Source organism: Bacillus sp. GbtcB10, from assembly GCF_019091365.1.
In the GTDB taxonomy this organism is placed as follows: domain Bacteria; phylum Bacillota; class Bacilli; order Bacillales; family Bacillaceae; genus Bacillus; species Bacillus altitudinis.
This window is the reverse complement of record NZ_JAGXJP010000002.1, coordinates 114,642-172,312: the sequence shown is the minus strand read 5'-3', so window position 1 is coordinate 172,312 and position 57,671 is coordinate 114,642. Positions and strand designations below refer to the sequence as shown.

59 protein-coding genes and 1 pseudogene (2 of these 60 cut by a window edge) are annotated in these 57,671 nt (G+C 41.9%); 44 read left to right on the top strand and 16 right to left on the bottom strand.

The genetic code is table 11. From position 1 onward, the window contains the following. A protein-coding gene (locus tag KVT11_RS06320; protein WP_116306174.1) for a DUF6270 domain-containing protein crosses the window boundary here: on the top strand, positions 1-259 show its 3' end. It extends 1,748 nt beyond the left edge of the window; the window shows 259 of its 2,007 coding nt (coding positions 1,749-2,007); its start codon lies beyond the left edge, outside the window; the stop codon is at positions 257-259. Positions 260-382: 123 nt separating this feature from the next. On the opposite strand, the gene KVT11_RS06315 is transcribed toward KVT11_RS06320, so the two are convergent. Further along, positions 383-1,597 carry a DUF418 domain-containing protein gene (locus KVT11_RS06315; RefSeq protein WP_116306172.1) on the bottom strand — a complete coding sequence of 405 codons (1,215 nt, stop codon included), beginning with the start codon at positions 1,595-1,597 and terminating at the stop codon, positions 383-385. 236 nt (positions 1,598-1,833) lie between these two features. Here KVT11_RS06315 and KVT11_RS06310 point away from each other — a divergent pair, with 236 nt between their 5' ends. From KVT11_RS06310 to KVT11_RS06265, 10 genes are all read left to right on the top strand, one after another. Beyond that, positions 1,834-2,529, top strand: coding sequence for a response regulator transcription factor (locus KVT11_RS06310; RefSeq protein WP_046526621.1), 696 nt, complete (start codon positions 1,834-1,836; stop codon positions 2,527-2,529). Then, entirely contained in the window at positions 2,516-3,823 is a 1,308-nt protein-coding gene (locus KVT11_RS06305) for a HAMP domain-containing sensor histidine kinase (RefSeq protein WP_116306170.1), read from the top strand. The genes KVT11_RS06310 and KVT11_RS06305 overlap by 14 nt, the downstream gene beginning before the upstream one ends. 38 nt (positions 3,824-3,861) lie before the next feature. Continuing rightward, positions 3,862-4,290, top strand: a complete 429-nt coding sequence (gene psiE / locus KVT11_RS06300; protein ID WP_116306167.1) for a phosphate-starvation-inducible protein PsiE — start codon at positions 3,862-3,864, stop codon at positions 4,288-4,290. 490 nt (positions 4,291-4,780) lie between these two features. Next, positions 4,781-5,692, top strand: a complete 912-nt coding sequence (locus tag KVT11_RS06295) for an alpha/beta hydrolase (protein WP_116306166.1) — start codon at positions 4,781-4,783, stop codon at positions 5,690-5,692. 71 nt (positions 5,693-5,763) lie between these two features. Next, positions 5,764-6,666 carry an alpha/beta hydrolase gene (locus KVT11_RS06290; protein WP_217608989.1) on the top strand — a complete coding sequence of 301 codons (903 nt, stop codon included), beginning with the start codon at positions 5,764-5,766 and terminating at the stop codon, positions 6,664-6,666. Between the two features lie 139 nt (positions 6,667-6,805). Beyond that, positions 6,806-7,759, top strand: a complete 954-nt coding sequence (locus KVT11_RS06285; protein ID WP_007500381.1) for an ABC transporter substrate-binding protein — start codon at positions 6,806-6,808, stop codon at positions 7,757-7,759. 70 nt (positions 7,760-7,829) lie between these two features. Beyond that, complete coding sequence (locus KVT11_RS06280) at positions 7,830-8,846, top strand: FecCD family ABC transporter permease (protein ID WP_007500383.1); 1,017 nt, start codon at positions 7,830-7,832, stop codon at positions 8,844-8,846. Then, positions 8,839-9,876 (top strand): FecCD family ABC transporter permease, encoded by a 1,038-nt coding sequence (locus tag KVT11_RS06275; RefSeq protein ID WP_057079118.1) that lies wholly within the window; start codon positions 8,839-8,841, stop codon positions 9,874-9,876. The genes KVT11_RS06280 and KVT11_RS06275 overlap by 8 nt, the downstream gene beginning before the upstream one ends. Positions 9,877-9,897: 21 nt before the next feature. After that, entirely contained in the window at positions 9,898-10,617 is a 720-nt protein-coding gene (locus KVT11_RS06270; RefSeq protein ID WP_065461003.1) for an IucA/IucC family C-terminal-domain containing protein, read from the top strand. Positions 10,618-10,742: 125 nt separating this feature from the next. After that, positions 10,743-11,201 (top strand): hypothetical protein, encoded by a 459-nt coding sequence (locus tag KVT11_RS06265; protein WP_223255591.1) that lies wholly within the window; start codon positions 10,743-10,745, stop codon positions 11,199-11,201. Positions 11,202-11,322: 121 nt separating this feature from the next. On the opposite strand, the gene KVT11_RS06260 is transcribed toward KVT11_RS06265, so the two are convergent. After that, complete coding sequence (locus KVT11_RS06260) at positions 11,323-12,201, bottom strand: endonuclease I family protein (RefSeq protein ID WP_116306160.1); 879 nt, start codon at positions 12,199-12,201, stop codon at positions 11,323-11,325. Positions 12,202-12,374: 173 nt separating this feature from the next. On the opposite strand from KVT11_RS06260, the gene KVT11_RS06255 reads away from it, so the two are divergent. Both KVT11_RS06255 and KVT11_RS06250 read left to right on the top strand, forming a co-directional pair. After that, positions 12,375-13,610, top strand: a complete 1,236-nt coding sequence (locus KVT11_RS06255; RefSeq protein ID WP_025207926.1) for a pyridoxal-phosphate-dependent aminotransferase family protein — start codon at positions 12,375-12,377, stop codon at positions 13,608-13,610. A gap of 163 nt (positions 13,611-13,773) precedes the next feature. Continuing rightward, on the top strand, positions 13,774-14,967 hold the full coding sequence (locus KVT11_RS06250) for an MFS transporter (protein ID WP_019743815.1): 1,194 nt from the start codon (positions 13,774-13,776) through the stop codon (positions 14,965-14,967). A 48-nt stretch (positions 14,968-15,015) separates the two neighbouring features. Here KVT11_RS06250 and KVT11_RS06245 read toward each other — a convergent pair whose 3' ends face one another. Then, complete coding sequence (locus tag KVT11_RS06245) at positions 15,016-16,173, bottom strand: oxalate decarboxylase family bicupin (protein WP_116306158.1); 1,158 nt, start codon at positions 16,171-16,173, stop codon at positions 15,016-15,018. 64 nt (positions 16,174-16,237) lie between these two features. Beyond that, positions 16,238-17,410, bottom strand: a complete 1,173-nt coding sequence (locus KVT11_RS06240; RefSeq protein ID WP_116306155.1) for a PucR family transcriptional regulator — start codon at positions 17,408-17,410, stop codon at positions 16,238-16,240. A 312-nt stretch (positions 17,411-17,722) separates the two neighbouring features. Between KVT11_RS06240 and KVT11_RS06235 the strand changes: the two genes are divergently transcribed. The 4 genes from KVT11_RS06235 (at position 17,723) to yunB (ending at position 21,224) form a co-directional block, all read left to right on the top strand. Further along, on the top strand, positions 17,723-18,574 hold the full coding sequence (locus tag KVT11_RS06235) for a DUF72 domain-containing protein (protein WP_007500400.1): 852 nt from the start codon (positions 17,723-17,725) through the stop codon (positions 18,572-18,574). A gap of 63 nt (positions 18,575-18,637) precedes the next feature. Further along, positions 18,638-20,011, top strand: a complete 1,374-nt coding sequence (locus tag KVT11_RS06230; protein WP_057079122.1) for a bifunctional metallophosphatase/5'-nucleotidase — start codon at positions 18,638-18,640, stop codon at positions 20,009-20,011. A 67-nt stretch (positions 20,012-20,078) separates the two neighbouring features. Next, entirely contained in the window at positions 20,079-20,384 is a 306-nt protein-coding gene (locus KVT11_RS06225) for a YunC family protein (protein WP_007500404.1), read from the top strand. A gap of 69 nt (positions 20,385-20,453) precedes the next feature. Then, positions 20,454-21,224, top strand: coding sequence for a sporulation protein YunB (yunB, locus tag KVT11_RS06220; protein ID WP_017367991.1), 771 nt, complete (start codon positions 20,454-20,456; stop codon positions 21,222-21,224). A 78-nt stretch (positions 21,225-21,302) separates the two neighbouring features. On the opposite strand, the gene KVT11_RS06215 is transcribed toward yunB, so the two are convergent. Then, positions 21,303-21,767 carry a DUF2691 family protein gene (locus KVT11_RS06215; protein ID WP_116306153.1) on the bottom strand — a complete coding sequence of 155 codons (465 nt, stop codon included), beginning with the start codon at positions 21,765-21,767 and terminating at the stop codon, positions 21,303-21,305. Positions 21,768-21,989: 222 nt separating this feature from the next. On the opposite strand from KVT11_RS06215, the gene KVT11_RS06210 reads away from it, so the two are divergent. Then, positions 21,990-22,220, top strand: a complete 231-nt coding sequence (locus KVT11_RS06210) for a hypothetical protein (protein WP_048002535.1) — start codon at positions 21,990-21,992, stop codon at positions 22,218-22,220. A 72-nt stretch (positions 22,221-22,292) separates the two neighbouring features. Here the strand turns inward: KVT11_RS06210 and KVT11_RS06205 are convergent, their stop codons facing one another. After that, positions 22,293-23,237, bottom strand: a complete 945-nt coding sequence (locus tag KVT11_RS06205) for a M23 family metallopeptidase (RefSeq protein WP_223255603.1) — start codon at positions 23,235-23,237, stop codon at positions 22,293-22,295. A gap of 323 nt (positions 23,238-23,560) precedes the next feature. On the opposite strand from KVT11_RS06205, the gene lipA reads away from it, so the two are divergent. After that, positions 23,561-24,457 (top strand): lipoyl synthase, encoded by an 897-nt coding sequence (gene lipA / locus KVT11_RS06200; protein ID WP_008360456.1) that lies wholly within the window; start codon positions 23,561-23,563, stop codon positions 24,455-24,457. A gap of 39 nt (positions 24,458-24,496) precedes the next feature. On the opposite strand, the gene KVT11_RS06195 is transcribed toward lipA, so the two are convergent. Next, positions 24,497-25,132 carry a YhcN/YlaJ family sporulation lipoprotein gene (locus tag KVT11_RS06195; protein WP_008346841.1) on the bottom strand — a complete coding sequence of 212 codons (636 nt, stop codon included), beginning with the start codon at positions 25,130-25,132 and terminating at the stop codon, positions 24,497-24,499. 120 nt (positions 25,133-25,252) lie between these two features. On the opposite strand from KVT11_RS06195, the gene KVT11_RS06190 reads away from it, so the two are divergent. Genes KVT11_RS06190 through KVT11_RS06180 form a run of 3 tightly spaced genes read left to right on the top strand, consistent with a single transcriptional unit; the run spans position 25,253 to position 26,774 of the window. Then, positions 25,253-25,528 carry a YutD family protein gene (locus tag KVT11_RS06190; protein WP_008346837.1) on the top strand — a complete coding sequence of 92 codons (276 nt, stop codon included), beginning with the start codon at positions 25,253-25,255 and terminating at the stop codon, positions 25,526-25,528. A 19-nt stretch (positions 25,529-25,547) separates the two neighbouring features. After that, a complete protein-coding gene (locus tag KVT11_RS06185; RefSeq protein ID WP_024719757.1) occupies positions 25,548-25,982 on the top strand; it encodes a DUF86 domain-containing protein in 435 nt (144 codons plus the stop codon). Positions 25,983-26,003: 21 nt separating this feature from the next. Next, a complete protein-coding gene (locus tag KVT11_RS06180) occupies positions 26,004-26,774 on the top strand; it encodes a TIGR01457 family HAD-type hydrolase (RefSeq protein ID WP_008346835.1) in 771 nt (256 codons plus the stop codon). A 42-nt stretch (positions 26,775-26,816) separates the two neighbouring features. On the opposite strand, the gene KVT11_RS06175 is transcribed toward KVT11_RS06180, so the two are convergent. Beyond that, entirely contained in the window at positions 26,817-27,317 is a 501-nt protein-coding gene (locus tag KVT11_RS06175) for a phosphatidylglycerophosphatase A family protein (protein ID WP_024719755.1), read from the bottom strand. 113 nt (positions 27,318-27,430) lie between these two features. Between KVT11_RS06175 and yutH the strand changes: the two genes are divergently transcribed. The 6 genes from yutH (at position 27,431) to KVT11_RS06145 (ending at position 35,101) form a co-directional block, all read left to right on the top strand. Next, the gene (gene yutH, locus KVT11_RS06170; protein WP_035389301.1) at positions 27,431-28,471 is read left to right on the top strand and encodes a spore coat putative kinase YutH; all 1,041 of its coding nucleotides are present in this window, start codon (positions 27,431-27,433) and stop codon (positions 28,469-28,471) included. A gap of 74 nt (positions 28,472-28,545) precedes the next feature. Beyond that, positions 28,546-29,514: a 2-hydroxyacid dehydrogenase gene (locus KVT11_RS06165; RefSeq protein ID WP_041091844.1), complete on the top strand. Its 969-nt coding sequence runs from the start codon at positions 28,546-28,548 to the stop codon at positions 29,512-29,514. A 222-nt stretch (positions 29,515-29,736) separates the two neighbouring features. Next, complete coding sequence (locus KVT11_RS06160; RefSeq protein WP_210552199.1) at positions 29,737-31,038, top strand: homoserine dehydrogenase; 1,302 nt, start codon at positions 29,737-29,739, stop codon at positions 31,036-31,038. Beyond that, positions 31,038-32,099, top strand: a complete 1,062-nt coding sequence (gene thrC / locus KVT11_RS06155; RefSeq protein WP_008346825.1) for a threonine synthase — start codon at positions 31,038-31,040, stop codon at positions 32,097-32,099. The genes KVT11_RS06160 and thrC overlap by 1 nt, the downstream gene beginning before the upstream one ends. After that, positions 32,096-33,028: a homoserine kinase gene (gene thrB, locus KVT11_RS06150; protein ID WP_017358917.1), complete on the top strand. Its 933-nt coding sequence runs from the start codon at positions 32,096-32,098 to the stop codon at positions 33,026-33,028. Before thrC ends, thrB begins: the two co-directional genes overlap by 4 nt. A gap of 102 nt (positions 33,029-33,130) precedes the next feature. Then, a complete protein-coding gene (locus tag KVT11_RS06145; RefSeq protein WP_017358918.1) occupies positions 33,131-35,101 on the top strand; it encodes a S9 family peptidase in 1,971 nt (656 codons plus the stop codon). Positions 35,102-35,333: 232 nt separating this feature from the next. Here KVT11_RS06145 and KVT11_RS06140 read toward each other — a convergent pair. Beyond that, positions 35,334-35,633: pseudogene (locus KVT11_RS06140) on the bottom strand (NifU family protein). A 121-nt stretch (positions 35,634-35,754) separates the two neighbouring features. On the opposite strand from KVT11_RS06140, the gene KVT11_RS06135 reads away from it, so the two are divergent. Together KVT11_RS06135 and KVT11_RS06130 are read left to right on the top strand one after the other, a co-directional pair. Continuing rightward, positions 35,755-36,084 (top strand): YuzD family protein, encoded by a 330-nt coding sequence (locus KVT11_RS06135; RefSeq protein WP_008346819.1) that lies wholly within the window; start codon positions 35,755-35,757, stop codon positions 36,082-36,084. A gap of 100 nt (positions 36,085-36,184) precedes the next feature. Then, positions 36,185-36,415, top strand: coding sequence for a WYL domain-containing protein (locus tag KVT11_RS06130; RefSeq protein WP_017358919.1), 231 nt, complete (start codon positions 36,185-36,187; stop codon positions 36,413-36,415). Between the two features lie 48 nt (positions 36,416-36,463). Here the strand turns inward: KVT11_RS06130 and KVT11_RS06125 are convergent, their stop codons facing one another. Continuing rightward, entirely contained in the window at positions 36,464-37,531 is a 1,068-nt protein-coding gene (locus KVT11_RS06125) for an NAD(P)/FAD-dependent oxidoreductase (protein WP_017367978.1), read from the bottom strand. 255 nt (positions 37,532-37,786) lie between these two features. Between KVT11_RS06125 and KVT11_RS06120 the strand changes: the two genes are divergently transcribed. The 3 genes from KVT11_RS06120 (at position 37,787) to erpA (ending at position 39,584) form a co-directional block, all read left to right on the top strand. Beyond that, complete coding sequence (locus tag KVT11_RS06120) at positions 37,787-38,023, top strand: YuzB family protein (protein WP_008346813.1); 237 nt, start codon at positions 37,787-37,789, stop codon at positions 38,021-38,023. A 270-nt stretch (positions 38,024-38,293) separates the two neighbouring features. After that, positions 38,294-39,148 carry a diaminopimelate epimerase gene (gene dapF / locus KVT11_RS06115; RefSeq protein ID WP_008346809.1) on the top strand — a complete coding sequence of 285 codons (855 nt, stop codon included), beginning with the start codon at positions 38,294-38,296 and terminating at the stop codon, positions 39,146-39,148. A 73-nt stretch (positions 39,149-39,221) separates the two neighbouring features. Next, positions 39,222-39,584 carry an iron-sulfur cluster insertion protein ErpA gene (erpA, locus tag KVT11_RS06110; protein WP_008357254.1) on the top strand — a complete coding sequence of 121 codons (363 nt, stop codon included), beginning with the start codon at positions 39,222-39,224 and terminating at the stop codon, positions 39,582-39,584. Positions 39,585-39,709: 125 nt separating this feature from the next. Here the strand turns inward: erpA and KVT11_RS06105 are convergent, their stop codons facing one another. After that, entirely contained in the window at positions 39,710-40,126 is a 417-nt protein-coding gene (locus KVT11_RS06105) for a hypothetical protein (protein ID WP_008346805.1), read from the bottom strand. Between the two features lie 202 nt (positions 40,127-40,328). Here KVT11_RS06105 and KVT11_RS06100 point away from each other — a divergent pair, with 202 nt between their 5' ends. After that, entirely contained in the window at positions 40,329-40,535 is a 207-nt protein-coding gene (locus KVT11_RS06100) for a hypothetical protein (RefSeq protein WP_008346803.1), read from the top strand. Between the two features lie 46 nt (positions 40,536-40,581). Here KVT11_RS06100 and yumC read toward each other — a convergent pair whose 3' ends face one another. Further along, positions 40,582-41,580, bottom strand: a complete 999-nt coding sequence (gene yumC / locus KVT11_RS06095; RefSeq protein ID WP_008346801.1) for a ferredoxin--NADP reductase 2 — start codon at positions 41,578-41,580, stop codon at positions 40,582-40,584. A gap of 389 nt (positions 41,581-41,969) precedes the next feature. Between yumC and KVT11_RS06090 the strand changes: the two genes are divergently transcribed. The 4 genes from KVT11_RS06090 (at position 41,970) to KVT11_RS06075 (ending at position 44,594) form a co-directional block, all read left to right on the top strand. After that, positions 41,970-43,187 carry an NAD(P)/FAD-dependent oxidoreductase gene (locus KVT11_RS06090; RefSeq protein WP_162149727.1) on the top strand — a complete coding sequence of 406 codons (1,218 nt, stop codon included), beginning with the start codon at positions 41,970-41,972 and terminating at the stop codon, positions 43,185-43,187. 135 nt (positions 43,188-43,322) lie between these two features. Further along, the gene (locus tag KVT11_RS06085) at positions 43,323-43,448 is read left to right on the top strand and encodes a YuiA family protein (protein WP_008346797.1); all 126 of its coding nucleotides are present in this window, start codon (positions 43,323-43,325) and stop codon (positions 43,446-43,448) included. Between the two features lie 81 nt (positions 43,449-43,529). Next, positions 43,530-43,850, top strand: a complete 321-nt coding sequence (locus KVT11_RS06080) for a YuiB family protein (protein WP_003212933.1) — start codon at positions 43,530-43,532, stop codon at positions 43,848-43,850. 99 nt (positions 43,851-43,949) lie between these two features. Continuing rightward, the gene (locus tag KVT11_RS06075; RefSeq protein ID WP_017358926.1) at positions 43,950-44,594 is read left to right on the top strand and encodes a 3D domain-containing protein; all 645 of its coding nucleotides are present in this window, start codon (positions 43,950-43,952) and stop codon (positions 44,592-44,594) included. Positions 44,595-44,634: 40 nt separating this feature from the next. Here KVT11_RS06075 and KVT11_RS06070 read toward each other — a convergent pair whose 3' ends face one another. Further along, positions 44,635-45,111, bottom strand: a complete 477-nt coding sequence (locus KVT11_RS06070) for a divergent PAP2 family protein (RefSeq protein ID WP_008346791.1) — start codon at positions 45,109-45,111, stop codon at positions 44,635-44,637. 326 nt (positions 45,112-45,437) lie between these two features. Here KVT11_RS06070 and KVT11_RS06065 point away from each other — a divergent pair, with 326 nt between their 5' ends. Both KVT11_RS06065 and KVT11_RS06060 read left to right on the top strand, forming a co-directional pair. Beyond that, on the top strand, positions 45,438-46,928 hold the full coding sequence (locus KVT11_RS06065; RefSeq protein ID WP_008346787.1) for a leucyl aminopeptidase: 1,491 nt from the start codon (positions 45,438-45,440) through the stop codon (positions 46,926-46,928). Positions 46,929-47,264: 336 nt separating this feature from the next. Further along, positions 47,265-48,593 carry a Na+/H+ antiporter family protein gene (locus tag KVT11_RS06060; protein ID WP_008345907.1) on the top strand — a complete coding sequence of 443 codons (1,329 nt, stop codon included), beginning with the start codon at positions 47,265-47,267 and terminating at the stop codon, positions 48,591-48,593. 47 nt (positions 48,594-48,640) lie between these two features. On the opposite strand, the gene KVT11_RS06055 is transcribed toward KVT11_RS06060, so the two are convergent. The 3 genes from KVT11_RS06055 to KVT11_RS06045 all read right to left on the bottom strand — a co-directional run bounded on the left by KVT11_RS06055 (position 48,641) and on the right by KVT11_RS06045 (position 51,830). Next, a complete protein-coding gene (locus tag KVT11_RS06055; RefSeq protein WP_041091835.1) occupies positions 48,641-49,237 on the bottom strand; it encodes a biotin transporter BioY in 597 nt (198 codons plus the stop codon). A 116-nt stretch (positions 49,238-49,353) separates the two neighbouring features. After that, positions 49,354-50,490, bottom strand: a complete 1,137-nt coding sequence (ald, locus tag KVT11_RS06050; protein ID WP_008345903.1) for an alanine dehydrogenase — start codon at positions 50,488-50,490, stop codon at positions 49,354-49,356. 110 nt (positions 50,491-50,600) lie between these two features. Further along, positions 50,601-51,830 (bottom strand): sporulation transcriptional activator AdeR, encoded by a 1,230-nt coding sequence (locus tag KVT11_RS06045; RefSeq protein ID WP_008345900.1) that lies wholly within the window; start codon positions 51,828-51,830, stop codon positions 50,601-50,603. A 407-nt stretch (positions 51,831-52,237) separates the two neighbouring features. Here KVT11_RS06045 and KVT11_RS06040 point away from each other — a divergent pair, with 407 nt between their 5' ends. The 4 genes from KVT11_RS06040 to essC all read left to right on the top strand — a co-directional run. Next, positions 52,238-52,531 carry a WXG100 family type VII secretion target gene (locus KVT11_RS06040; RefSeq protein WP_003213769.1) on the top strand — a complete coding sequence of 98 codons (294 nt, stop codon included), beginning with the start codon at positions 52,238-52,240 and terminating at the stop codon, positions 52,529-52,531. A 95-nt stretch (positions 52,532-52,626) separates the two neighbouring features. Then, a complete protein-coding gene (yukD, locus tag KVT11_RS06035) occupies positions 52,627-52,866 on the top strand; it encodes an ESX secretion system protein YukD (RefSeq protein ID WP_008345897.1) in 240 nt (79 codons plus the stop codon). A gap of 14 nt (positions 52,867-52,880) precedes the next feature. After that, positions 52,881-54,194, top strand: a complete 1,314-nt coding sequence (essB, locus tag KVT11_RS06030) for a type VII secretion protein EssB (RefSeq protein ID WP_045034547.1) — start codon at positions 52,881-52,883, stop codon at positions 54,192-54,194. 51 nt (positions 54,195-54,245) lie between these two features. Next, a protein-coding gene (gene essC / locus KVT11_RS06025) for a type VII secretion protein EssC (RefSeq protein ID WP_210552197.1) crosses the window boundary here: on the top strand, positions 54,246-57,671 show its 5' portion. It continues 1,050 nt past the right edge of the window; the window shows 3,426 of its 4,476 coding nt (coding positions 1-3,426); its start codon is at positions 54,246-54,248; its stop codon lies beyond the right edge, outside the window.

The following is a 57,671-nucleotide window of genomic DNA, read 5'->3' as shown; positions in this document are numbered from 1 at the left end:
TTTAGATTCAAACAATAAAATTAATGATTTCCCTAATCAAGATATTATAAAGAGGAACAATATATTATGGGATAGAATGGATCATTGCTTAATAAATTTGATACCAGAAATAAAAACAATTGATATGCGTGATACGTCTTTTATTGGTCATTATAATCATCCATTTGGCAAAAGTTATGCACATTATGAAAGTGGATATTACAAAGAGTTTTTGTCGAAATTAAATGAGATAGTCTTAATGGATAAAAGTAATCAATAATGGAAAGTAATATCTTTTCTAATCATTCGCAGTGTTAAACTAGACATATTAGAAAATGACAACTATGAAAGCAAAAAAACCGATTTTCTCAAAGGGATGATCGGTTTTTTATTATTTGCGAGACTATTTTTTAATTGAGGATGAATGTACTGTAAATGCTTTAGAAATTTGTTTTACCTTTCCATACGTCAGCTGCCGCCAAATATATTCCATCGGTCCATACTTAAACCGCTTTAACCAAAACGTACTGAAAAGCACAAGGAAGACATACACGCCAATAGCCATGAAGAACGTACCAGCCGGCTGAAGATGATCGACAAGACCCGCTCCATACTTTAGAAATAGCAAGGTTCCAATGATCGAGTGAAGCAAATAACAGGTTAGTGACATCCGTCCGACTTTTGTAAAGACCATCAAAGCACCTCGCAGCTGAGGAACGTGTAGAAATAGCATTGCGAGTGTACTCATATAGAACATACTGCCAGTTAATCCTCCGTTTTGTTCAAGGGCAGTGGCCATGTTAACCCAGAGTGTATTTTCAAAAGGATTGACCGCCGTAATGATCGTACTGCCTTGGGTGATGAGAAAAGCGATTGTACAAATGATCCAAATGCGATTCCAAATTGCTTTTTTCGCCTCCATGTTTTTGAAAAACTCCATTTTCACAAAATACACACCAAGTAAAAACATGAAGAACATAGAATAGACAGTGAAAAATGAACTGGAAGCCATTGTCACCATATCTGCCCACCGGTCACCAATAGATGCTAAATAAGTCAGACTGTTGTGGCTGATTAATTCAAAATCGGCAAAGTCTGGCTTGCCTGATGATCCTGTACTGATGGTATTGAGCAGCATTGTGAAAAGAGGCGTGAGCAATTGAATCACAAAGAGTGTGATCAGCCAGTACAGGATGGTTCTGGCTGTGCGTTTGTAAAAGAAAAGCAATAAAAAGCCCGCGACAGCATAATAGGTCAAAATATCACCAATCCATACAAACGTGACATGCAGAAGACCAATCCCTAAGAGAATGGTTAATCTGCGAGCGAACAGCTTGTTCGGACTATCCACCTTCTGAGTAGCTCGATCCATAAATATCATAAAACCAACCCCGAATAGAAAAGAAAATAACGTAATGAATTTCCCCGAGGCAAACCAATTCACAATGTGGTGAAATACATCATTAGACTCCATCTCAAATCCCTTGACCGAATCCACAATCAAAAAATAGTTGACCAAAATAATCCCCATTAAGGCGAATCCTCGTACGATGTCCAAGAAATGCACCCGTTCTTTAAGACTCATTGGTTGTCCGTGTTCTACCTTGCTTACATTCATATTAATGCTCCTTTTCATGTATTGGATCTAAAGATAGATCCTTCAATGAATCAATATACAGGCCAATTCTTAATCATTTATGAAGATCCAATTTTTTGAAAATAAATGTGACAACTTGATGGCAATTGATCATATTCATAAACACTTAAGATTTATGGTGTATCTTTTCACATAGCTAGATGATATATAGTAATAATATATAAGAATGAAGTCATGGAGGATGAGGTGAGAGAGATATGACCCATCGAATATTAGTTGTAGAGGATGATCAGGATATTGGTGACCTGTTGCAGGAATCTCTGACACGTACAGGGTATGAGGTGTTGAGAGCCATGAATGGCAAGCAGGCATTGCATGTTATAGATGATTCGCTGGATTTGGTGATTTTGGATGTCATGATGCCAGGTATCTCCGGTATAGAAACGTGCCAGCAAATAAGAGCCTCCTCAAACGTTCCCATTTTATTTCTGACAGCCAGATCAAGTACATTGGATAAAACAGAAGGATTACTCGCTGGCGGAGATGATTATATGACAAAACCTTTTTCAGAAGAGGAGCTTCACGCTAGGGTCATGGCGCAATTGCGCAGATATACCATCTATCAGGAAAAAAAGGAACAGGAAGAAACCTATTTAGTTGGTGGTAGCCTGAGGGTGAGTGAGGAATTTAATGAAGTGTGGAAAAGTGGGCAGCAAATCAAGTTATCTGATTTAGAATATCGGATATTAAAACTGCTCATGAACAAACGAAACAAAATATTTTCTGCTCAAAATATTTATGAAAGCGTGTGGGGCCAGCCTTATTTTTATTGTTCAAACAATACGGTTATGGTGCATATCCGAAAGCTGCGTGCCAAAATTGAAGATGACCCGGCTCGTCCCGTGTATATCAAAACAGAATGGGGGAGAGGATACCGGTTTGGCACATCGTAAATATACGCTGACCAAAAAGCTGTCACTGCTCATTTTGGTCGCTGCTATCGTAAGTGGTGTTGTCTTTTTGACACTGCAAAAGATCACTGATCACCTGATTGAAGGATATTTAAGTTCGGATGAGTACTATAAGGAAGAATCTGCTAGATACATTCAAACATTCAGCCGCTACGTTTCAGAACATGAGCTGACTTCAACGGATCGAAAAGCATTCGGTGAGTGGGTGAAAAAAGAAGATTATATTAATCTCACTGTTTACAAGGATGAAGTGCTTCAATATGACTCGATTTACTCTGTCGCTGACGAATCGGCCTATGGGAAAGAAAAGGTGACCGACTACGCAAAGCGTCATTCTTACCCGGTTCAATTTAGCGACGGAGAAGGTAGGGTTATGGTAGACGGATTTTACTCCTCTCGATATCACGATCTCGCCTTTACACTAGAACTGCTTGGTGCAACACTCATTTTTCTCATGATTGTGCTTGTTGGCATTCGCCGAAGTCTGCGGTACTTGCAAACGATCCGTGAAGAGATTCATATTCTTGAAGGCGGTGAGCTCGATTATGAGATGACAGTGAAGGGGCATGATGAATTGGCCATGATTGCAAAGAGTATTGAGGATTTAAGAACAGCCTTTTTGGACAAGCTTCAGGCTATTGATGATCTGCAGGAAGAGAGCCGCAGCTTGGTGACCGAAATGTCGCATGATATGAGGACCCCGCTGACATCACTCATCATGAATCTTGAATTTGCGAAAAAAGAGGAGGCTCTAGCGGATACCCGCAAGGAGCAATATATAGCGAGTGCGTATGGAAAAGCCCTGCAATTAAAGAATCTGTCTGACAATCTATTTGCCTATTTCCTGCTAGATAAAGATCACGAGTCAGAGCTTGAAACCGTTGCAGTGAAAGAAGTGATTTATGATCTTCTATCAGATCAGGTCGCCCTGCTGCATCAGGAGAATTTCACGGTCCATATTGTAGGCGAAATGCCGGATAGCTATATTAATGTGAATGTCGAGGAGCTTGGCAGAGTATTTGATAATGTGATGTCTAACTTACGTAAATACGCAGATCCTGAAAAGGACATTCAGATCACTTTTTTATCCGACCAAGATGTCTTTGAAATCCATGTGAGCAATGCGATAAAAAAGACAGACATCATACCGGAAAGCAATGGACTCGGGGAACGAAGCATCAAGCGGATGATGTCCCGAATGCATGGACAGTTTGAAAGTGTAGAAAAACACGATACCTACTACATCGTACTGCGATTTTGGAATACCAAAATATAGAGAGCAAAAACAACATCATGGAATGGGGAAACAATCTGATGAAACGATTCAACAATTTCCAAAAGGTACCTGATCTCTTGCAAGGCCTTCTGAATATCTGCCTGTTCTTTCTAGCGATTGCGCTAAGCGTACTCTTAATTAGTGAAACATGGTACATCGTACAATTCGTCTATAAAACATTGTTTAACAAAGGAGAAAGCTATTATGGAATGCTTGGCGAGCTGCTGATCTTCTTTATGTATTTTGAATTTATCGCCTTAATTATTAAATACTTTAAATCTAACTTTCATTTTCCGCTTCGCTATTTTATTTATATAGGGATCACAGCGGTCATCCGTTTGATTATCATTGATCATGAAGAGGCGGTATCGACGTTCTGGTGGGCGCTGGCCATACTTGCAATGACCTGTGCACTCTTTATTGCGAGCAAAAGAGATGCTGCTCAAGAGCATGAGGAAGTGAAGTAAGGAAGAAGAAGGACGAGTGGTCAACACTCGTCTCAGCGTGTAGACAAACCCCCGCATTCGGTGTCAGTCCTGCGCTCCGGTGCTCACGAATGTCAAATTCGCTCTGCTCTGGTGCTCGTCCTTCCTAGGGCTGCAAAGGTTTTCTATCACGCTGAAAAGAAGACAAAGGGCTAAAATCAAGTTCATTTTAGCCCTTTGTCAACAATCTGGGACGAGTGGTCAATACTCGTCTTTTTTGTGTTTAAATGAACAGTTTTTGAATATGTGTTGATTAATGAACAATGATTGAAAGATTGACAATTGATGATGATGTATCTAGAAAATATAATATAAATAGACAGGTGTTCATAAATGAATAGATGTATAGAAAAAGTATTCTGTCCAAAGCAGTTAACGGATTCACAAGTTCTTATGTTATGCTTTAGAAAAAGAGAAACCATTCTTTTCCTAGACATTGATTGTCATCATTCTATCTATAGGGGTCGATCGTATGCGAAGTATTCAAAGTTTGTTTGTTGAATGGTTACTTGTACTTACAAAGAAGAAACTAAATGTTGAGGGGTATTTAGAAGAACGAAGAATGGCGAATCAATTACCTTATGTGCTGCCTGAGAAGTTGAAAAAGAAATATCACATCACCAAAAGCAGCATGTTTTCAGTCGATACGTACATGTTGAAATCAGATGTGCAGCCAGATGATCATCAGGTGCTATTTTTACATGGAGGAGGCTATATTGAGCAGCCGCTCGTATGGCATTGGCGTTTCTTGGATCGATTGACGAAGCAATTAAATAGTACGGTGTATGTGCCAGTTTATCCAAAAGCACCGAATCATCAGTATATGGATGCAATCGAGAGTGTTCTCCCAGTTTACCAAGCTCTTTTAGAAAAAGGAACACCAGAAAAAATCGTCATCATGGGTGATTCTGCTGGCGGCGGTTTATCGCTCGCCTTTGCTCAATACTTAGCAAAAAAAGGTCTCCCGCAGCCTGGAAACATGATTCTATTATCACCATGGCTTGATGTGACATTAAGTCATCCTGATATCGCTAAAATGGTTCCAAAAGAGCCAATGCTCAACCTAGATTTACTGATCGAGTCGGGCAAAACCTATGCAGGTGATACAGATGAAACACATCATTTGATCAGCCCGATCTATGGAGAAATCAAATCGTTAGGACGAATTTCTGTTTTTATTGGCACTCATGAATTCTTTCTCCCAGATGCCCGGAAATTCAAAGAGATGGCAGACAAGCAGGGTGTTCCCATCAACTATATCGAATACCCCAAAATGAATCACGTCTTTCCTGTCTTCCCTATTCCCGAAGCGAACCAAGCGTTAAAACAAATTGTCGCTATTATTGAGAGCGAGACTTTCCCTTTGAGGGATATGACAAAATAGGATGCGAACATGAGAATGGCCAGCAATGCTCTAGTCATTCTCGTTTCTAATTGGAGGATCAAAAGTTAATTATGAACGAAACAGAACCGTTCTCATTTACAAGTATGCAGGAAGTAGCTCCTGTAGCTATTCCAGAAAGACAGTTCATTCAATCACATGACGGCATACGTCTTGCTTATTATCCGTTTTTATCAGAAACAAACACGCAGACCAATGTGATCATCATTCATGGCGGAGGCGCTCACAGCTTGGCTGGTTATGAGCATATTGCCTATAGATTGCAACATGATTTTCACGTGAATGTGTTTTTGCTGGATTTGAGAGGTCACGGACATTCTGGAGGAAAAAAGGGAGATACACCCAAAGTCACTGACGTATGGCAAGATATTTCGCAAGTTGTGGATGTCATCAAACAGCAGCACGAAGGAGCACTTTATCTTTGTGGTCATTCCTCTGGAGCTGGATTGCTGCTTCAATATCTATCTTGGGGTGAAAAAAGAAAAGTAGACGGTTACTTTTTTATTGCTCCTGAATTTGGCTACAAATCTGACACAGCGAAGTCTAATCAAGTCCCTTTTGCCACAGTTCAAGTTTGGAAATTTGTGCTATCTGCGATGACAAAAGGAAGGCTGATGGGGCATTCAGAAGCTGTACGATTTCACTACCCAGCATGGGTAATTGCACAAGATCCACTTCTTTTAACAGGCATCACCATCAATATGGCTCTTGCCTTAACGCCATCTGCACCTCAAAAACAATTTGCAAGGCTGGACCAGCCTTATGGCATGTTTGTTGGAAGCGAGGATGAGTTATACGACGTAGACAAATTTCATCCGTATCTGGCGCTTCCAAATCAGCAGGTGAAAAATCAATCTGTTTACCAAGTGATAGAAAACCATACTCATTTGTCCATTTTACTAGAATCGGGAAAAAAGATTGGGCATACAATCCAAATGTGGAAAAGTTCCAATTAACCTGAACAACTAGTCAACACTCTACCTTTTTCTTAAAAATTTACATTGACACCATCCTTTTCTATGATAAAATCATAGTGTGATAATGAGAATCGTTATCAAACGATGTGACTACATATAGAATGGATAGGTGAGGTACATGTTCAAAAAATCTTTTTGGTCGCTATTAGTTGTGCTCTCCATCGTATTACTTGCGGCTTGTGGCAGTAATAGCAGTGAAGGCAAGTCAGATAGTAATGAGAAAACAAGAACCGTTGAAAGCGCTATCGGTTCAACTGAAATTAAAGGATCGCCTAAACGTGTGGTGACGTTGTATCAAGGAGCAACGGATGCAGCCGTCGCTATGGGCATTAAACCAGTGGGTGTTGTAGAATCTTGGCTTGAAGCACCTACGTATAAATATTTAAGAGATGATTTAAAGGGTGTCAAAATTGTTGGGCAGGAAACACAACCAAACTTAGAAGAAATTGAAAAGCTGAAGCCAGATTTGATCATTGCATCAAAAATCCGTCACGAGCAAATTTTTGATCAGCTGAAAGAAATCGCTCCAACTGTTGCAACAGAAACAGTGTTCACGTTTAAAGACACAGTGAATTTAATGGGTGAAGCGTTAAACAAGCAAGACAAATCAAAAGAATTGCTGACGAAGTGGGATGACCGCGTCGCTGACTTCAAAGAAAAAGCAAAGAAAGACATTAAAAACTGGCCAATGAGTGTGTCTGTGGTGAACTTCCGTGCAGATCATGCAAGAATCTATCAAACTGGGTTTGCAGGTTCAATTTTAACAGAGCTAGGCTTTGAAGGTCCAAAAAATGTCAAAGATAAAAAGCAAGATATCATTACACTTACAGACAAAGAGAGCATTCCACAAATGGATGCAGATGTGATCTATTACTTCATGGATGATCAGGATAAAGCAGTTGAAAAAGCATATAAAGAGTGGACAAGTCATCCTTTATGGAAGCAGCTTGATGCAGTGAAAGCGAAACAAGTGCATAAAGTGGATGAAATCACTTGGAACATGGCTGGCGGTATCACCGCTGCAAACATGATGCTTGATGATATTTATGATCGTCTAGGGCTTGATAAATAAGTGTAGCAGAGGAGAAAATGTGAAAAACCATTTTCTCCTTTTTCCATAACAGATTGAAAGCGGGAATCAGATGAGAAGTTTATTAAAAAAGGATTCGAGCAAGGCACTGCTATTTGCTGGATTCATCGTGTTGATGTTGGTCTTTTTTATGCTCAGTATTTCTCTTGGGCAAACCTCAATTTCCCTCAAAGCCACCATCCATGCGTTTCTTCAGTTTGATGAGTCAGATCCAAACAGTGTGATTGTCATGACATCCAGATTATCAAGAGCTTTAATTGCGACGGTTGTTGGATCAAGTCTAGCGATTTCAGGTGCACTCATGCAGGCATTGACGAGAAATCCGCTGGCTGCACCAGATCTTTTAGGTATTAATGCAGGTGGACTCTTTTTTATTGTGATTTCGATTGTTTTCTTTTCTACTGAGTCGTTAACAGGTTATATGTGGACGGCCTTTTTAGGCGCTGCCATTGCAGGTATGCTCGTCTTTCTTCTAGGCTCCATTGGAAGAGACGGACTGACACCGGTCAAAATTGTACTCGCAGGTGCTGCGATATCTGCTCTGTTTGCGTCCTTTACTCAAGGACTTTTAATCGTGAATGAACAGTCCATTCAAAGCATCCTGTTCTGGATGGCTGGTTCAGTGTCAGGAAGAAGTATAGATATGCTGCTGCCAGTGCTGCCTTATATTCTTGGGGCGACTGTGGTGGCGCTGCTTCTTGGTCGCTCGATCAATGTCCTTTTATCGGGTGATGATATTGCGAAAGGGCTTGGCCAGCGTACGCTTCTTTTGAAGATGACGATGGGGGTACTTGTCGTCTTTTTAGCAGGAGGTTCCGTCGCTGTTGCAGGATCCATTGGATTTGTTGGTTTTCTTGTGCCGCATATTGTGAAAAAGCTCGTTGGACCTGACCACCGCTGGGTACTGCCGTATTGTGCCGTTGTAGGGGCGTCGCTTTTACTTGTCGCAGACCTTGCCGCTCGTTTTCTGATCATGCCGCAGGAAGTACCGATTGGTGTCATGACGGCGGTAGCAGGAGCGCCTCTATTTGTTTATCTCGTGCGCAAGGGGTTGAAGACAGGTGGCTAAAACATACACAGTGCGTTCAAAGGGCGGACGCATTTCATTTCAATTTTCAAAGCGGACGTTTTTAATTTTACTATTATTGACAGGCATTGCCTTTGGTTTATTTATTCTGAGCCTTTGTATGGGCAGCCGGTTTATTCCGCCTGCTGATGTGCTGCTACATATCTTCGGACAAGGCGAGGGAAATACGTTTGTATTAAATACGTTGAGGATTCCAAGGACCCTGCTTGCGGTTTTAGTGGGAGCGGCACTTGCGGTATCGGGGCTTATTTTACAAGGTCTCATTCGAAATCCGCTTGCATCGCCTGACATCATAGGAATTACGAGCGGTGCGTCGTTTGGCGCCATTATGTTCATCGTCTTTTGGATGGGCACTGTGCCTATTGCTTATCAGTCGTTGTGGGCCATTGCAGGCGCTTTTGCGGTATCATGCCTGATTTATTTGCTTTCATGGAAAAAAGGCGTCAAGCCGATCACGCTCGTCTTGATGGGGATTGGGATTTCCGCCATTATGAAGGCGTGTGTGACGTTTACTCTTGTGCTCAGCGATACGATGACCACGACCAAGTCATACATCTGGCTGACGGGCAGTTTATATGGTTCTACAATGAAGGACGTCATCGCAATGCTTCCTTGGGTATTGATGATTTTACCGATTGTCATGGTGCTGGCAAGAACGATGAATGTGAAGGAGCTTGGAGATGATCTTGCAACAGGTCTCGGGGTCAAGGTTCAGGCGAAGCGGTTATTCTTTCTACTGATGAGTGTGACATTAGCCGGTATTGCCGTTGCCTTCGCAGGCGGTATTGAATTTGTCGGACTGATGGCGCCGCATGTTGCAAGGATGATCATCGGTCGTTCCTTTATTGCGCTTGTTCCAGCATCTGCGCTTGTTGGAAGTATTCTCGTGATGCTGGCAGACTTAGTTGCGAGAACGGCTTTTCTCCCGTTAGATGTCCCGGCAGGTGTGTTTACGGCTGCAATCGGCGCACCGTTCTTTATTTATTTGTTATATCAACAGCGAAATCGTTAAACGAAAGATGGGGGTTTTGATATGAAGCCAGAGTGGGTTGAGAGAGAATTACTTGATTTCGGGGTACACATCACAAATGGACCAATGACATCTGATCGCACACTTGCTGCGCTTTTTTCAGAAGCATCTATCAGACGTTTATTAGAAGCTGAAAAGGAAGCGATGCATGCACCGAATATAGCAGTGGCGGCGTCCATGTTTTCAAAACGCTATGCCTATTTAGCTGTTAGTTCTACTTTGTACTTGATGACGATGTATGATGCTGTCTACCGGTTTTCACCAGAGGCGTGTGTCTTTAGAGAAGATCGTAAAATTGAGCTAGATGAAACGCTCTGTTCATTTGTTCAGTCAGAAGGAGATCGTCATGAGTGGAGAGAGCAGGTCGTCCGCATGCTATTTACGCAGTGTGTCACACCTCTTTTAGATGTATTGAAACGTACTTCAAGACTTCCGTATTCAATTTTATGGGAAAATGTAGCGGTACGTATCAATTCTCTTTACCGTAGCATGATGCGAGAAACGGAAGAGCCTAAAATGAAAGAGCGCGTACGGGAGGATTATTTGTTTCTGAAGAAGGCATCGGGTGATCTTTTCGGAGCGAAGCAAAATCCTTTTCAGCACAGCTTAAATTTAGATGAAAGTTTGCTAGACACATCAAATCGAAAGACTTGCTGTATGTATTATAAGCTTGAGAAAAAATCAGAGAGCCTTGATTATTGTCTCGTCTGTCCGCTAAAGTAAAAAACACCTTATGCAAGGTGTTTTTTTATTAGATTAGATTTTTCTTAAATATTTATACAGTAAATTTAAATATGATATTTATGTTATATTGTTTCATTATATCATCATTTATGGAAGGAACTGATATGAAAAAAATTATCTTATATATCATCTTTATTTTCATCATCATCATTGGCTTGTTCTTCATTCAACCACTTAAAAACCACATCTCTTTTCTTAAAGTAAAAAGTACAAATCTTACTGAATTAAAGGTGGGAGAATTGAAGTTGGGATTAATAAAGAGAAACTATAGTGAAAACGAGTGGATTAAAACTTCAAATTCAAATTATTTTAAAGTGAATAATAGAAAAGAAATAGTGGCAATCTCTTTAGAAAATAATCAAAGTAATATAAACAACACAATAAATATTCATTCAACTAAAAAAGATATCTATGATTATTTAGGTGAAAATTATTATCGTAGAAATGACGATCAAGGATATGAGATTTTAGGCTATAAGAATTCAAAGCATGATATCAAAATAGAATTTTTCTGTTTAGATCGCAATATAGAAAGAATTATTATTAGTAAATTGGGGGAATAAACATAACATAATGATCAGAATCTTTATAAGATGAGAAGTGTGTTTGATGTTGTATGATCATCTTTTTTAGAGATATTAATTGGAAAGAGACACTGCTTGCTCATAGCAGTGTCTCTCTTTTTTATTCCCAAATATCGCTTACCCATTCAGGGTGATCAATGAAAGGATTGCGATTGTGCTGGTACGTTTGATAGATGATTTCGTTACGATTCCGTTCGATTTGATCGACTGGATCTTGCTTGTGCCATTTCAATAGGACAGACATTTTGCCGTGAAGAGGGGCGCTTCCATTATTCACTTTGTTGTTTAATTCTAAATCTGGGAAGCGGTCATCGCCTTCATATCGGACGGCCATATAAAAGAGCATTCTTGCTACATCTCCTTTCACCCGGCTATGAGGTTCAAATGAGTCGCTGTCGTAGAAGTTGCCCGGCGCTCCCTTGTATTCATTTCCGCCTATATCAAAATCTAAATTACCTCGTGTGCTATTCGTTTGTACGTCTGTTGCCCGAAGGTGATGGAGATCTGTACCAGGTCCTTGGCTCGTCCCAAAATTGCCGTGAGATTTAGCCCACACATGCTCCCGGTTCCACTGTCCCACGTTTCCTCCATTTGCTTGCTTTGACCTGGAGATACCGCTATAGAGCAGAAGCACATTGCTTGGATTTTTTGGATCTTCATCCGTTTTCTTTAATGCATCCCAAACCTGGCTGTAGGATAGCTGCGTATGATCATCAATAATATCGTGTAATGCTTTCTTAAGAGCAGGCCCAGATTTGCCAGCAGCAGATTGGTAATAGGAATCAATTTGACTTGAAGCGGTTGTTTTCGCATGTTGAGCAGATGTTTCGGTTTGAAGCTGTAACGGGGAAAAGGTGATGGTTTGACTCGGTTCATTCAGAGTAAAGCCTTGAGCACTTGCAGCGGGAGGCAGCGGAGCGGCAAATGTACCGAAAATCATGATTCCGGCGGCCACAGTTCCAAATAAAGATCTTTTCATTCTATTTCCTCCTTCATAGGGAATGTATACTCTTTATTTCTATCATATTGCCATAAAGAAATAAATGGATTTATCGTAAATTTTATGTAATCAATTCGTAAGAAAAGAGATTGCTATTTTATCAGCATTGCTGTATAAGTGGGCATATAAGGATGGACACAGCAAGGGAGAGGATGGATAACATGAAAGAACTACACACACCTACTAGAACCATTATGACACCAGGACCTGTCGAAGTAGATCCGAGAGTCCTTCGGGTGATGAGTACACCAATTCTTGGTCAATTTGATCCTGCATTTACAGAGATCATGAATGAAACGATGACCTTATTACGATCACTTTTTCAAACAGAAAATGAATGGGCTTATCCAATTGATGGGACGTCCCGCTCAGGGCTTGAAGCTGTGCTTGCCAGTGTGATCGAGCCCGGAGATGTGATGCTCGTTCCGGTCTTTGGACGCTTCGGTCATTTGCTGATTGAAATTGGACAGCGCTATGGTGCTGAGGTACATACAATGGAATGTGAATGGGGAACGGTTTTTAAGCAAGACGACATCATCGTAGAGATGCATCAAGTCAAGCCGAAAATTGTTGCGATGGTTCATGGTGAAACATCTACCGGAAGATTACAGCCGCTTGAGAAAATTGGTGAAGCATGCCGAGCGCTTGATGCGCTTTTTATTGTAGACGCTGTGGCGACAATTGGTGGAGTCGAGGTCAAGGTAGACGAATGGAAAATCGATGCGGCAATTGGGGGCTCGCAGAAATGCTTGTCTGTTCCATCAGGGATGTCACCGATCACATATAATGAACGAGTGGCAGACGTCGTACAATTGAGAAAGAAAGTCGAAAAAGGGATTGCAACACAGGACGAACTGCAAAAACAGGTAGACATTTCTCCAATCAAAAGCAATTACTTTGATCTAAGCCAGCTGCAAGATTATTGGAGCCCGAGGCGGTTAAATCATCATACAGAAGCGACAACGATGCTTTATGCACTGAGAGAAGGGGTTCGACTTGTGCTAGAGGAAGGTCTGGAGGAACGTTTTCAGCGCCACTTGTTTCATGAAAAGGCTTTAATGGCAGGACTTGAAGCGATGGGGCTTGAATTATTTGGTGATCCAGACTGCAAAATGCCGGTCGTGACGTGTATCGTCATTCCAAGTGATATCGACGGAGAAGCGGTCCGGGCTGATCTTCTTCATCATTTTGGAATTGAAATTGCGAGTTCATTTGGGCCGCTTGCAGGACGGATATGGAGAATTGGCTCAATGGGCTATAGCTGCCGAAAGGAAAATATTCTATTTGTTTTAGCAGGCCTTGAAGCCATCTTGATGAAGTACGGAGCAGCCATCAATTGTGGCGCCGGGTTACAGGCGGCTCTTTCCATCTATGAACAAGCTGAATAAAAAAGGGATACTCAAAATACTCGCCACCAGCGGGTATTTTTTATTTGGGAAAAAACGCTGTTTTTTGAAAAACTAGACTTATAGAGAGCGATATCGCTATACTGAAGAAGTTCTTATCATTTTTGTCATCATTTTCATTTATTTTGAAGAAAGAGGTTTTAATATGAAAAAAATGGGCAGATTGTACATTTTGATGCTCAATATTTTTATTGCCATGCTTGGATTTGGTCTGATCGTTCCTGTCATGCCAAGTTATATTGAAGCCTTTGGCGCAACTGGGAAAACACTTGGTTTCCTCGTTGCTGCAACTGGCCTCACACAATTTGCTTTATCACCCGTCGCCGGAGCGCTGACTGATCGATTTGGACGCAGAAAATTGATTATTGCCGGGATTGCCGGCTTTACGGTAGCTCAATTTATTTTTGCATTTGCCGATCAGCTTTGGATGCTGTTTGTGTCTCGGTTTTTAGGCGGAGCTGCTGGTGCGCTGCTGATGCCCGCCATGTTTGCCTACATTGCTGATATCACAAGTGAAAAGGATCGAGGGAAAGGAATGGGGCTATTTAGTGCAGCAATGACGTTAGGCTTTGTCATTGGACCGGGTGTTGGGGGTTATTTGGTTGAGTTTGGGATTGCTTTTCCTTTCCTCATCGCTGGTTCCTTTGCAGCCCTGTCGACGCTGTTGTCTTTCTTGTTCTTACCTGAAACTTTAACAAAGGAAAAGCAGGAAGAAGCACGATTGAATAAAGAGCTTCATTTCAATCCTTTTACGCAGATGATTCAGGCTTTAAAAACACCATACGGTTTTTTGTTTATCTTGGCCTTTGTTTTGAATTTCGGAATCATTCATTTTGAATCGATCTTTGGCTTATATGTGGACCAAAAACATGGCTTTACACCGAAGGATATTGCATTTGTCATTACAGTAGCTGGACTTGCGGGTGTCATCGTTCAAGGTGCTTTAGTAAATACCTTTGTGAAACGATTTGGCGAAATGCGTGTCGTCCGTTATGCCCTTTTAGCTGCGGCGTTTATGCTGATCGCCTGCCGCTTTGCTCCTTCCTTTTGGCTCATTTTTACGGGCTCCATTTTATTTTTATCAGCCACCTCGTTTGTTCGTCCAGCTCTTAATACATTACTTTCTAAAATGGCAGGGAATCAGCAGGGGGTAGCAGGCGGCCTCAATACCTCCTTTATGAGCCTTGCGAATATCGTCGGGCCAAGTCTTGCGGGTATTTTATTTGATGTGAATATTGAGCTGCCATTTATGTTTGGAACGCTGGTGCTTTGTATGAGTTTCATTGCTTCTATTTTATGGGCGAAAAAAGCGCAGCAACATTCCCATGCCGTATCGTAATGACAGCATAGAAAAAACCGATCAGCACAAATGGATCGGTTTTTTTCGTCATCGCTCATACTTCACAACTGGTGATTTTTCTTTATGCAACGCATGAATCAATGCATCGTCTACATGCAAATGCTCCTTCACTAATTGAGGAGGGGTTAAGGCCATCCATTGGTTCAATGAAATATCAGCAAATCGATCGCTTTTAAACATTTCTAGAAACCAAAGGCTCGTTTGCCCGATATTTTGTATGTAATGCCCCATCCCGAAAGGAACATAACCAACATCACCTGCTCTGTAATTAAAAGTGCGAGCTGTCCCGCCTGCCCCAAAAACCGTCATTTTGGCTGTACCGGTTAAATAGTATTGCCACTCATCATTATTCGGGTGCCAGTGCATTTCTCTCATCCCGCCAGGTTTTACCTCCACAAGTGCAGCAGCAATCGTTTTAGATACTGGAAAATTGCGTGAGTCGACGATTCGCACGGTTCCCCCAGAGGTCACGATTGGTTTTTGACGAAGGAGCTGATGGGTAAATGGCGGTTTGATGCCGCCGTATGGATCAGAGACTGTTTGGCTTTCAATGGATGCCGGTGAAGAGCCTTGAAACATATAGCGCTGTTTATGTGGAATGCGGTCAAACAGCTTGATTGGCACGCCGAAATTAGCAGAAAGAATGTCTTTTGGTGTATGAGCAAACCAGTCTGTGATGGTGAACGTATCAAATTCAGAAAAAGCACCATCATCAAACACAAGGAGAAACTCACAGCCATCCTCAAGACCTTGAATGGAGTGCGGAATACCGGGCGGGAAATACCACAAGTCTCCTTCTTCAACATCAGCGATCATATTCCGTCCTTCTGCACCTACAGATGTGATCCGGGCTTTGCCTAAAATCATATATGCCCATTCCGCCTGCTTATGCCAATGAAGCTCACGAACACCTCCGCGCGTAAGCCGCATGTTTACACCAGCAATCGTTGTTGAAACAGGCAGCTCTCGCTCGGTAATTTCCCTCGACCAGCCGCCATGATTCAAGTGCATATGTGTATCAGAATATGAAAATTTTAAATTAGGAATCGTCCCCGCATCCGTTTTTGGGGGGACGAACATATCTGGGTTCTCCAAATCGCGCAGAACGTCTCGCGGGCCTAAATCGGTTGCGCCGGCCCCATCGTCTCGAATCGGTTGCGGGATGTGACGAATCTCCTCATCCATTTGACACCACTCCTTGTCATTCACACTTCTCCTCCAAAATATATGAGGCGTAAGAAAAAAAGATTCAATTGGAATCGGATGAAAGGTGGTTTTGAATCCGCAAAGCTAATCGCAAGCGCAATGTTGCGTCAGGATCTTTTAGGCTGATCTGGAGCAGTTCTTCACATTTCTCCAGTCGATATATCACGGTGTTGCGATGAACAGATAAACGTTTGGCTGTTTCTGAAATATGGCAATGTGTTTCGACATAAACAGATAAGGTGTGGAGAAGATTTGGGTCGACTTGTGATTGTTCATATAATGGGTGGAGATACCGCTCATAGAATGTTGTTAAATCTTTTGGTGGGATGAGCTTCAGTAAATTTGACACATCTTTTGCTTGATAGAACTGAATATATTCAGCCCGTAATGAGAGCTGGCCTGATTGCAGAGCATGGGCAGCTTCACTGAATCCTTTTGGCAGATCGGTGATGAGATAACCGCTTAAGCTTACACCAAAGGAAAAGGTGGCATTCACATGCTGTTTAATAAGGATCTGCATTTGTTTTAAAAAAGAGCAGATCGATTTGTTCATTGCCTGCCACCCGCCAGTCTCTTCTATAAGGATGATGCCGATATCTCCTTTGACAAAAAGAAAGGCGGGAAATGGACAGTGCGAAAGGGTGCTTTCAAGTAAAGCAAACACATCATCTACAAGGGTTTGCTGCTTAAGGAAACAAGAGAAATGACTGCTCTGATCAAGTTGACAGACGATACATAGATAGGGAATCGTTGTGTTTAATCCAAACATGCGTGCCAGACGGGTGACATCTTGCTCTGAGGAAATCGCCCCCTCCATCCATTTGCGAAACCATTCATTTTTGGCTCGCTCTGTTGATTGCTTGATGGCATGTTGTTTGATGCGTGAAATGGACATGGCATTTACAGCTTGTTCAATTATCAAATGCAGCCCCATGTCGCCTTGAGGATGAATGAAGGCGGGAACGACTAAATAATCATAAGCTTGTTCGTTTATATAGATAGGAAAAACAGAAAGGCTTTCTTTTGAATGAACCATAGAAAAATATTGCTGCTGCGTACTGTGAAACAAGCGGAGCATTTGTATCCAATCTGGGTTTGTCATACCTTGGGGTGAGGTGAAAAGAATACGTCCATACTGATTGATCAAATAGACAGGCTGTTGAATTCTTTGGGCCACTTTTTGCAATGCTTCAACATGATGATCGACAATGTTCATATCCACTCATTCTCCTTTTTTTAGAGCTGAATCCTTTGGTGAAGATGAATAAAAAAATGGACAATCGCTGTCAAAGTCTCTGATATCAATTTTATGTTATCAGCTCCATTCAATTTAGATAGAAAGTTGTGATGTAATATCACAAAAAAGATGGCAGGGCAACATCACATCAGTCATCTTCATTCAGAAAAATGGGTAAATATGATATGTTGTAGACAGAAGAATTTCTTTCAGAAAGATGGGTATCCCAAGAAACAAAGACTTTCAATGGGAAAATCCGTTTAGACAAGCAAGTGGCAAGAGGTGAGATAGATGATTTATATCGGATTAACTGGCTGGGGCGATCATGACAGTCTGTACCCGCCGAGAATCGGCAGCTCTCAAAAGCTGTTTCACTACGCATCAACGTTTCCCATTGTGGAACTGGATGCAAGCTTTTATGCTGTTCAGCCTGAGCGGAACCATGAAAAATGGATAAAAGATACGCCAGACGCCTTTCAATTTGTTGTGAAAGCATATCAAGGAATGACCGGGCATCAAAGAGGCGAGATCCCGTTTGCTTCAAAGGAAGAAATGTTTGATGCCTTTATTCTTTCACTGACTCCTCTCATTCGAGCAGGGAAACTGGCGATGGTTCTGTTTCAATTTCCACCATGGTTTGATTGCAAAAAGGAGCACGTCCACTATTTAAGATGGTGTAAGGAGAAGATGGGGGACATTCCTTGTGCACTCGAATTCCGAAACCGAACTTGGTTTTCAGACGAGTTTTATGAACAAACCTTATCCTTTATGGAGAAAGAAGGGTGGATTCATTCCGTCTGTGATGAACCGCAAGTCGGAGAAGGGTCTATACCGCCAGTCATAAAAGCCACACACCGTGACAAAACATTGGTCCGTTTCCACGGAAGAAATAAACAAGGCTGGCTTCACCCGGCAGATCATGAGAACTGGCGTGAAGTTCGTTACTTATATTTATATAATGAAGCTGAACTAAAGGAATGGAAAAAGAACCTCGACATCCTGCATCAGCAGTCGAAAGATGTATATGTCGTATTTAATAATAACTCAGGCGGAGATGCGGCGACGAATGGCCAGCAAATGATTGATTTACTGGATTTGACGTATTCAAGCTTATCGCCGAAGCAGTTAGATTTATTTAGTTAAATGAGAGCTGCGGCTTTCAACCTGAACGAGACGGTTCAGTGACAACTTGAGGGAGAGATCAACATGCTGCAGAAGCTATGGTTATATCATACAAACGACTTGCACAGCCACTTTGAAAACTGGCCAAAAATCGCAGCTTATATTGAAGAAAAGCGTCAAGTTCACGATCAGATGCTCTTATTTGATATTGGCGATCATATGGATCGAGTAAACCTTGTATCAGAAGCGGATTATGGAAAAGTGAATGTCAAACTTCTCAATCAGCTTGGCTATGATGGCGTCACAATTGGTAATAATGAAGGCATTACGTTGCCTCATGAGCAGCTCGACCAATTGTACAAAGACGCGCAATTCCCGGTGATTTTATCTAATTTATTTGAAAAAGGCAAAAGACCATCGTGGGCAAAGCCTTATGAAGTGATCACGTTGAACAATGGACTGAAGATCGCCGTCTTAGGGGTGACCATTGCGTATACACCTGTCTATGAAAAGCTGGGCTGGGACATTACAGACCCATTTGAGAGCATACGGGAGATGCTGCAAGAAGTGAAGGGACAAGCTGATGTCATTGTTCTTCTTTCCCATCTAGGCATCATCCATGATCGAGAGGTAGCCCATGACTTCCCGGAAATCGACATCATCTTAGGCTCACATACGCATCATCTTTTAGAACAGGGCGAGATGGACAATGGAGTTCTTCTTGCATGTGCTGAAAAGTATGGGCATTATATTGGCTGTGTCGAGCTGACCATTGATACAGCGAGTAGCGAGCTCATCGAGAAAAAAGCGACGGTGCAATCAGTGGACCAGCTGATCAGTGAATCCGATGAAGCGATCACGACTTTACAGAAAGCTGAAAGAAGAGCGAAGTCACTCATGCAGGAAAAAGTGACATCCATTGAATCAAAGCTCGAAACAAAGTGGTTTGATGACTCCCAGCTTCCGCAGCTTTTAACAGATGCCATTAAAGAATGGTGCGAGGCAGATATCGGCATGATGAATGCAGGGATGGTGCTTGATTCATTAGAGGCTGGCATCGTCACAAGAGAGGACATTCACCGGATATGTCCGCATCCCATTAATCCAATCAGGGTGACACTTACTGGGAAGCAATTGATCGAAACAGTGTCTCGTGGCTGTGAAGAAAAAATGGAACAGCTACGCATCAAAGGCTTTGGCTTTAGAGGCGAACTGATGGGGAAAATGCTATACAGCGGTTTGACTTATTCATTAGAAGAGGGCGAAACCAAACGAGTAAAAGAGGTCTATGTAAACGATCAACTCGTCAAAGAAGATGATTCCTATACGGTTGGCACAGTGGATATGTATACACTTGGCTCTCTTTTTCCTCATATACGTGACCATGAACACATCGAATATTTCATGCCGGAATTTTTGCGTGATGTCCTGAGCTGGCGATTGAAGGACGCAAAGTGAAATCCGCTCCAGCCTAACAACACTTGCCCTCCCTTCACATAGATTGTGTTGAAGGGAGTGAAGGGATATGGTGAATTTAACACCTATTACAATTGATGGCCATTCCTTTACAGCCGTCACCGTCAAGCTGCCAAAGACCAATTTCATGGCAGTGACAAATGAGCATGGTTATATTATGTGCGGTGCACTTGATGTCGGGCTCCTAAATGAAAAGCTTGCAGATAGAGGAATCATCGCAGGAAGAGCAGTCGGTGTAAGAACCATCGAGCAATTGCTGGATGCACCTTTAGAATCTGTGACATATGCCGCTGAGTCACTCGGCATTCATGCTGGCACAATTGGAAGAGATGCATTATTAAAAATGGTGAAATAAAATGTACAGATGATTCCTATCCCCCCGCCTGTCTGCATACACTTGTAATGGAGAAGGGGGGATTTTTTATTGAGATTAAACCGCCGTTATCGCCCCTATAAAAAGGGCCCTCTGCCATTTCGTTATGTCATGCTGCTTGCCGTATTATTTTTTGTGCTCTCAACTGTCATTAGCCTATTCTTCATCAATCGTTCCATTAAACCAACGTTGATTCACATTGCTGAACTAGAAACAGAACGAATCGCCAATCATCTCATCCAATATTCTGTTCAGGATTTTGCAGATGATCAGGAGAATATGAAAGATATGGTTGTGATGAATACAAGTGAGAACGGAAAAGTGACAACTATCGACTTCAATGCGCAAGCAACATCGAAAGCAATGGCTGACCTGTCACGTCACCTTCAAAAAAATCTAGAGGACATTGAAAAGGGGAATTTTCAAAAAGAGGCAAAAGAAGCATTAAAGGATCAAACAGATGGACATGACGGCATTATATATAACATTCCGCTTGGGCAAGCGTCCGGAAATGCACTTATCGCCAACCTAGGACCAAAAGTACCTGTACGATTCAGTGTCATTGGTGACCCGCATACAGACGTTGAAAAAAACATCAAGCCATATGGCATTAACAATGCCTTGATTGATATTAGTGTGCTCATTGAGGTGAAGGTGAGAGTCATCATCCCATTCGCCTCAGAAACCATCGTCGTCAAAAACTCCGTGCCTGTCTCCATTCAAGCCGTTCAAGGAGACGTCCCAGATTATTATAATGGCAGCGGAACAAATTCAGGCGCTCCATCGATTGTTCTGCCAGAAAAAAAGGAGAAGAAAGAATAACAGCCCAATGGACGAATTGGGCTGTTTTTTTCATACGCTGTGATTGCATATAGTGTTTTTGTGATGCACGTTTTATTGTTACGAAACAGACAGTCTTGTCCTTGCATCATTTTCATCGGTGATATAGGTCACGTCTTCAAATCCACATTCCACTGCATTCTTGTATAGCCATTCGAGTGTTCCCTTATTTTTGCAATAGATCGTGACATAGGAGCAATCGGCTACTAAAAGAACAAGCTCGCATTGGCTTTCAATAAATTCTTCATAGGTCTTAATATGAGTCAATGTCCCTTTTGGATATGCTTGTAAATCGGCGAAAATCATATAATACGTCTTGTTTTCAATGAGGTGTTTGAGTTCTATACCGTCCATTTCTGTTTTACCTTCAGGAAAAAGTTCTTCATCTTTTTCGCCATCAACTAGTATATTCGAGTCTTCGGTATCGATTCGCCAACTGAATTTGGTGATGTCGATCGGTTTTAGCACTTCTCCAAGGAAGACTCCGTATTCATTTGGAATGGTAAAGGTCAGTCCTCTTTTCAAAAAAACACCCCCTAACTCTTTGTGAAGTAATTATTCATTGGCTGCGATGCTTAGACTTTTTTTATGTGATCTGTTCATCTTATCCTAATTAACCACTTGATTCCATACGAATCACGTGCCATGATAAATGTTCATTGTTTTCCTTTTTGAATAGTGTAGCTATCCTGAAGGCTGATTTTTCACGATCGTCTGTTATGAAAGTGGGAGGAGGATTTGATTGATATGAAGAAAATTCATGTAAGCGGGTTTTGTTTTTTGGTATTTGCCATTGTATTTAGTGCTAAATATATGTCAGCATCGATATTATTAGCTGGGAGTGACAGTTTGAGTGTCGACTTATTTAGCGGGATGTTTGACATGATTCCACTTGAAGTAACAGTTGTGTATCTCCTTTTTTTCATCATGGGTATTCTTTTTTTAGTATTAGGATTGAAAGAGAAGCATAAGCAGTAACAGCAGACAAGTGATAATGTTGATACATATCAAAAGGAGAAGCCAGCGGTATCGCTAAACTTCTCCTTTTATTTATCGACGTTTCCGCTCGGCTCTTTCCCATGCCCTTAAATGAGGGTAAGGATCAAACGACCATTCAGTTCGTCCATTGTCTTTATACATGCCGTAATGAAGGTGTGGCGGGAATTTCCCTGCTGTGCCAGGTGGACCGTAACCGGAGCTTCCGACTGATCCGATGACTTGACCAGGTTCTACAATCTGCCCAGCTTTGAGTCCTTTTGCAAAGCCATTTAAGTGGGCAAAATAATGATAATGATTATGAATATCTCGAATGCCGATCCGCCAGCCGCCAAAGCGATTCCAGCCTTTCATTTCAATCACGCCGTACGATGTCGCACGAACAGGAAGACCGTAATGAGCAAATAGATCAGTGCCCTCATGAATTCTTCTGCCTCCAAAGCCTCTCGCATCACCCCATGTACTCCTGTAGCTGTAGTCAGCGCCAACCGGAAGAGGAAACGCATGCTTTCCAAGGTCAAGATGGCCGTAATGCTGATAGAGCTTCATAAAAGATGAAATGATTCCAACGGTTTGATCACGTCCGTAATAATCCCACAGCGCAATTTTTAATTGGTCGATGCTGCTGCCGTAATGGAGCAAGTATTGAGCAAACGTGAACAGGACATCTTCATCGTTATCGATTTCTGCTTTTCCATCCCCATTTCCATCAAGCCCAATACCGTCAAAAACTTTAATGCTTAATGGAGAGGTATCCTGCTTATTTGGATTTTCTGGTCCTATCCACATTTCCCGGGGAATGTAGATACCAATCACACCTGTTTGTTTGGGTAAATCTCTTCTGCTTTTGCGTATATTGTGTTCATACTGATCAACCGCAGCAAGTACATACCACGGGACCTGTGTGGTGATGGCGATCTTTTCATACAGTGCCATTCGCTGTTTTAATTCATCGGGCTGTTTGTTTGTCCCTTGTGCATGGACTGATGCGGGAATCATTGAAAGAGCGATGATGATCGCTAAAACCACTTTCACAAACGTCCATCTCCTTTCTTCGAACATCTCTTCTACCGTTTAGTGTGGTTTGATCACGTTATTTCATAAGAAGAAAATGTTAGTAATTTTCTTCTGTTATTTTAGGAGTCTTTTGGGTATTTTTGCAGCTCATTCCCTTGTTGTTCAATCTGTACTATGTTAAAGTGTCTAAAGAAAAGGCCTTAGGCCGAAGATTCAATTTTTTGCGGCAACAGCTGCATCCATCGTATATAGCAGGAAGATGATTGTATATGCACCTTTAACGAATTCATATGGAGATGATGGAATTGGCAAAGAAGGAAGAGCACGTAAGAAAACCGGACTGGCTTAAAATTAAGCTGAATACGAATGAAAACTATACCGGTTTGAAAAAAATGATGCGGGAAAACAACCTGCATACCGTTTGTGAGGAAGCGAAATGTCCGAATATTCACGAATGCTGGGCAGTGAGAAGAACTGCTACATTTATGATCCTCGGATCTGTTTGTACGCGCGCATGCCGTTTCTGTGCGGTGAAAACCGGACTTCCTACTGAATTAGACTTGCAAGAGCCAGAACGCGTGGCAGATTCAGTGGCTTTAATGAATTTAAAGCACGCTGTTATAACAGCGGTTGCAAGGGATGACCAAAAAGATGGCGGAGCAGGCGTATTTGCTGAAACTGTTCGTGCCATTAGAAGAAAAAGTCCATTCACAACAATTGAAGTTCTCCCTTCAGACATGGGTGGCAATTATGATAATTTGAAAACGTTAATGGATACACGCCCTGATATTTTAAATCACAATATTGAAACAGTACGCAGGTTAACACCAAGAGTTCGTGCACGGGCTACATACGATCGTTCATTGGAATTCTTGCGTCGTGCAAAAGAAATGCAGCCTGACATTCCAACGAAATCAAGCATTATGATTGGACTTGGTGAAACGAAGGAAGAAATCATTGAAGTTATGGATGATCTTCTTGCCAATAACGTTGACATCATGGCAATTGGTCAGTATTTACAACCGTCGAAAAAGCATTTGAAAGTGCAAAAATACTACCATCCAGATGAGTTTGCAGAGCTGAAGGAAATTGCCATGTCAAAAGGCTTTAGCCACTGTGAAGCTGGACCGCTTGTCCGTTCTTCTTATCATGCAGACGAACAAGTAAACGAAGCGTCTAAGAAGCGTCAGGCGCAAGCATAACAAAGAAAACGCCAGAGCTCTCTGGCGTTTTTTCTCGTATTAATTTTGGCCGTAAGGTGTGTTTCGTCTCATGGTCCGATCTGAATTCGTCATGCCATTGGCATCTTCTTTAGTTGAAATATCTCCGCCTTGAGGAGAGTATTTCATTTGTTGAATCGTTTTTGTTAAAATTTGATCAAAATCACGTGAATTGGTTTGAAGACGTGAAAAATTGGCAATGGATTGAAAGTGCTCTGGGTTATCAGAGACGTACACATGATAATAACGAGGGAGAACAGAAACCGCTGTTTTTTTCACTTGATCGGCTGATTCATCTCGGTTTTTGTTGCCTGTTCGATACACAATGAGGGCATCCTCGTCTGTGACAAGTGTTGCTGCATCCTTTATATTTGGCAGCTGGATGGCTAAACTTGTAATCACGTGGGCAAGGTGCTCACGATTTAAAGCAGGGGTTCTTTCCTTCTGATCGGTTACTTGCTGGCGCTGATAACGAACATAGCCTGCTCGATTCGTATCTGCTTCTGGCATGTTGGAATTATTTCCTTCATGACGATCAGACAGGCGGATTGTCTTGCTGGAAGAATCTTCATCCACTTGCCGGTTCATGCCTGATTGAAAGCCGCACCCGCCTAAAAGCATGCATAGGAGAATAGTGGCTGTCAGTTGTTTCATCATAAATGTGACCTCCTTTTTTCTTTAGCTTCGGCTAAATCAGAAAAAACATGCTTTAGCAATTGATGGAGTTGTTCCAATGAATTATCATTAAAGATGGATCGTTTAAAAAGAGGTGAGAAGATGATCGTCATTCAGAATGCTACCTTTGATCTTGTCAGAGAAATCAAAGACGGCTTTGATGAGGAAGCGTTTAAAGCAAGGTACTCAGATATTTTAAATAAGTATGATTATATTGTGGGGGATTGGGGCTACAACCAGCTAAGGCTGAAGGGGTTCTTTGATGACCAAAACCAAAAGGCCACATTCGATACAAAAATCAGTACACTCGATGAATACATTTATGAATACTGTAATTTTGGCTGTGCCTATTTTGTCTTAAAGCGGATTAGAAAATAACGCAAAGGGGAGCGTCATGATGTATTTCGTAGACAGAAAGAAGATTGAAGAGACATTACGTTTTTTTGAGGAGCAATATGATTTGATGCGCAGTCATCAAACATGGTCAAGCCCTTTAGAAAAAAAAGCGCTGGAACGAATTGTTCATTTGCTCGTCGAATGTATTCTTGATACAGGAAATGATATGATTGACGGCTTTATCATGCGGGACCCAGGAAGCTATGACGACATCATGGATATTCTTGTGGACGAAAAGGTTGTACCAACAGAAGAAGGCACTCACCTGAAAAAACTGGTCTCGTGCCGTAAAACACTTGTTCAGCAATACCAAGAAGTGGTTCATCACGATTTGTTGCAGGTCATCAGTGAGGTAGAACAGGCGCTGCAAGTCTTCCCGAATCGAATTCGCACTTACTTGGAGCAGGAGCTTGGACCAGTATCAGCGTTTAAATAAACCATTGGAGTTGTAAGCAGCATGAAATACAAAGGCTATTTAATTGATTTAGACGGGACGATGTATAAAGGAACAGAAAAGATTGAAGAGGCGGGGCAATTTGTTCACAAGTTAAATGAGTTGAACATCCCTTATTTGTTTGTCACGAATAACTCTTCACGCACACCGAAGCAAGTAGCAGAGAAACTGGTTTCATTCGATATTCCAGCAACGGAAGAGCAAGTCTTTACAACAAGTATGGCGACGGCAAACTATATCGCAGAACAAAAGAAAGATGCCTCGGTGTATGTGATCGGAGAAGAAGGCATTCAGCAGGCCATCGAAGAAAAAGGCTTGTCGTTTGGTCAAGAAGACGCTGATTTCGTTGTCGTTGGAATAGACCGCGGTATTACATATGAAAAACTAGCGGTAGGAGCCATTGCGATCCGTCAAGGTGCACAATTTGTTTCAACAAATGGAGATATTGCCATTCCGACAGAAAGAGGGCTGTTACCTGGAAATGGATCGTTAACATCTGTGCTGACGGTTACAACAACAGTGCAGCCAACATTTATCGGAAAGCCAGAGTCTATCATTATGGAACAGGCCATGCGGGTGCTCGGGACAGATGTGTCAGAGACGCTCATGGTGGGCGATAACTATGATACCGATATTATGGCAGGGATGAATGCAGGGATGGATACACTGCTTGTCCATACAGGCGTCACGACAAAAGAGCTGCTTCAGAAATATGACAAACAGCCAACCTATGTCATTGATTCATTATCTGAGTGGATTGAACGATTATCTTAATGAAAAGAGGACAAGCGTGAGACGCACGTCCTCTTTTGTGTTTTATTCTGCATTTCTCGCACTATGTGCCAGTCTGCTTGATGCTGCCGCAGCAATAGCACCGACAATGTCATCTAAAAAGGTGTGGCATTCGCCTGAGGATTTATCGTTGAGTTTCCCAAGAATCCCTGGTTTTTCTTTATCGATATATCCGTAATTCGTAAAGCCGATGGAGCCATAAATATTAACGATGGCAAAGGATAAAATTTCATCAACCCCATATAGACTTTCATCTGTTTCAAGAATGGATTGCAGCGGTTCTGTCAGCTTTTTTTGCTCAGCGAGAACGTCTAGTTCAACGCCTGTTAAGATGGCATTTTGGACTTCACGTTTTGCGATGACACGTTCCACATTGTGGATGCACTCTGTCATGTCTAAGCCAGGATGATATTTTTCCTGTAAAAAGAAGACAAGGTCTGCTATATCTTGAATGGTTACGCCTCGTTCTTGTAAACGGCGTCTTGCTGTTTTTTCTACTTCGTTCATCTCATGATGATGCGGCATGTTCCTCACCCAATCCTCGTAATTTGTCCACAACGTGTGAAAAAGCTTCGGATAGTAAATAGTATTCATAAATCCCTCAACCTGCGACTACGATATGATAAGAGACTGATTTTATGAACGCAGGTGAAATCATGAAAGAAACCATTTATCACACATTTGGTATTGATGTGCGTCAATTTATGCCATATGGCAGTTATCAGAGCTTTCAAACGGCGAAAGCTCTCTTCATCATTGTTCCCGTGTCTCATTTGCGAGAAGAAGAACTCACAGAGCTTTATCATATCAGTCAGTATTTACTGAATGACGGTGACCCATACGTTGCCGTGTTTGAATTAACAAACGAAGAGAAACCGACTTTTACCCATGGAAAAGAACTGTACGCTCTATTAAAGGCAGCACCGCGGGTTACAAGCCGCTCATTTCAGCACGCATCAGAGCTGGCGGCCTTTCATGTCAGGGGAAGAGGGTTTCCTTATGAGGTGTCTGAAACAAAACGTGTCGGAGCTTGGAAGGAATTATGGGCAAAACGGTTAGACCAGCTGGAAGGCTTTTGGATGCAGCAAATGCATCAAAAACCACTTGAACGATTTGAAAAGAAATTTATTGAATCCTTTCCGTATTATCTCGGATTAACGGAAAATGCCATTCAATATTTAGTGGATACAGAGCTTGATGATGAACCAAAAGAATGTGATTCAGGTACTGTTTGTCATCAGCGCTTTTCACGTATGACCTGGCCACATGAGCAGCCGCTTCGTTTACCTGTTGACTGGGTATTTGACCATCCAACAAGAGACATCGCAGAATATTTAAGAGAAACCTTTGTCCAGCATAAGGAGGATTTAATTGAAGAGGGATTCTCCTTTTTGCAGCAATATGAGCAGGTTACGCCTCTTTCATCATTTTCAAAGCGTCTGCTGTACAGCCGTCTTCTGTTTCCGCTTCATTATTTTGAAATTGTCGAAGGTTATTATATGTCAGGAGAAAATGAAAAATCTTATTATGAAGAACGATTAGATTATGTTTTAAATGATGCGAACCGCTACGAATATTTTCTCAAGGTGTTTCAAGAATTGAGTGCCATGCGCAGCGGTGGGCATCTCATTCCTCCTGTTGGATGGATTCATCAATCCGCTGATTTGAAGTTTCAGTGAACAGACGAAACGTCTCTTTTCTCTTGAGGCGTTTTTCGTTATGCTTAAAGAAATCAACCAAAGGAGTGTTCTTCTTGACGAAACCTTATGTCTATATCACAAGAAAGCTTGATGAAACAACACTTACACCATTAAAAGAAGTCGCTCATATTGACATGTGGACGAGCGAGGATGAGCCGTGTCCAAGAGAAGAGTTAGAAAAACAAGCGGCTCAAGCAGATGGGCTGCTCACGATGCTGTCAGATCAAGTAGATGAGGCACTTTTATCAAATGCTCCAAATCTAAAAGTGGTCGCGAATCTCGCGGTCGGCTATGACAATATTGATCTAAAGGCAGCTAAAAAGCACGGGATCACGGTATGTCATACACCGGACGTCTTAACAGAATCGACAGCTGATTTAGCCTTTGCGCTTTTGATGGCGTCAGCAAGACGAATTGTCGAAGCGAGTGATTGGATTAAGGATGGGAACTGGACAGGCTGGGGGCCGCTTCTTCTAGCCGGTGCTGATGTTCATCATAAAACGTTAGGGATTGTCGGAATGGGCAGTATTGGAACCGCACTGGCCAAGCGGGCAAAAGGTTTTGATATGAATGTTCTTTATCATAATCGTTCAAGAAAGCCAAAAGCAGAAGCGCAGCTAGGTGTGACCTATGCCGCATTTGATGAGCTACTTACGCAGTCTGATTTCATCGTTTGTTTGACGCCTTTAACGCCTGAAACGAAAGAAATGTTTAATAAGAAAGCATTTGAGCAGATGAAGAACACGGCTTACTTCATCAACGTTTCCAGAGGGCAGACGGTAGACGAAGAGGCTTTATATGATGCTGTCACGACAGGAAAAATTGCAGGAGCAGGTCTGGATGTATTTAGCAGGGAGCCTGTCAGTCCGGATCACCCGTTAACTACATTACCAAATGTGACAGTGCTTCCTCATATCGGAAGTGCGAGTGTTGAAACGAGAAAAAACATGATGCATTTATGTGCTGAAAATATTGCGCTTGTCCTGCAAGATCAGCAAGCCAAAACGCCAGTTCAGGCGTAATCTCAAGCTTCCCGGCTTCGGGAGCTTTTCTCACAAAAATATTTTGAAAATATAGAATCTTGATATAAATAGCTGTTAAGCGGTTTCATTCTCATATTCTCTTATTTTATTACCTTGTCAAAATGAGGATACCCCTTTATAATGTGTGTACATTGAATGTCTGTGTTAGGTTAACAAATGTCTTTTTAGAGAGGACATTTACGGAGAAAGGTGGAATTTCAGGTGAAGGCAATTCGAGTTGGACTACTAGGATTAGGAACAGTGGGGAGCGGTGTCGTTAAGATTATTCAAGATCATCAGGATAAATTAATGCACCAGATCGGCTGTCCGGTATTAATACAAAAAGTGCTTGTGAGCAATCCCGATAAAAAAAGAGATGTGGATGTGGCAAGAGAGGTCTTCACAACTGAAGTATACGATGTGATTCGAGATCCAGAGGTCGACGTCATTATTGAAGTGATGGGCGGCATTGAAGAGACAAAACAATATTTAATAGATGCACTAAATGAGAAGAAGCATGTCATTACAGCTAATAAGGATTTAATGGCGCTATATGGCACAGAGCTTTTACATGTAGCAAAAGAAAACGGCTGTGACCTTTACTATGAAGCGAGTGTCGCAGGTGGGATTCCGATTTTGCGTACACTAGAGGAAGGTTTAGCCTCTGACCGCATCACAAAAATGATGGGAATCGTGAACGGGACAACGAACTTTATTTTAACAAAAATGAATGTCGATAAAAGTGCGTATGAAGATGTATTAAAAGAAGCGCAGGATCTTGGCTTTGCAGAAGCAGATCCGACGGCGGATGTAGAAGGACTAGATGCGGCAAGAAAGATGGCCATCCTGGCAAGACTCGGCTTTTCCATGAATGTAGACTTAGAGGATGTGAAAGTGAAAGGCATCTCGGACATCTCGGATGAGGACATTAATTTCAGTAAACGTTTTGGCTATACAATGAAGCTGATTGGAATTGCCCAAAGGGACGGAGAGAAAGTGGAGGTCAGCGTACAGCCAACTTTACTTCCTGATCATCACCCGTTATCTTCCGTCAACAATGAATTTAATGCTGTCTATGTTTACGGAAGTGCTGTCGGAGAAACGATGTTTTACGGACCTGGAGCAGGCAGCCTGCCAACGGCAACAGCTGTTGTCTCTGATTTAGTCGCTGTTATGAAAAACATGCGTCTTGGTGTGAATGGCAGTGGATTTATTGCACCGCAATTTGACAAGAAAATCAAATCATCATCCGAAGTATTTGCTCAGCAATTTTTAAGAATACATGTGAGAGATCAAGTCGGAGCTTTCTCCCGCATTACATCCTTTTTTTCTGAAAGAGGCATCAGCTTTGAAAAGATCCTTCAGCTTCCTGTCAAAGGGCATGATGAGCTGGCTGAAATTGTGATTATTACACATCAAACATCAGAAGAAGATTTCTCAAATATCCTGCAAACATTAAACGATCTCGACGTGGTGGTTCAAGTGAAGAGCACGTACCGAGTAGAAGGGAACGGTTTAAGCTGATGAAGTGGAATGGACTCATTGAAGAATTTCAAGAATTCTTACCAGTAAACGAACAAACACCTAAACTAACATTAAATGAAGGAAACACACCGCTGATTCATCTCGCAAAGCTATCTGAAAAGCTTGGGATTGAGCTTCACGTGAAAACAGAAGGCGTCAACCCTACAGGTTCTTTTAAGGATCGCGGGATGGTCATGGCCGTCGCAAAGGCAAAAGAAGAAGGTAATGATACGATCATGTGTGCATCGACAGGGAATACGTCTGCAGCAGCGGCAGCTTATGCGGCGCGCGCTGATATGAAATGTATTGTCATCATTCCAGATGGAAAAATTGCCTTCGGTAAGCTGGCGCAGGCTGTCATGTACGGAGCAGAGATCATTGCCATTGACGGCAACTTTGATGATGCACTTAAAATTGTCCGCAGCATCTGTGAAAAAGCACCGATCGCACTTGTTAACTCCGTCAATCCATACCGAATTGAAGGACAAAAAACAGCGGCATTTGAAATCTGTGAGCAGCTAGGCTCCGCACCGGACGTACTGGCGATTCCTGTTGGGAATGCGGGGAATATTACAGCGTACTGGAAAGGCTTCAAAGAATATCATGAGAAAAAAGGCACTGGACTGCCAGTCATGCGTGGTTTTGAAGCAGAAGGTGCTGCAGCCATCGTTCGAAATGAAGTCATTGAGCAGCCAGAAACAGTCGCAACAGCCATTCGCATCGGAAACCCTGCAAGCTGGAAACAAGCTGTAGCAGCGGCAGATGAATCGAACGGGAAAATTGATGAAGTGACAGATGAAGAAATTCTTCATGCCTACCAATTGATCGCACGTGAAGAAGGGGTGTTTGCAGAGCCAGGGTCTTGTGCATCAATTGCAGGTGTACTCAAACAAGTGAAATCTGGAGAAATTAAGCCAGGCAGTAAAGTCGTCGCTGTACTGACAGGAAACGGATTAAAAGATCCGAATACGGCGATTGATATTTCGCACATCAAACCGGTCACACTGGATGCAGATGAAGATCAAATTCTTGAACATTTAGAAAAGGCCGCACGCGTATGAGTAACGCCTCCATGCTTTTTTCAATCACAGTACCGGGAAGCACTGCCAACTTAGGACCAGGCTTTGACTCAGTCGGAATGGCGCTCAGCCGCTATTTAAAGCTATCGGTCTATGACCATGATAGCTGGCTGTTTGAAGCAGAAACAGATGTCGTGTCTGGTATTCCATCAGGCACCGATAACCTGATCTACCAAACAGCTAAAAAGGTCGCAGATGACTTTGGAAAAACACTCCCGCCTGTTCATGTCAAAGTGTGGAGTGATATTCCATTAGCAAGGGGGCTGGGCAGCAGCGCTGCTGCCATTGTCGCCGCTATTGAGCTCGCCAATCAGCTGCTTGAATTAAAGATGACCGATGATCAGAAGCTCTTTTTTGCAAGTGAGGTAGAAGGTCATCCAGATAATGCGGGTGCCTCTTTATTCGGTGGTTTACTCATCGGTCTTCATGAAGAAGACAAGACACATGCCGTTAAAGTGCAGCATGTGGATGTAGATGTAGTCGTCGTGATTCCTTTTTATGAAGTGCTCACAAAGGATGCCCGTGATGTCCTGCCAGAGGATTTTTCCTATAAACAGGCCGTGAGCGCGAGTGCAGTGAGTAACGTCCTTGTCGCCGCCTTAATGACGCAGAACTGGCCGCTTGTAGGGGAAATGATGAATAAAGATTTATTTCATCAGCCATACCGCACGATGCTTGTCCCAGAGCTATCAAAGGTGGAGCACGTTGCTTCATTAAAAGGCGCGTATGGAACAGCATTAAGCGGTGCTGGGCCGACCATTTTGACCTTAGTGGAAAAAGGGAAGGGAGAAGCGTTGAAAGAACAGCTTGCCCAAAATTTCCCGCATTGTGAAGTAGATGTGCTGACGGTGCCGGTAGAAGGTGTCATCGTCGAGCATCATTCTGTGAATCAAATGAAGAACGTGCTATAAATGAGCACGTTCTTTTTTTATCCTTGTTTTTCACAACAAAAGCAGGGATTATTATTTAGAGAAGCGAACTATTTTTGATACATAAAAGGGGGAGATCTATTGATGAAGAAATTGATAACAGCAGAGGATTTAACACAAATCGTGTCTGTTTCTCATCCAGTCTATTCACCAGATGGAAAAAAGGCTGTTTTTACAAAAGTATCGGTGAATGAAAAAAAGGATGATTACAATATTCATTTATGGGTTCGAGATGAAGGGACAGGGGAGCTGTCACAATGGACATTCGATGATGGAAAGCATCATCAGCCAGTGTGGTCAAATGACGGGAAGCAGCTTGCGTTTATTTTGCAGAAGCCAAAGGAAGTCCCTCAGCTCGCACTCATTCAGAGCGATGGCGGCGGCATTCGTACTTTAACGAATATTCCTTACGGCGTATCTCATCCTGTATTTTCACCGGATGGAGCGTTCATTTATGCATCGGTCTCATTAAAACAAGAAGAATCTGTTCATGATGAAAAAAAGGAAGAGTGCGATGACTTTGCTCCGGCAGTATATGATGATTTGACTTATAAAGCAGATGGCAGAGGCTTTTTAGACGGGCGTCTGACGCAAATTGTACAAATCGATGTCTGCTCAGGGGAGGTAGAGACGGTTACGAGTGAGCAGCATCATCATGTGAATCATGTCGTCTCTCCTTGCGGGAAGTGGCTCGCCTATATTCAATCCAACCCGCAGACGTTTTACATAAGTGATATCTGTCTCCTGTCATTAGAGGACGGTACATCCAAGAAAATCACCCAATCAACAGGCGCTTACTCGACCGTATCATTTTCTCCAAATGGAGAAAGCCTGTTGTACATTGGACACGAGCGTGAATTTCAGAATGCAACCTTCCCATCATTGTGGCTGTATGATCTGAAGGAGAAAAAGACCGTTCAACTGTCAGAAATGCTCGATATGTATGTTGGTAACTGTATGGCAGGGGATAGTGTCATAGGTGAAGCCAATCAGCTTCCGCAATGGACGAAGGATAGTCAGGGGTTTTATGCGCTTGTTTCTGATCAAGGGAGTACCGGGATTTATTATTTCTCTATTGAAGGCTTAGCCTATCCCGTTCGTTTAGAGGCAGAACATGTGACGAATTTCAGTCTTCATCCAGATGAATCAAAAATGCTGATCAGCCGTCTTTCACCTGTCTCGCCTAGTGAGCTGTATGAGCTGACTTTAGGGGAATCCTCACTCAAGCAAATCACGTTTGAGCATGATGACTTTCTAAAGGAACATGTCATATCCGAACCTGAACCAATTTCTTTCCAGTCAAAAGAAGGAGACGTTGTACATGGCTGGTTGATGAAGCCTGCTCAGATGGAAGAGGGGAAGACATATCCACTTATCTTAGAAATTCATGGCGGGCCGCATGCGATGTACGGTCATACGTATTTTCATGAATTTCAAATGCTCGCCGCTGAAGGGTATGCGATTGTTTACATCAACCCTCATGGCAGTCATGGATACGGACAGATGTTTACAGACCGGGTAAGAGGCAGCTATGGTGACGTTGATTATGAGGATGTCATGCTGGCTGTTGATCATGTGCTCGAAGCCTATGACTTTCTTGATGAAACAAGGCTTGGCGTAACAGGCGGCAGCTATGGCGGTTTTATGACCAATTGGATTGTCGGACAGACAGACCGTTTCCGTGCAGCTGTTACACAGCGTTCCATTTCAAACTGGATTAGCTTTTATGGCATCAGTGATATCGGCTATTTCTTTACAAAATGGCAGGTGGATGGGGATATTTATGATTCGGTTGATAAGCTATGGGATCGTTCGCCGCTAAAGTATGTAAAACAGGTGAACACACCGCTTCTCATCCTGCACAGTGATGAAGACTACCGCTGCCCAGTCGATCAAGGAGAGCAGCTTTTTGTGGCATTGAAGGAGCTTGGAAAAGACACGAGATTAGTCAAGTTTCCTAAGGCTTCTCATGATTTATCCAGAAGTGGCCACCCTGGGCAACGTATTCAAAGACTGACCTTTATTCAAGAATGGTTTAGAGAGAAGTTATCCTAATCAAAAAACGGCCCTGATTGGGTCGTTTCAGCGTGTAGACAAACCCTCGCATTCGGTGTCAGTCCTGCGTTCCGGTGCTCACGAATGTCAAATTCGCTCTGCGCCAGTACTCGTCCTTCCTAGACTGCAAAGGTTTTCTATCACACTGAAAAGAAGACAAAGGGCTAAAATTAGCCCTTTGTCAACAATTAAAAAACGACCCAGTAAGGGTCGTTTTCATGTCATATATGAATTAGAAAACCTGTTCAACTTCTACAACGCCAGGTACTTCTTCTAATAATGCGCGCTCAATACCGGCTTTCAATGTAATGGTTGAACTTGGGCAGCTGCCGCATGCACCAAGAAGGCGTAATTTCACAATGCCATCTTCAATGTCTACAAGCTCACAGTCTCCACCATCACGTAATAGAAATGGACGAAGTTTGTCCAGTACTTCCTGTACTTGGTCTTTCATTTCGACTTCAGTCATTAGATATAATCGCTCCTTTCACAACATATCACCATTATATTCATCTGGACGATAAAAATCTATTGATTGGTTTCAAAGTTTCCTTCTCATTATAGCACAATCTCATCTTGAAACAAAAAGTGATTTTGACTTTTTTCATACAGAAAATTCAGCTAAAATAAAGAAAGAATAGGGGGCTTGTCAAATGAACAAAACCGTTGACCTTTATGTATATGGAAGAGATGTCCTGTGCGCTAGTTGCGTGAATCTGCCTTCTTCAAAAGATACATTTGAGTGGCTAGATGCAGCATTAAAACGAAAATATCCAAATCAGCCGTTTCGCATCACATATATCGATATTGAGCACCCGCCTGAAAACGAACGCCAAAAAGAATTGTCTGAACGAATTCTTGATGATGAATTCTTTTATCCGCTTGTCCTTGTTGAGGATCAAATTGTTGGAGAGGGCAATCCGAAATTAAAAGATATTTATCAAGAAATGGAGAAATACGGGTACGAAGAGAGCAGTGAATGAGCTGTTCTTTTTTTAGGAAAATAAACAGAACAAACGTTCCTTTTTAGGTTGATTTAGAACGTTTGTTCGTTTATAATGAGATGAAAGGAGCGTGAGCATCATGAATTATTTACTAAAACAATCTCTTCATCAACAAATACCGATTGATATGATTTATATGAAGAAAAATGGAGAGTGCTCGAAACGAAAAATCATTGTACATCGTCAAACTGAACAGTTCATACAAGCGTATTGTTTATCGAAGAAGACGATCAGAACGTTTCGTAAAGACTGCATCCTTGCGCTTGCTCCTATCAAAGTGAACCATTCATCGGTACATGCCGTTTCATAATAAAAGCTCCTTCATTAGAAGGAGCTTTGAGAAAAAATTCACATCATTTTATCCATTGTGATGCTTGTACATCCAAAGAAGTCCAGATTTTAAGAGTCTTGGAACACGACCAACAAGTGGACGATCCGCCACTAAGCCAAAGCCGGCTTTTTTCCCTAAAGAGCCGAGTACGCCTTTTAACTTAAACTGTGGGTAAGCCTCAGGAAGCGGTTCGTTCTTCCAGCGTTTCTGTAGAGATTGCACAATTTGCTCTGCCTGTGCCTCGGCAAGCTGTGCACTTGGTGCATGAGGCAAGCTTGCGCAGTCACCTACGACATAGACATGCTCATCTCCAGGGAGATTGTGATGAGGAGTTAAGACGACACGGCCTTGTGCATCTTTTTCAACATCCATATCTCGCACGACTTTACTTGGCTGAATTCCTGCTGTCCACACGATGACATCTGCTTCAATGGCATCGTCATGGTTGTACACAACTCCTTCTTCAACCTTCGTAATATTGGCGCAGTTAATGATCTTTACATCGTTTTCTTCAAACCATTTTTGTACATATAAACTTAATCTTTTTGGGAAACTGGAAAGAATCAGTTCTCCGCGGTCAAAAAGAATGATGTTTAAATCAGAACGGCTTTCACGCAGTTCACTGGCCAGCTCTACCCCGCTAAGTCCAGCACCGACGATACCAACCGTTGCACCTGCACTCAAATTGTTTAATTTGTTATACGCAAGCCTTGACTGATCAATGGTTTGAATGCTGTATGTATGTTCTTTCGCCCCAGGGACATTGTGATACTTGTCCTCACAGCCGAGTCCGATTACCGTATCATCATATGGAATCGGTTCACGGTCGCTAAATAAGATCTGTTTGTTTTCAATATCAATTTTTTCTACTTCCCCGTATTGAATATCCAGCTTCGGATGCTCTGGAAAAGATACTCGAATGTGATGATCAGAGATCGTTCCAGCAGCAAGTGCATAATATTCTGTTTTTAAACAGTGGTAAGGATTTCGATCAATTAATGTGATAGTAACATCATCAGGTAATTGATTTGGCAATAAGCGGTGGAGAACCCGCATATTCCCGTAACCTCCGCCGATCAAGACTAAATTTTTCATGACGATTCTCCTTTTCCCCCTAGACATTGAAAAACACTTATTCTAAAAAACTTTAAGTTAAAATACCAAATAAAATTATATCGAATTTACTGTGAAACCACAATAATTGTTTCAAAATAACCTACATATTCATTACTTAGTCCTAAATAGTAAAACATTTTACGGGGAATAGGCGTAACGATTTATTGAAGCTCATGTTTTGACTAATAGAAGGAATTTCGGTAGGATAGTAAGGCAAATGTGAGGTGAAGCACAGTGTTTCCACTGATCGAATTTTGTGTAAGTAATCTTGCACAAGGGTCTCAAGAAGCAAAAGAGAAGCTAGAAAAAGACCCAAACTTAGATGTAATGGAATACGGCTGTTTAAGCTACTGCGGCAAATGTATGGACTCCCCATTTGCTCTTGTGAATGGAGAATTTGTTTCTGGAGAAAATGCAGAGCAGCTAGTCGAGCGTATTTATGCTTTTATAGAGGAAAACGACATGTTTTAAATGCACCACATGGGTCATGAGGTGCATTTTTTTCATATATTAAGTTTCCATTTTTCAGGAAAAAATGTAGAAAGCGCATCCAATATGTTATGCTAATAAAATATCATCAAAATGAAGCATCACACGAGAGAAAAAGAGGCATATGCATAATAAAAGCCCTTTGCCATGGCAGCAAAGAGCTTCTATGTATGAAAAACGGGGGATGATAAGATTGTCTCCTGAATCGACTCCTTTTATACTATAAAGAAACAACATTTTTGGAGGACGCTCATGACATCATTTCAATTCACGAAAATGCACGGACTAGGAAACAATTATATATACGTCAATCAGATGAAGGAACAGCTTCCAGAAGAGCAGCTGTCAGAGATAGCGATCCGCGTTTCTTCTGTTTATACAGGTATCGGTTCAGACGGAATGATCCTCATTTGCCCATCAGATGTTGCGCCTGTGAAGATGCGCATTTTCAACAATGATGGATCAGAGGGGAAAAACTGCGGTAACGGTCTGCGTTGCGTGGCAAAATATGTGTATGAGCATCAAATCGTAACAGACACAACGTTCCAGATTGAGACATTGTCAGGACTCGTTGAGGCGACCGTTCATGTGCAGGATGGTCACGTTCAGTTAGTGACAGTTGATATGGGTAAACCTCGTTTTGAAAAAGAAGCGATGCCAATGCTTGGTGAACCGGCCAGTACAACGATCAATGAACCGCTTGATTTTGGCACGACGACCTTAAATGGAACAGCTGTTTCAATGGGGAATCCCCATATCGTTTTCTATTTAGAAGACATTGAACAGGCGCCGCTTGATTCAGTTGGGCCAATTATTGAAAAGCATGACATGTTTCCAGAAGGCGTCAATGTAGAATTTGTGGAACGTGTCAGTGAAACGGAACTGCATTTTCGCGTGTGGGAAAGAGGATCAGGGATTACGCAAGCGTGCGGAACAGGAGCATGTGCTGCGGCTGTATCAACGATTGTGAATGGACATGCGAAAAAAGAAACGGATATGACCGTTCATCTAGCTGGCGGAGACCTCATCATTCGCTGGAAAGACAATGACCATGTGCTGATGACAGGACCTGCTGAAACAATTTGTGACGGCACATTCTATCTCTAAACCATTTATTTGAGAAAAGGCAACATCACGTTTATAATTGAAAAGAAACATCCAGTCAAAAGGAGGGATGATCGTGAGTACACCAGTAACGATTACAGAAGCTGCTGCATTGCAGATTAAAGATATGATGAAAGAACATGAAGAAGAAAATGCGTTCCTGCGAGTTGGCGTAAAAGGTGGCGGCTGCAGCGGTCTTTCATACGGGATGGGCTTTGACCATGAAGTCTCAGAGAAAGACACGCAGTTCGAACAGCACGGCATCAAGGTTCTTGTCGACTCCGAAAGCCTTGACATCATGAACGGAACCATCATTGATTTCAAACAATCACTAATGGGCGGCGGTTTCACGATTGACAATCCGAACGCGATTGCGTCATGCGGATGCGGTTCTTCGTTCAGAACAGCCACGAATACCGGTACGCCGGAAGAGTGTTAACAACTGATCATGGATAATAATAAGCCTCCTTGTTCGTTTGTTTTTGTAAACAACACGATCGAGGAGGCTTTTTGTTTTGAAGAGAAAAGATGACCAAAAAAAGATACTCATTCAGCGTCTCTTTCTCAAATGGCTTCTTCTATTTTCAATAGTTCTTTATCCAAGACATCCACCAACTCTTGGGTGCTAAACATATAGATCACCACTTCTTTATTGCCATCTTCCACATGGACTTCAATTTCAATTTTAATCTTTGCTGGTTTTTCATGGTATACCACTTCAAAGATGCCCATTCTTTTTGTATCATTGTTTTTATTCATTTTTTGAACGTTGGTGAGTATCTGTTTGATTTCTTGATCACTCAAACCAGCATCTAAAACCGAAGTGGATACACGCTTTAAAAAAGGTTCTAGCTGATCAACATCCATATTCGATCCGGCAGCGAATTGAGCATAATGTTTGTTATAATCTTTTGCGAACACTTCTACTGAGCCGCCAATCATCAGTAACAAGCTCAAACTAATCATGAAACGCTTTATCATCTTTCCACCTATCCTTCATGACAATCTTCTACTTCTTATATCGGTTGAACCAATCAAACCTTCATTCATTCCATTCCTTCTTAAACAATTTGTAAATCGCTCAATTTTGTTACAGCTTGTCCTCACAACTGGCTATTTCCCCTCGAAAAGAGTATCATGAGAACCAAACATAAACTGTCATCAGAAAAGAGGTTGCTGAGGTTTGAGTGAACAAATCAATTGCAGGAACTGTCATGAACTGATTCCGTATCGGTCCAAAACATGTCCATCTTGCGGGATAGACAAGCCGCTTCCGAAAAAGGAACGTGTGAAGGATCGGGTAATTTTGGTTGTGGCAGGAATTGTTGTGGTGTTACTTGCTGCAATGGTACTTGGAATGGCGAATGCCTATATTGGGATTTTTAAATAAACAAAAAAGGAGTTCCGCAGATGGAACTCCTTTTTTTGATCCGTTCTTATTTATTTTCAAATAAGCTTGTGGAATGGAGCGGCTGTACACGGGCTTTCGGGTCCATGTAGGCTTTCGCGTTGTTCACAGCAGTTGGTGCTTCACCAAATCCGCTTGCGATTAATTTGACTTTTCCTTCATACGTACAGATGTCTCCTGCCGCATAGAAGCCTTCGATGTTTGTTTCCATCGTGGATTTGACCACGATAGAGTTCTTTTCGATTTCAAGGCCCCATTGTTTGATTGGTCCAAGGGAGGAAACAAAACCGAAGTTGACGATCACATCGTCCACATCTAGTACTTGTTTTTTATCGCCTTTCACTTCTTCAAGCACAATTTGTTCAATGCGTTCTTCACCAATGAGCTCAGTTGGCACAAATGGTGTCAGCACATTGACTTTCGAGTTGTGCAAGTTTTCTACACTGTGCTCATGTGCACGGAATTTATCACGACGGTGAATAATCGATACTTCTTTTGCGATTGGCTCAAGCATCAGTGCCCAGTCGACCGCAGAGTCTCCGCCGCCAAGAACAGCAACACGTCTACCAGCGAATTGGTTCAGGTCATTGATGAAGTAATGCAGGTTGCTTCCTTCAAATGATTCTGCTGCATCTAGCTCAAGCTTTCTCGGTTGGAATGCACCGTTACCAGCTGTAATGATGATTGTTTTTGAATAATGAACCTCTTGATTCGTAACGAGTTTGAAAATACCGTCTGCTTGTTTTTCAACCGTTTCCACAGCTTGCTCTAAGCAAATGGTTTGGTCAAATTTATCCATTTGTTCCTTTAAATTATCAACTAATTCTTGTGCGCGGATTTTTGGGAAACCAGCCACATCATAAATGTATTTTTCAGGGTAAAGAGCGGATAGTTGACCGCCGAGCTGAGGAAGGCTCTCAATGATTTTCACACTTGCCTGTCTCATGCCTCCGTAAAACGCAGTAAACAATCCGACTGGGCCGCCCCCGATAACGGTAATGTCATATACCTTAGAATCTTCTTGCATTCCTTAATCCTCCCAAATGAAAATTGTTATCACTATATCATATCATAACACATATCGTCGTTTGACTTGTTTTGAAAAACTTGTCGTTTTTTGATGCCGATGCTGTGAAAAGGGGAAAAAAGAGAGAAAGACCGTTTATCCTAAGGATTTTCAGTTTAAAGCCTTGAAAAAAGGAGCAGAACTCGCTATTATTGTTAAGGGAACTAAATATTAATTTTTTATGAATTTTTGTCGGAAACGGTCAAATGCTTTCGTTTTTTGTAGGTGAAAGTTCAGATTTTCACATACTTATTTTTTGTTTAAATTTCATAAAATGCCGCAAAGCGGTTGAGAATAACGATATGTAATTCTTTATCCGTTTTACAGCAAATTTAAAAAAGGTGGATGTGATTCCAGTGAATAAACCGAAAATCGTTGTATTAGGTGCAGGTTATGGCGGATTAATGACTGTAACAAGATTAACAAAACAGCTTGGCACAAATGATGCGGACATTACTCTTGTGAACAAGCATAATTATCATTACGAAACAACATGGTTACATGAAGCAAGTGCAGGTACTCTTCATCATGACCGTTGTCGTTATCAAATCAAAGATGTGATTAACAGTTCCCGTGTCAACTTTGTACAAGCAACAGTTGAAAGCATTAATAAGGAAGAGAAGAAAGTTGTGACATCAGATGGCGAACTTTCTTATGACTACCTTGTTGTTGCGCTTGGTGCTGTTCCTGAAACATTTGGTATTGCAGGACTGAAAGAATATGCATTCTCAATCTCTAACATCAACTCTGCTCGTCAGCTTCGTGAGCATATTGAGCTTCAATTTGCGACTTATAATACAGATGCTGAAAAGCGCCCAGAGCGTCTAACTATCGTTGTCGGCGGTGCAGGCTTCACAGGTATTGAGTTCCTTGGTGAGCTTGGAAACCGTGTACCTGAGCTTTGCAAAGAGTATGATATTGATCAAAAAGACGTGCGTATTATCTGTGTAGAAGCTGCACCAACAGCTCTTCCAGGATTTGATCCTGAATTGATCGACTATGCGATGAACTACCTTCAAGGTAAAGGTGTTGAGTTCAAAATCGGTACAGCGATCAAAGAATGTACGCCTGAGGGCATCATTGTTGGAAAAGACGATGATACAGAAGAAATCAAAGCTGAAACTGTTGTATGGGCTGCTGGTGTACGTGGTAACCCAATCGTTGAAGAAGCTGGATTTGAAAACATGCGCGGCCGCGTAAAAGTGTCTCCAGATCTTCGTGTACCAGAAAATGAAGATGTATTCATCATCGGTGACTGCTCATTAATCATCAATGAAGAAATTAATCGTCCATACCCACCTACTGCACAAATTGCGATGCAGCAAGGTGAAACAGTAGCGAAAAACCTTGCAGCACTAGTAAAAGGTGGCACGCTTGAAAGCTTTAAGCCAGACATCAAAGGAACAGTTGCTTCTCTTGGTGAACACGACGCTGTAGGTGTTGCGTTTGGTAAAAAACTTCAAGGAACAAAAGCTTCTGCAATGAAAAAAATCATCGACAACCGTTCATTATTCATGGTTGGCGGACCAGGACTTGTTCTGAAAAAAGGAAAATTCAAGTTCTTCTAAACCGATATAGACAAAAACGTGTATCCCTGTGGTACACGTTTTTTCATGTTTGACGGAATATTTTCTCACTTGGTACTGGACAGAAAAATATGTTATGATGAATTATCAGAAAATTTAGATTAAGGAGTGAGCAATATGAATGCACAAACGAAAGAAAAAAAGTCAACTTGTCAGTATTGTTCAGGAAAAGGATATTTTCAGTTATTGCTCGGCGGATCAGAAACATGTGAGGAATGTAAAGGGACAGGAAAGAAGCATTAATCTTACGGCTTTTTCCATTGATTGACTTCATCTCTATTTCCAAGTTAAACTAATGATGGGATATTTGGGGGTGGAGATGAAGTGATCAGTTTACCAGTCGTTATCATTTCAGTTATTTTATTTTTCGTGTTATTCTTCGGCATTGGCTTTTTGCTGAATATGCTGCTGAGAATGTCATGGATTATGGCAATTTTATATCCAATTGTATGCCTTTTCATTATCAATAATCAAAAGATGATCGCTTATGTAAGAGAACCAGGCATTGCTTTTTCCGGGATAGGAGACCGCATCGTTTCTCTTGCTGCGGCAGATATCATCATTTTATTAAGTGGTCTAATTGGTGCCATTGCCTCAGGTTTTGTCATCAATGCCCTTCGTAAAAGAGGCTATCAAATGTTTTAACTCACTTGTCTACACGCAAGTGGGTTTTTTTGTTTCTCCTTTGCATAGTTTCCATTTTGTTTGGAAACAAATAGATGGGTAGAGGAGTGACAAATAGAAATGAAAACATGGATGAAACGATTGTTCATGACAGGTCTGTTTATGCTTGCCTTGATGACAAGCTTTACGGGCATATCTGGCGTAGAACCAAGTGATCTCGCTGCATGGGTGAAAGAGACCGATGCCGGTAAGCACGTATCTTCTTTTTTAAAGCATCCAAAAAGGCAGACGATGGCGGTGAAAAGTGATGATTTGCGTGCTGTTTCTCTCGAAGAAGCATTTAATTGGAACGATTATCCGAAGCAAAAGGTTGTCGCCACAGGTTATACAGCAGGAGTAGAATCAACAGGTAAGACGAAAGAACATCATGCATATGGCATTACATATTCAGGCGTCAAAGTAAAACGTGATTTATATTCAACCGTGGCAGCGGACCCATCTGTCTTTCCGATAGGAACTGTCCTGTTTATCCCCAATTATGGCTATGGTGTAGTCGCAGATACTGGGAAAGCGATTAAAGGTCATAAGCTTGATTTATATTATGAAACGGTTGATGATGTGTATAGAGAATGGGGTAAAAAAGTGCTGGACGTTTATGTGATTAAAAAGGGTGAAGGGACGCTGACAGAAAAAGACTTAAATCAGTTGAATGAAGCAGAATCGATGCAAGTGTTCCGGCAGCAGTTTCAAGCCAATAAAGAATAAAAAAGCTTTGGATCTCAAAAGGTCCAAAGCTTTTTCGTTTCTACATGAAGTAATAATCTAAGATGAGTGTGAGCAAGATTCCTGTTAAGCCGCCGAAGAAGACTTCAATCGGCTTATGCCCAAGAAGCTCTTTCAATTTCTTTTGCTTCTCTTTTTCTTCCGCATTTGGGAAGTTCTTTGCCTCGGCAACAAACCGGTTAAAATCTGTGACCAGTTTGTTCAGGACAGTTGCCTGTTCTCCTGCCTGTCTGCGAACACCTGTCGCATCAAACATCGTAATAATGGCAAAGATGGCGGAAATGGCAAAAATAGATGTTCCTAGCCCGTGCTCTAAAGCAACTGCTGTTGAGAGTGCTGTTACTGCTGCGGAGTGTGAACTTGGCATTCCGCCTGTGCTTGTAATGAGCGACCAATCTAGTCGTCTAGAAATGATAAATTGAATCGGTACTTTTACAAATTGTGCAAAAAAGATGGCTGCAAGGCTGGCAAGCAGCGGAAAATTCGTCAGTACGCTCATGAACAAGAAACATCCTCTCTTTAAGAAAAAATAACGTGCGAAATGATAAAGTATTTACCCTAGTAAGATAAAAAAATGATGGCAGTAAGAACTGTTGCCAAGTCCATGTTCATTATAACATTAAAGAAAGTAGATGTGGAACGAGGAGACCATGGACAGGCTGCTATGGATCGCTGCCGCTTTTTCATGATGCCCTTCCGCATGCCAAAATATAAATGTTCTTCAAGGGAAGACAGGCTGGCAATGATCGTATCAGCACATAAATTTTGATATAATAGAAGTTCCAATGTGAAATATGGAGTTCATTGAAGGAGCGTGTGATAAATATGTTTTTCTCGACAAATGAGTTGCAACATAAAGATACACTGGCCATCGGACTTTTTCAAAAGAGCCAACTATCAGGAAAAGCAAAAGAAATGGATGAATTACATGGAGGAAGAATCACTGAATTACTAAAAGAAGGCGATATTTCATCTAAACGAAATCAGCTTTCGAAATTTTTCCCATCCCCTGAAACCGGCATTAAACGCATTTATTTTGTCGGGCTTGGGAAGGAGTCAGATTACACGTTTGAAGAGGCAAAGGAAGTGTTTGCGCATTTATTTAAAAAGCTTCATCAAGATAAAAAGCAAGCAGTTTCGGTTTTGCTTGATACATTTACAGGAAAGGATCTGCCTGTTCAAGATGCAGCCCATGCCCTTTCTGAAAGCTGCCTTTTAGCTACATATGAATTACAAGATTTTAAACATAAAACGAATGAACCGGATCGCTTTATCGAATTTGTTTATGCAACAACGGATCATGATGCTGCCGAAATTCAGGCAAGTCTGAAAGTGGGCGAAGTCTACGGACAATCGGTCAATTCGGCTCGTACACTTGTGAATATGCCGCCGAACATGCTCACGTCCTCTGATCTTGCATCCTATGCGGCAGAGCTTGCTTATAAATATGAATTCGAGATTGAAATTTTAGATAAAGAACAAATGGAAGAGCTCGGAATGGGCGGTATTCTAGCCGTTAATAGAGGCTCAACAGAACCACCGAAGCTGATTGTATTGAAATATCAAGGCAAGGAAGAATGGACAGACGTCATCGGCCTTGTCGGTAAAGGCATTACGTATGATACAGGTGGGTATTCCTTAAAGCCAAGAGCAAGTATGGTGGGGATGAAAACAGATATGGGCGGTTCAGCCTCTGTTTTAGGCGCAATGGAAATCATCGGTGAACTTCGTCCAGAGCAGAATGTCATTGCGGTCATCGCCTCAACAGATAATATGGTCTCAGCAGATGCGATGAAGCCAGATGACGTCATTGTTTCACTAAGCGGCAAAACAATCGAAGTGCTTAACACGGATGCAGAAGGCCGTCTTGTTTTAGCAGATGGTGTGACCTATGCGAAGCAGCATGGCGCCTCTGTGCTTGTGGATGTTGCGACATTAACAGGCGGTGTCATTGTGGCACTTGGGAATGAAACAACAGGCGTGATGACCAATAACGATGAACTGTATGCCCAGTTTAAAGAGGCATCAGAAGAATGCGGGGAAATGATTTGGCAGCTGCCAATCACCGAAAAAGATAAAAAACGAGTAAGAAACAGCAAAATGGCTGATCTGAATAACTCACCAGGTCGTGATGGTCATGCGATCATGGCAGGTGCATTCATTGGGGAATTCGCTGAAGACACCCCTTGGGTTCACTTAGATATTGCAGGAACAGCCACGACAGAAAAGCCTTCATGCTTTGGTCCAACAGGAGCAACAGGTGTGATGGTCAGATCATTAGCAACATTTGTGGAACGATTTGAACCGAAGAAATAACGACGGAAGCTCTGCCAACTGGCAGAGCTCAGCGTGTAGACAAACCCTCGCATTCGGTGTCAGTCCTGCGCTTAGGTGCTCACGAATGTCAAATTCGCTCCGCGCCGATGCTCGTCCTTCCTAGACTGCAAAGGTTTTCTATCACGCTGAAAAGAAGACAAAGGGCTAAAATAAAATTCATTTTAGCCCTTTGTCAACAATCTGAGCTCTGCCAACTGGCAGAGCTTTTTATGTAGGCCATACGCCATTTGACGAAGTAAATTTTCTATGGTAACATACGTTGGTACTTTAATTATCTACTACATTAGTAAACTAAAGGATTTCGGAGGTTTCACCATGAATGCAGTTGTTTTAGCGGTTGTTTTAATGTTGATATTAAGCTTGCTGCGGGTCAATGTCGTGATTGCGCTGGCACTTGGCGCTTTAGCGGGCGGACTTGCAGGTGGATTAGGTCTAGGGGGAACAGTTCAAGCGTTCACTGACGGTCTTGGCGGAAATGCGACAGTGGCGATTAGTTACGCACTATTAGGTGCATTCGCAGCCGCACTGACGAAAACGGGTCTTCCTGATGCCATGGTCGAAGGAGCTGTGAAGCTTCTTGGAAAAGAAGGCGATTCAAGAAGAAAAACATTATCAAAAGTGCTCATTATTCTGGTCATTTTGATCGTATCTTGTTTTTCTCAAAACGTTGTTCCTGTTCATATTGCCTTTATTCCGGTCTTAATCCCGCCATTATTAAAGGTGTTTAACGAGCTTCAAATTGACCGCAGACTGCTAGCATGTGTGATGACTTTCGGACTTACTGCACCATATATTTTGCTTCCGGTCGGTTTTGGACAGATTTTTCACGGAATGCTTCGTGACAACATGAAAGATGCAGGTTTAACAGTGAATTTAGCAGACATTCCGTATGCGATGCTGATTCCTGTAGGCGGCATGGTTCTTGGCTTGATCGTTTCACTCTTTGTCTATCGTAAGCCAAAAACATATGAGAATCGTGACATTACGGATGTAGAAAAATCAGCATATACAAAAAAGAGCTTATTCTTTGCTGGACTTGCGATCCTTGTATCACTTATTGTTCAGTTATATCTCTCTCAAAGCCTTGGAGTCGAAGGGATGATCTTCGGTGCGCTTGCAGGCTTGCTTGTCTTGTTTGTAACGGGAATGATGAAACGCGATGAAGCAGATGCGCTGATTACATCTGGCATGAACATGATGGCATTTATCGGATTTGTCATGCTTGTTGCAGCTGGATTTGCCAATGTTTTAACGAAAACAGGAGATATTGAATCTCTCGTCAAGGCGTCTTCTCAATTTATCGGAAACAGCCAAAGCTTAGCGGCTATTTTAATGCTACTGGTGGGTCTGCTAGTGACAATGGGCATTGGCTCATCATTTGCAACGATTCCGATTATTACGACGATCTTTGTCCCGCTTTGTTTACACTTAGGATTCAGCCCGATGGCGACTATTGCGATTATTGGTTCAGCTGCGGCGGTAGGAGATGCAGGTTCACCTGCAAGCGACAGTACACTCGGACCAACATCTGGACTGAATATGGATGGACAGCATCACCACATTTGGGGTACATGTGTCCCAACATTCGCTTTTTATAATATCCCGCTCGTCTTGTTCGGCTGGCTTGCGGCAATTATGCTATAAATGAAAAAAGGTTCCTTACTCATAGAGTAAAGGAACCTTTTCTGATATTAGGAAGCTGTTTGTTCTTTTCGAAAGGATGTGGCTTTTGAAACTGATCGATAAATTTTAGGTGCTAGCATCGCAAGGAGAATGGTCAGCGCGTAGTCTTTTACCATAAACCACATCATGAAGAACCATGTGGTTTGATAAGAGATTGGTGCGTTCAGCCATACATTTAATGCGATGTACGTATAAGTTGTCCCGATCACATACATCACGGTCGTTCCTGCAATGGCTGCAAATAAAAAGCGGCCAAAACCAGGGTTTTGTCTTTTTTCAAGAATGAATCCGGCAAGCCATGCAGCAGGAATGTATGATAACACAAAGCCACCGCTTTTTCCTAAAATAACGCCGAGACCCGCCGAGAACTGTGCGAATACAGGTGCACCAGCGATCCCAACAAGAGCATAGACAATCATGGCCAATGCGCCAAGTCGTCTGCCCAGCAAAAGACCAGCAAGCACACAAAAAAACGGCTGCATCGTAAGTGGGATTCCGCCGACCTGTAAAAATGGCACAATGGATGTGATATTGGCTCCGATAGCCATGAGCGCAGCAAACATCCCGACGAGCACAAAGTCAGCTGTTCTTGTCTTCTTTTGCATGATATTTCCCCCTGTCTTATCTGTACAAATAGATTAAGGGGAAGAGGTTCTTTTGTCAACTCATTTTTATTTTAGGTTAACAATAAAACCCGCCCCTGAAAAGGGCGGGCTAGATATTAAGCTTCGGTCATGGAAGAGGTTTCAAGGGCTTTACTAACAGGCACATAATCATAGCCGAGATCACGAGCGACAGCTTCATAGGTGATATGTCCGTTCATCACATTGACGCCTTCAGCAATCGCCTTGTTTTCTTTGATCGCTTTTGCAGCACCTTTATTTGCAATCTGCAGGGCGTATGGGACCGTGACATTTGTTAAAGCAACTGTCGATGTTCTCGGAACCGCTCCTGGCATATTGGCAACAGCATAATGTAAAATGCCGTGCTTTTCATAAGTAGGCTGATCATGTGTTGTGATATGATCGATTGTTTCCACAATCCCGCCTTGGTCAATGGCTACATCGACAATGACAGAACCAGGCTTCATTTGTTTCACCATTTCTTCTGTGACAAGGGTTGGTGCTTTAGCACCTGGGATGAGAACCGCACAAATGAGCAGGTCTGCCTCGCTCACTGAATCTGCAATGTTAACAGGATTAGACATTAACGTTTTCATTTGATGACCAAACTGATCGTCCAGCTGACGTAATCGTTCCGCATTTACATCAATAAGGGTGACATCTGCGCCAAGTCCGATCGCCATTTTCGCTGCATTTGTTCCAACGACACCGCCGCCAATAATGGTGACTTTCCCTCTCGATACTCCTGGCACGCCGGCGAGCAAAATGCCTTTTCCGCCTTTTGGCTTTTCTAAAAATTGAGCACCAATCTGAGCAGCCATTCTACCTGCTACTTCAGACATTGGCGTTAATAGAGGGAGTGATTTTCCGTCCGTTACCGTTTCATAAGCAATGGCTGTTACACCTTTTTGTTTTAATGCTTCAGCCAAGGAGGGCTCTGCTGCAAGGTGCAAGTACGTAAATAAGATCAGACCTTCTCTGAAATATGAATATTCTTCAGGTAATGGTTCTTTTACCTTCATAATCATATCAGAAGATGCCCACACATCTTTCGCTTGATCAAGAATCTCTGCACCAACAGATACATAATCGTCATCAGTGAAACCGCTTCCAAAACCAGCGTTCGTTTCAATTAAAATCTGGTGTCCAGCTGAAAGCAATTGAGATGCTGCTCCTGGTGTTAATGCGACCCGGTTTTCATTGTTCTTAATCTCTTTCGGAATGCCGATGATCATATCAATTCCTCCTATGCTTATCTATTGATATTGTATGTCTAGTGTATCCTGAAAGTTTAGAAAATTCTTCGGTTGAATGAAAAAATTAAAAAACGCCTCTTTGTGAAATTTCACAAAGGGACGTTTTTTAGCTTCATATCAAGATAAATGGTCATTTTCTCATTCATGTTTTTTAAATCAATTTCTGCAATGTCCGTAATCCGCTTCAGCCTGTAATTCAGTGTGTTGATATGAATATTTAACTGCTTTGCGGCGATATTGGCGTTGCTGTCACAATCAATAAACCGTTCAAGGGTCTCGACGAGGTTGGAATGATGCCTGAGATCGTAATCCTCAAGCTTTGATAAAGAGTAACTGGAATAAGACGATCCCTTTCGTTTTTCAGCAAGCACATCTAAGTATTGATAAATACCCAGTTCAGAAAAGCTGTTTAATTGTTCTGTTTCCACAGGAAAGCGTTCTTTTGTTTTTAAGACGGCCAGTGCTTCTTTATAGGATGGCTGAATATGAGTAATGTGATCGTAAATTCCACCAATGGCCGCTTGAACGTCATGGAGCTGATACCGATCAGACAACTGCTTTAGCATGCCGCTTGTGAATTGTTTAATATCTTGAAGCGGATGTTCTGTTTTTGGCGAGACAAGAATAATGAATTCGTTAAAATCAACAGTCGTTAACAGCACCTGCACTTGCTGCGTTGTTTCAAGCAGATAGGAGAGCTTCTTTTCCGTATCTTCAGTGAGTTCATCACGAAGGCGAAAAATAATAATGGCATACGTGTCTGGACACCTCATCCCAAGCCTCAAGAAGAGATCAAGCATCTCATCCTTTTCATGAATATGTCCTGTGAGCATCTTCCAAAATAGCTCCTGATTGCGTTCTTCTGTTTTCGTTTTTCGAATTTGTAAATTGAGTAATTTGTTTTTCACGGCATGTGCTGCCATCTTGAGAAGGTCCATTTCTTCATCTGAAAAAGGCTGCGTGGATTCAATTGCCCAGATAAAACCGAGCACCTCTTTGTCTTTCCATATGGAAATGGCAACCCTGCTGGATAGACCGACTTCTGCAATTTGAGGTACGCGAAGCGGTTCATCTGTTTTAAGGAGTGTAGGAATGATACCGTCTTTCCAAAGCCGATTAATGACTTTTTCCGGTACACGGCGGGAGATAATGGTTGAAGTTCTGGCGGGATCAGTGAAATCATTATGTGTGCTATAGGCTAATAATCGATGATGAGTATCTTCTATAGTAATAGGGCAATTGAGCACATCACTAATTTGGTCTGCCACATCCTCTAAACGATCAAGGCTATACTTAAATGGATCTGTCTTTTTTGTCATAAAAAACCCCTGCTTTTTCGAATATTTCACGTACTTACATTATGAAGAGAATCAGGTACGTAAATCAACAAGAAAATGCCATAATCATTAAAAAAACAAAAAGCTTGAGAAATGAGCACATTGGTCATGCGTTGATCACAAAAAGAAATAGTACAATAATAATGTAGTAAAAAATCAATAGGCGGAAAGGTTCATCGAAGTGCACGCCCTTTTATTAAGAATATATGACCAAAAAATTGTTAAATACTAGATAAAGAGCGAAAAAACAGTAATTCTATAGACTCATTTTGTAAAATAAAAACAGATTTGTTTGACTGTGTATCATTTCTGTTTTTATAATAATAACGTCAAAAAATAAGTGGATTAGCCCATTATATGGCGGCTATGCACGGGAGGTAATGAGGAATATGTCAGGAATTATTCGCGTAACCCCAGAAGAACTAAGAGCGACCGCTAAGCAATATGGTGTTGAAAGTCAAGAAGTGTTAAACCAAGTTGATCGTCTAAATAGAATGATCTCTGACCTAAAAGGAATGTGGGAAGGTGCTTCTAGTGAAGCATTCGCTGATCAATACGAACAGCTAAAACCTTCATTCATCAAAATGTCTGATCTATTAACAGATGTCAGCAATCAGCTTGATCAAACTGCAAATACACTTGAAAGCACTGACCAAGACATCGCTAGCCAAATCCGCGGCTAATCAAAGGGATTTCCTTTCTAAGTGTGAAAAGCAGAAAAAGCGCCGAGTCTGTCAGTTGATGCCGGCGCTCTTTCTATTTTGTGAGGTGGAAATTTGTGTATATCGATATTACCATCGACTTAAAAAACTATGATGGCAGTGTGTTTGATTTGAGACTATCAAATTATTTACATATTAAACAAGTCATCCATATCGCCTGGCAGGCAAAACAAATCTCACTACCTAAACGAGATGGCGGATGGGTGCGTGTAGTCAATAAGAAAGCTGTGTTTTCAGGCGAATATAAGCTGTCAGACTGTGGAATCACCACAGGAGACAGGCTGGAAATACTATGAAAGGACTTTTGTAAATGGCAGATAAAAAGAGTTCCTATTTAGAAGAACAATTAGAAGCAGTCATGAAAAAAGAGGAAGGCACTTACACCTTCATTTTTCAAAGAGAGACAATTAAACTCTTAGACGGTTTAGAAGCGGCACCGATTAAAGACATCAATCCTTCATTTAAAAAAGAGATCCAATTAACCGAAGGTGAGGTCATCATTTCGATTCAACCGCCTCCTGCCTATCAGGAATTTCGTTTCATCCATGCAAAGGATGAAAAAAGCAAATGGATTTTTTCATACCAGCTTGTCGATGCAGTGTGCAAACACGACGTGAAGCGGCTGCATCCTATTGTTTCTCCTGAAAACATTGTTTTTCATCAAGGCTTAGCGCCTGCATTTTTGCATTACGGGGTCAAAGAAAGCATCCCGCCATATGAAACCGACCAACATCGTCTATTAAAAGAGGTCAAAGCCGTCATTCTTCGAGTGGTGGACCATGAATATCAGTTTCAAGAATATTTGGCTTATCATGATACGTTGAAATTATCTGAGCAGGCAAAGGAAATAAGTGACACACAGTCGCTGGAAGAATTGTCTGCTTTGATTCAACAAAAAATAGAAGCCATCGAAGCAAAAGAAAAGACGCTCTTAACCATTCCAAAAAAGAAATGGAAGATTGAACGATACATTGGACTTGGTCTCCTTGTTCTTTTGATTCCTGCATTGGTGTATACCATTTACACGTTCTTTTTCGCCATGCCGAAACAAGAAGCGTATGTGGAAGCGAACAAATATTATCTCAACAAACAGTACAGCCAAGTGGTGGATACGCTCGAAAAATACAAAGCCGATCAAATGCCAGTCTCTCTTCAATATGAACTGGCCATTTCGTATGTGCAAACGAATCAAGGGAATCTATTGCTTGACCAGCACAAAAAAGAAATCACGGATACGTACACATTGCAGACAGACCCGCAATACTTCCTGTTCTGGATTCATATTGGACAAGGCAATAGCAAGGAAGCTCTGGATATTGCAAGGGTGCTCGGGGACGACCGATACATATTCACAGCACTCGTCGCCTACCGCAATGAAATTCAAAATGACGACAGCCTATCTGCTGAAGAAAAACAAAAACAGCTAGATCCAATCATTAAGGAAATGGCGAAGTATGAAGAAAAAGAAACAACGGAGACGAGCACCAATGACTCCTCAGATGCAAGCCAAACAGATGAAACAGCTGAACAAAAAGAGCAGTCAAAAGCCGATCAGGAGAAAAAAGAGAAAGAATCTGATGCAAAAAAGAAAACCTCTCAGACGAAAAAAGATGAGAAAAAATAATTCTTTCGATACAACTGACAGTTGGTGCTGTCCGATGAGGAGGTGGAGCGTTTGAGTCTTCTATGGGTTTTTTATGAAGAAGATTATCAAACCGTCCGTTTAGATGAGCAGTTCAACCGGGAAGCTGTGATTGGACCTGAAATAGAGCATACAGTAACGATTCCTTCCCTTTCGTTTGATGAAGGATTGATTCGTTTATCTCCAGATGAAACGAATGACGGCTTTTCTCTTTATCAGGGCGAAAAAAAGAAAGGTCACTTACTTCCACATGAACCATATCAGGTTGGTTCACTCACACTCATGTTGATGGATTCACATCATGATCAAACCATTTATTACCTAGGAAATAGAGTCGAAGTGACTATTTCAAGTGAAGAAATAGATGAAGCGGATGTGTGGAAAGAAGAAGCCCATTCAATGTTTCAAAATGCCAAATCCTTCACGTTGGAAAAAATAGAAGGCGCTTGGTATGTGATTCCCCAAGATGAAACGATCTATGTGAACGGGAAACAGCTGCACGGTCCACAGCAGCTTCTTGCTGGAGATGAGCTGTTTTGGAACTTTTTGACGCTGTCATTGAAAGATGATGATTTATTGCAAGTAACAGCATTTGAACCATTTCAAACACGTTTAGAAAAAACAAGGCCGCCAAGTACCGAAACGAAACAAAAATATCCTTTATATAGACGAACACCACGTTTGATTTACGATCTGCCAGATGACCGGGTGTCTTTCAGCTTTCCTTCACAGGAGAGTGAAAATAACGGCAGAGGACTTTGGCTCGTGGTTCTTCCGCCGCTTGTCATGCTGATTGTCATGGGAATCGTGGCCCTTGTACAGCCGCGCGGTATCTTTATTGTCGTGTCGATGGCGATGTTTATTATGACGTTAATTACTTCGTCCGTTCAATATTTTAAAGAGAAATCCCAGCGCAAAAGACGAGAAGAGAAGCGGCAACGCGTTTACTCTCTTTACTTAGAAAATAAGCGGAAAGAGCTGCAAGAGCTGTATGACCGTCAACAATTTATTTTAACGTATCATTATCCATCATTTGAACAAATGAAATATTTGACATCAGAAATCAGCGGGCGTATTTGGGAAAAGACGCTTGTCAGTGATGATTTTTTACAGCTGCGTCTAGGGACAGGTGCAGTTCCTTCAAGTTATGAATTATCGACGAGCGGCGGCGATATGGCCAATCGTGACATCGATGACTTAATGGAACAAACCCAGCATATGCAAAACGTCTATCGCGAGGTAAAAGATGTACCGATTACGTTCGGTCTTGCGGACGGTCCAACCGGATTAATAGGAAAACCAGCAATTGTCAAAAATGAGCTTCACCAGCTTGTCGGCCAGCTTGCTTTCTCGCACAGCTATCATGATTTGAGATTTGTTTTTATCTTTAATGAACAGGAGTATGAGAACTGGGAATGGATGAAATGGCTGCCGCACTTCCAACTTCCTCATACATACGGGAAAGGGTTTATATATAACGAACAAACACGTGATCAGCTCTTGTCTTCTATTTATGAAATTTTACGAGAGCGTGATCTGGAAGAGGAAAAAGAGAAGAAAATCTTTACGCCTCACTTTGTGTTTATCGTGACAAACCATGAACTCATTGCGGAACATGTGATTTTAGAATACCTAGAAGGCAGCCGGACGGATTTAGGCATCTCAATTATCTTTGCGGCAGAAACAAAGGAAAGCTTGGCTGAAAATATTTCAACGCTTGTTCGTTACATTAACGAAGAAGAAGGAGATATTCTCATTCAGCATAAGAAGGCCGTACGAATTCCATTTCAGCTGGATGCACATGAGCGAGCGGACAATGAGCTGTTTGCCAGAACCTTAAGAACATTAGATCATCAAGTCGGGATGACCAACTCGATTCCAGAAACGGTCTCCTTCCTTGACCTGTTTCATGCCAAACAGGTAGATGACATTGGCATTCGTGAAAAATGGCTGACATCTGAAACAGCAAAGTCATTATCTGTGCCTATCGGTTATAAAGGAAAAAACGATATTGTCGATCTGAATCTGCATGAAAAAGCACATGGACCGCATGGTCTGTTAGCAGGAACAACGGGATCAGGAAAAAGTGAGTTTTTACAGACGTATATTTTATCCTTGGCTGTTCACTTTCACCCGCATGAAGTGGCGTTCCTGCTTATTGATTACAAAGGAGGCGGAATGGCGCAGCCGTTCCGAAATATTCCGCACTTACTTGGTACGATCACAAACATTGAAGGTAGCAAAAACTTTAGTGAAAGAGCGCTTGCCTCTATTAAAAGTGAACTGAAGAAAAGACAGCGCTTGTTTGATCAGTATCATGTGAATCATATCAATGACTATACGAAACTCTATAAAGAGAAAAAGGCGGAACAGGCGATGCCTCATTTGTTCTTAATCTCTGATGAGTTTGCTGAATTAAAAAGTGAAGAGCCAGATTTTATTAGAGAGCTTGTCAGTGCCGCGCGGATTGGACGAAGTCTCGGTGTCCATCTCATTTTAGCGACACAAAAGCCCGGCGGGGTCATTGATGATCAAATTTGGAGTAACTCCCGCTTTAAAGTCGCATTAAAGGTACAAGATGCATCAGACAGTAAGGAAATTTTGAAAAATAGTGATGCAGCGTCAATTACCGTGACAGGTCGTGGATATTTACAAGTGGGGAACAATGAAATCTATGAATTATTCCAGTCGGCGTGGAGCGGTGCACCGTATATGGAAGATGGCTACGGATCAGAAGATGACATTGCCATTGTAACGGACACTGGACTGATCCCATTATCAGGGGTAAGTACAGAGCCAGCAGTGAAAAAAGAGACAGTGACGGAAATTTCCGCTGTTGTGGATGAAATTGAACGTATGCAGCAGGAGCTTGGAATTGAAAAGCTTCCGAGTCCATGGCTTCCACCGCTTGAAGAGCGGATTCCAAAAACACGTTATGCATCAAGTGAAGAGCACGTTTTCCATTTTGCTCTTGTCGATGAGCCAGATCAGCAAAGCCAGCATCCACTATCTTATCAAATGATGGAGGATGGAAATATTGGCATCTTCGGTTCATCCGGCTACGGCAAATCACTTGCTGCAACAACACTGCTTATGAGCTTCGCAGAAAGATATTCACCTGAAGAATGGCATGCGTATATTTATGACTTCGGTAACGGCACCTTGCTACCGCTTGCCAAACTTCCGCATACGGCTGATTATTTCTTAATGGATCAAATGAGGAAGATTCAAAAGTCGATGAAGCGTCTGCGTGAAGAGGTTGAATATCGCAAGCGTTTATTTAGACAGCAGGAAATGAGTCATATCAAAATGTATAATGCGTTGAATGAGAAAAAGCTTCCATTCATATTTATCGTGATTGACAACTTTGACATTGTGAAAGACGAAATGCATGAACTCGAATCTGAATTTATTCAGTTAAGCCGTGATGGACAATCATTGGGCATTTATTTCTTAATC

Excerpts from the sequence above, each read along its gene's own strand:
- KVT11_RS06315 (WP_116306172.1), bottom strand. The coding sequence starts at position 1,597 with ATGAATGTAAGCAAGGTAGAACACGGACAACCAATGAGTCTTAAAGAA.
- yutH (WP_035389301.1), top strand. The coding sequence starts at position 27,431 with ATGAACGCAGGTGAAATCATGAAAGAAACCATTTATCACACATTTGGT.
- KVT11_RS06270 (WP_065461003.1), top strand. The coding sequence starts at position 9,898 with ATGAAGCCAGAGTGGGTTGAGAGAGAATTACTTGATTTCGGGGTACAC.
- KVT11_RS06255 (WP_025207926.1), top strand. The coding sequence starts at position 12,375 with ATGGATAACATGAAAGAACTACACACACCTACTAGAACCATTATGACA.
- KVT11_RS06230 (WP_057079122.1), top strand. The coding sequence starts at position 18,638 with ATGCTGCAGAAGCTATGGTTATATCATACAAACGACTTGCACAGCCAC.
- KVT11_RS06075 (WP_017358926.1), top strand. The coding sequence starts at position 43,950 with ATGAAAACATGGATGAAACGATTGTTCATGACAGGTCTGTTTATGCTT.
- ald (WP_008345903.1), bottom strand. The coding sequence starts at position 50,490 with ATGATCATCGGCATTCCGAAAGAGATTAAGAACAATGAAAACCGGGTC.
- KVT11_RS06265 (WP_223255591.1), top strand. The coding sequence starts at position 10,743 with ATGAAAAAAATTATCTTATATATCATCTTTATTTTCATCATCATCATT.
- KVT11_RS06260 (WP_116306160.1), bottom strand. The coding sequence starts at position 12,201 with ATGAAAAGATCTTTATTTGGAACTGTGGCCGCCGGAATCATGATTTTC.
- thrB (WP_017358917.1), top strand. The coding sequence starts at position 32,096 with ATGAGTAACGCCTCCATGCTTTTTTCAATCACAGTACCGGGAAGCACT.
- KVT11_RS06180 (WP_008346835.1), top strand. The coding sequence starts at position 26,004 with ATGAAATACAAAGGCTATTTAATTGATTTAGACGGGACGATGTATAAA.
- dapF (WP_008346809.1), top strand. The coding sequence starts at position 38,294 with ATGACATCATTTCAATTCACGAAAATGCACGGACTAGGAAACAATTAT.
- KVT11_RS06250 (WP_019743815.1), top strand. The coding sequence starts at position 13,774 with ATGAAAAAAATGGGCAGATTGTACATTTTGATGCTCAATATTTTTATT.
- KVT11_RS06085 (WP_008346797.1), top strand. The coding sequence starts at position 43,323 with ATGAATGCACAAACGAAAGAAAAAAAGTCAACTTGTCAGTATTGTTCA.
- thrC (WP_008346825.1), top strand. The coding sequence starts at position 31,038 with ATGAAGTGGAATGGACTCATTGAAGAATTTCAAGAATTCTTACCAGTA.
- KVT11_RS06290 (WP_217608989.1), top strand. The coding sequence starts at position 5,764 with ATGAACGAAACAGAACCGTTCTCATTTACAAGTATGCAGGAAGTAGCT.
- KVT11_RS06280 (WP_007500383.1), top strand. The coding sequence starts at position 7,830 with ATGAGAAGTTTATTAAAAAAGGATTCGAGCAAGGCACTGCTATTTGCT.
- KVT11_RS06175 (WP_024719755.1), bottom strand. The coding sequence starts at position 27,317 with ATGCCGCATCATCATGAGATGAACGAAGTAGAAAAAACAGCAAGACGC.
- KVT11_RS06190 (WP_008346837.1), top strand. The coding sequence starts at position 25,253 with ATGATCGTCATTCAGAATGCTACCTTTGATCTTGTCAGAGAAATCAAA.
- KVT11_RS06235 (WP_007500400.1), top strand. The coding sequence starts at position 17,723 with ATGATTTATATCGGATTAACTGGCTGGGGCGATCATGACAGTCTGTAC.
- KVT11_RS06185 (WP_024719757.1), top strand. The coding sequence starts at position 25,548 with ATGTATTTCGTAGACAGAAAGAAGATTGAAGAGACATTACGTTTTTTT.
- KVT11_RS06205 (WP_223255603.1), bottom strand. The coding sequence starts at position 23,237 with ATGATTCCCGCATCAGTCCATGCACAAGGGACAAACAAACAGCCCGAT.
- essB (WP_045034547.1), top strand. The coding sequence starts at position 52,881 with ATGGCAGATAAAAAGAGTTCCTATTTAGAAGAACAATTAGAAGCAGTC.
- KVT11_RS06045 (WP_008345900.1), bottom strand. The coding sequence starts at position 51,830 with ATGACAAAAAAGACAGATCCATTTAAGTATAGCCTTGATCGTTTAGAG.
- KVT11_RS06130 (WP_017358919.1), top strand. The coding sequence starts at position 36,185 with ATGAATTATTTACTAAAACAATCTCTTCATCAACAAATACCGATTGAT.
- KVT11_RS06105 (WP_008346805.1), bottom strand. The coding sequence starts at position 40,126 with ATGATAAAGCGTTTCATGATTAGTTTGAGCTTGTTACTGATGATTGGC.
- KVT11_RS06245 (WP_116306158.1), bottom strand. The coding sequence starts at position 16,173 with ATGGATGAGGAGATTCGTCACATCCCGCAACCGATTCGAGACGATGGG.
- KVT11_RS06135 (WP_008346819.1), top strand. The coding sequence starts at position 35,755 with ATGAACAAAACCGTTGACCTTTATGTATATGGAAGAGATGTCCTGTGC.
- KVT11_RS06145 (WP_017358918.1), top strand. The coding sequence starts at position 33,131 with ATGAAGAAATTGATAACAGCAGAGGATTTAACACAAATCGTGTCTGTT.
- KVT11_RS06195 (WP_008346841.1), bottom strand. The coding sequence starts at position 25,132 with ATGATGAAACAACTGACAGCCACTATTCTCCTATGCATGCTTTTAGGC.
- KVT11_RS06065 (WP_008346787.1), top strand. The coding sequence starts at position 45,438 with ATGTTTTTCTCGACAAATGAGTTGCAACATAAAGATACACTGGCCATC.
- KVT11_RS06070 (WP_008346791.1), bottom strand. The coding sequence starts at position 45,111 with ATGAGCGTACTGACGAATTTTCCGCTGCTTGCCAGCCTTGCAGCCATC.
- KVT11_RS06310 (WP_046526621.1), top strand. The coding sequence starts at position 1,834 with ATGACCCATCGAATATTAGTTGTAGAGGATGATCAGGATATTGGTGAC.
- KVT11_RS06060 (WP_008345907.1), top strand. The coding sequence starts at position 47,265 with ATGAATGCAGTTGTTTTAGCGGTTGTTTTAATGTTGATATTAAGCTTG.
- KVT11_RS06285 (WP_007500381.1), top strand. The coding sequence starts at position 6,806 with ATGTTCAAAAAATCTTTTTGGTCGCTATTAGTTGTGCTCTCCATCGTA.
- KVT11_RS06055 (WP_041091835.1), bottom strand. The coding sequence starts at position 49,237 with ATGCAAAAGAAGACAAGAACAGCTGACTTTGTGCTCGTCGGGATGTTT.
- KVT11_RS06125 (WP_017367978.1), bottom strand. The coding sequence starts at position 37,531 with ATGAAAAATTTAGTCTTGATCGGCGGAGGTTACGGGAATATGCGGGTT.
- KVT11_RS06210 (WP_048002535.1), top strand. The coding sequence starts at position 21,990 with ATGAAGAAAATTCATGTAAGCGGGTTTTGTTTTTTGGTATTTGCCATT.
- psiE (WP_116306167.1), top strand. The coding sequence starts at position 3,862 with ATGAAACGATTCAACAATTTCCAAAAGGTACCTGATCTCTTGCAAGGC.
- yumC (WP_008346801.1), bottom strand. The coding sequence starts at position 41,580 with ATGCAAGAAGATTCTAAGGTATATGACATTACCGTTATCGGGGGCGGC.
- KVT11_RS06225 (WP_007500404.1), top strand. The coding sequence starts at position 20,079 with ATGGTGAATTTAACACCTATTACAATTGATGGCCATTCCTTTACAGCC.
- KVT11_RS06240 (WP_116306155.1), bottom strand. The coding sequence starts at position 17,410 with ATGAACATTGTCGATCATCATGTTGAAGCATTGCAAAAAGTGGCCCAA.
- KVT11_RS06040 (WP_003213769.1), top strand. The coding sequence starts at position 52,238 with ATGTCAGGAATTATTCGCGTAACCCCAGAAGAACTAAGAGCGACCGCT.
- KVT11_RS06295 (WP_116306166.1), top strand. The coding sequence starts at position 4,781 with ATGCGAAGTATTCAAAGTTTGTTTGTTGAATGGTTACTTGTACTTACA.